This is a genomic window from Sporomusa termitida (genome assembly GCF_007641255.1).
Taxonomy (GTDB): Bacteria; Bacillota; Negativicutes; order Sporomusales; family Sporomusaceae; genus Sporomusa; species Sporomusa termitida.
This window is the reverse complement of record NZ_CP036260.1, coordinates 57,672-115,342: the sequence shown is the minus strand read 5'-3', so window position 1 is coordinate 115,342 and position 57,671 is coordinate 57,672. Positions and strand designations below refer to the sequence as shown.

The 57,671-nt window shown below is 47.1% G+C and carries 45 protein-coding genes and 4 pseudogenes (2 of these 49 cut by a window edge); 4 read left to right on the top strand and 45 right to left on the bottom strand.

The features are described from left to right. From SPTER_RS24385 to SPTER_RS24360, 6 genes are all read right to left on the bottom strand, one after another. Nucleotides 1-167 carry the beginning of a uroporphyrinogen decarboxylase family protein gene (locus SPTER_RS24385; RefSeq protein WP_246105655.1) on the bottom strand. 931 nt of this gene lie to the left of the window's left edge, so 167 of the gene's 1,098 nt are visible here — the first part of the coding sequence; its start codon is at nt 165-167; its stop codon lies off the left edge, out of view. Nucleotides 168-302: 135 nt separating this feature from the next. After that, nucleotides 303-1,886, bottom strand: a complete 1,584-nt coding sequence (locus SPTER_RS24380; protein ID WP_170233428.1) for a response regulator — start codon at nt 1,884-1,886, stop codon at nt 303-305. 224 nt (nt 1,887-2,110) lie between these two features. After that, nucleotides 2,111-3,559: an MFS transporter gene (locus SPTER_RS24375; protein WP_144353157.1), complete on the bottom strand. Its 1,449-nt coding sequence runs from the start codon at nt 3,557-3,559 to the stop codon at nt 2,111-2,113. A gap of 99 nt (nt 3,560-3,658) precedes the next feature. Further along, nucleotides 3,659-5,086: an FAD-dependent oxidoreductase gene (locus tag SPTER_RS24370; protein WP_144353156.1), complete on the bottom strand. Its 1,428-nt coding sequence runs from the start codon at nt 5,084-5,086 to the stop codon at nt 3,659-3,661. Nucleotides 5,087-5,103: 17 nt separating this feature from the next. Beyond that, a complete protein-coding gene (locus tag SPTER_RS24365; RefSeq protein ID WP_144353155.1) occupies nt 5,104-6,828 on the bottom strand; it encodes a UGSC family (seleno)protein in 1,725 nt (574 codons plus the stop codon). A 510-nt stretch (nt 6,829-7,338) separates the two neighbouring features. Next, the gene (locus SPTER_RS24360) at nt 7,339-8,292 is read right to left on the bottom strand and encodes a LysR family transcriptional regulator (RefSeq protein WP_170233427.1); all 954 of its coding nucleotides are present in this window, start codon (nt 8,290-8,292) and stop codon (nt 7,339-7,341) included. A 260-nt stretch (nt 8,293-8,552) separates the two neighbouring features. Here SPTER_RS24360 and SPTER_RS24355 point away from each other — a divergent pair, with 260 nt between their 5' ends. Together SPTER_RS24355 and SPTER_RS24350 are read left to right on the top strand one after the other, a co-directional pair. Continuing rightward, nucleotides 8,553-8,969 (top strand): aconitase X swivel domain-containing protein, encoded by a 417-nt coding sequence (locus SPTER_RS24355; protein ID WP_170233426.1) that lies wholly within the window; start codon nt 8,553-8,555, stop codon nt 8,967-8,969. Further along, on the top strand, nt 8,966-10,258 hold the full coding sequence (locus SPTER_RS24350) for an aconitase X (RefSeq protein WP_144353152.1): 1,293 nt from the start codon (nt 8,966-8,968) through the stop codon (nt 10,256-10,258). The genes SPTER_RS24355 and SPTER_RS24350 overlap by 4 nt, the downstream gene beginning before the upstream one ends. Nucleotides 10,259-10,353: 95 nt before the next feature. Here SPTER_RS24350 and SPTER_RS24345 read toward each other — a convergent pair whose 3' ends face one another. The 13 genes and pseudogenes from SPTER_RS24345 to SPTER_RS24285 form a co-directional block, all read right to left on the bottom strand. Beyond that, nucleotides 10,354-11,547 (bottom strand): electron transfer flavoprotein subunit alpha/FixB family protein, encoded by a 1,194-nt coding sequence (locus tag SPTER_RS24345; protein WP_144353151.1) that lies wholly within the window; start codon nt 11,545-11,547, stop codon nt 10,354-10,356. A gap of 17 nt (nt 11,548-11,564) precedes the next feature. After that, on the bottom strand, nt 11,565-12,353 hold the full coding sequence (locus tag SPTER_RS24340) for an electron transfer flavoprotein subunit beta/FixA family protein (protein WP_144353150.1): 789 nt from the start codon (nt 12,351-12,353) through the stop codon (nt 11,565-11,567). Between the two features lie 39 nt (nt 12,354-12,392). Next, nucleotides 12,393-13,529, bottom strand: a complete 1,137-nt coding sequence (locus SPTER_RS24335) for an acyl-CoA dehydrogenase (protein ID WP_144353175.1) — start codon at nt 13,527-13,529, stop codon at nt 12,393-12,395. Between the two features lie 400 nt (nt 13,530-13,929). After that, the gene (locus SPTER_RS24330; protein WP_144353149.1) at nt 13,930-15,069 is read right to left on the bottom strand and encodes an acyl-CoA dehydrogenase family protein; all 1,140 of its coding nucleotides are present in this window, start codon (nt 15,067-15,069) and stop codon (nt 13,930-13,932) included. 71 nt (nt 15,070-15,140) lie between these two features. After that, entirely contained in the window at nt 15,141-16,388 is a 1,248-nt protein-coding gene (locus SPTER_RS24325; protein ID WP_144353148.1) for an L-lactate MFS transporter, read from the bottom strand. Nucleotides 16,389-16,435: 47 nt separating this feature from the next. Further along, a complete protein-coding gene (locus SPTER_RS24320) occupies nt 16,436-17,227 on the bottom strand; it encodes a short-chain-enoyl-CoA hydratase (RefSeq protein WP_144353147.1) in 792 nt (263 codons plus the stop codon). Nucleotides 17,228-17,335: 108 nt separating this feature from the next. Continuing rightward, on the bottom strand, nt 17,336-18,907 hold the full coding sequence (locus tag SPTER_RS24315) for an acyl CoA:acetate/3-ketoacid CoA transferase (RefSeq protein WP_144353146.1): 1,572 nt from the start codon (nt 18,905-18,907) through the stop codon (nt 17,336-17,338). Between the two features lie 194 nt (nt 18,908-19,101). After that, nucleotides 19,102-19,956, bottom strand: a complete 855-nt coding sequence (locus SPTER_RS24310; protein WP_144353145.1) for a 3-hydroxybutyryl-CoA dehydrogenase — start codon at nt 19,954-19,956, stop codon at nt 19,102-19,104. A 23-nt stretch (nt 19,957-19,979) separates the two neighbouring features. Beyond that, nucleotides 19,980-21,161 (bottom strand): acetyl-CoA C-acetyltransferase, encoded by a 1,182-nt coding sequence (locus SPTER_RS24305; RefSeq protein WP_144353144.1) that lies wholly within the window; start codon nt 21,159-21,161, stop codon nt 19,980-19,982. Nucleotides 21,162-21,481: 320 nt separating this feature from the next. Further along, entirely contained in the window at nt 21,482-23,266 is a 1,785-nt protein-coding gene (locus SPTER_RS24300; RefSeq protein ID WP_170233425.1) for a sigma-54 interaction domain-containing protein, read from the bottom strand. A 308-nt stretch (nt 23,267-23,574) separates the two neighbouring features. Then, nucleotides 23,575-24,253: pseudogene (locus SPTER_RS24295) on the bottom strand (MFS transporter); the annotation flags it as partial. 264 nt (nt 24,254-24,517) lie between these two features. Further along, nucleotides 24,518-25,069: a CBO0543 family protein gene (locus tag SPTER_RS24290; protein ID WP_144353142.1), complete on the bottom strand. Its 552-nt coding sequence runs from the start codon at nt 25,067-25,069 to the stop codon at nt 24,518-24,520. A gap of 341 nt (nt 25,070-25,410) precedes the next feature. Continuing rightward, nucleotides 25,411-25,572: pseudogene (locus SPTER_RS24285) on the bottom strand (IS110 family transposase); the annotation flags it as partial. Nucleotides 25,573-25,929: 357 nt separating this feature from the next. Between SPTER_RS24285 and SPTER_RS24280 the strand changes: the two are divergent. After that, nucleotides 25,930-26,820 (top strand): annotated as a pseudogene (locus tag SPTER_RS24280) (GNAT family N-acetyltransferase); the annotation flags it as partial. 48 nt (nt 26,821-26,868) lie between these two features. On the opposite strand, the gene SPTER_RS24275 reads toward SPTER_RS24280, so the two are convergent. From SPTER_RS24275 to SPTER_RS24180, 22 genes and pseudogenes are all read right to left on the bottom strand, one after another. Beyond that, on the bottom strand, nt 26,869-27,771 hold the full coding sequence (locus SPTER_RS24275; protein ID WP_144353141.1) for a macrolide 2'-phosphotransferase: 903 nt from the start codon (nt 27,769-27,771) through the stop codon (nt 26,869-26,871). An 81-nt stretch (nt 27,772-27,852) separates the two neighbouring features. Then, nucleotides 27,853-28,287, bottom strand: coding sequence for a VOC family protein (locus SPTER_RS24270; protein WP_144353140.1), 435 nt, complete (start codon nt 28,285-28,287; stop codon nt 27,853-27,855). Nucleotides 28,288-28,461: 174 nt separating this feature from the next. Further along, on the bottom strand, nt 28,462-29,196 hold the full coding sequence (locus tag SPTER_RS24265; RefSeq protein ID WP_170233424.1) for an MFS transporter: 735 nt from the start codon (nt 29,194-29,196) through the stop codon (nt 28,462-28,464). Between the two features lie 311 nt (nt 29,197-29,507). Continuing rightward, nucleotides 29,508-29,669 (bottom strand): VOC family protein, encoded by a 162-nt coding sequence (locus tag SPTER_RS24975; RefSeq protein WP_170233423.1) that lies wholly within the window; start codon nt 29,667-29,669, stop codon nt 29,508-29,510. After that, complete coding sequence (locus tag SPTER_RS24260; protein WP_144353138.1) at nt 29,645-29,920, bottom strand: hypothetical protein; 276 nt, start codon at nt 29,918-29,920, stop codon at nt 29,645-29,647. The genes SPTER_RS24975 and SPTER_RS24260 overlap by 25 nt, the downstream gene beginning before the upstream one ends. Nucleotides 29,921-30,062: 142 nt before the next feature. Then, nucleotides 30,063-33,617 (bottom strand): pyruvate:ferredoxin (flavodoxin) oxidoreductase, encoded by a 3,555-nt coding sequence (gene nifJ / locus SPTER_RS24255; RefSeq protein ID WP_144353137.1) that lies wholly within the window; start codon nt 33,615-33,617, stop codon nt 30,063-30,065. 44 nt (nt 33,618-33,661) lie between these two features. Next, nucleotides 33,662-33,892: a hypothetical protein gene (locus tag SPTER_RS26035; protein WP_425474378.1), complete on the bottom strand. Its 231-nt coding sequence runs from the start codon at nt 33,890-33,892 to the stop codon at nt 33,662-33,664. A gap of 16 nt (nt 33,893-33,908) precedes the next feature. Beyond that, nucleotides 33,909-34,529: pseudogene (locus SPTER_RS24250) on the bottom strand (amino acid permease); the annotation flags it as partial. Between the two features lie 18 nt (nt 34,530-34,547). Beyond that, complete coding sequence (gene ilvA, locus SPTER_RS24245; protein ID WP_144353136.1) at nt 34,548-35,756, bottom strand: threonine ammonia-lyase; 1,209 nt, start codon at nt 35,754-35,756, stop codon at nt 34,548-34,550. A 12-nt stretch (nt 35,757-35,768) separates the two neighbouring features. Next, nucleotides 35,769-36,155, bottom strand: a complete 387-nt coding sequence (locus tag SPTER_RS24240; RefSeq protein ID WP_144353135.1) for a RidA family protein — start codon at nt 36,153-36,155, stop codon at nt 35,769-35,771. A gap of 315 nt (nt 36,156-36,470) precedes the next feature. After that, nucleotides 36,471-37,139, bottom strand: coding sequence for a helix-turn-helix transcriptional regulator (locus SPTER_RS24235; protein WP_144353134.1), 669 nt, complete (start codon nt 37,137-37,139; stop codon nt 36,471-36,473). A 440-nt stretch (nt 37,140-37,579) separates the two neighbouring features. Beyond that, a complete protein-coding gene (locus SPTER_RS24230) occupies nt 37,580-38,797 on the bottom strand; it encodes a CaiB/BaiF CoA transferase family protein (protein ID WP_144353133.1) in 1,218 nt (405 codons plus the stop codon). A gap of 36 nt (nt 38,798-38,833) precedes the next feature. Further along, complete coding sequence (gene fadK, locus SPTER_RS24225) at nt 38,834-40,474, bottom strand: medium-chain fatty-acid--CoA ligase (protein ID WP_144353132.1); 1,641 nt, start codon at nt 40,472-40,474, stop codon at nt 38,834-38,836. 53 nt (nt 40,475-40,527) lie between these two features. Beyond that, nucleotides 40,528-41,538, bottom strand: a complete 1,011-nt coding sequence (locus SPTER_RS24220; protein WP_144353131.1) for an electron transfer flavoprotein subunit alpha/FixB family protein — start codon at nt 41,536-41,538, stop codon at nt 40,528-40,530. A gap of 13 nt (nt 41,539-41,551) precedes the next feature. Further along, entirely contained in the window at nt 41,552-42,340 is a 789-nt protein-coding gene (locus SPTER_RS24215; protein WP_144353130.1) for an electron transfer flavoprotein subunit beta/FixA family protein, read from the bottom strand. A 39-nt stretch (nt 42,341-42,379) separates the two neighbouring features. Further along, nucleotides 42,380-43,513, bottom strand: coding sequence for an acyl-CoA dehydrogenase family protein (locus tag SPTER_RS24210; RefSeq protein WP_144353129.1), 1,134 nt, complete (start codon nt 43,511-43,513; stop codon nt 42,380-42,382). Between the two features lie 223 nt (nt 43,514-43,736). Continuing rightward, on the bottom strand, nt 43,737-45,227 hold the full coding sequence (locus tag SPTER_RS24205) for a UbiD family decarboxylase (protein WP_144353128.1): 1,491 nt from the start codon (nt 45,225-45,227) through the stop codon (nt 43,737-43,739). Next, nucleotides 45,228-46,400 carry a CaiB/BaiF CoA transferase family protein gene (locus tag SPTER_RS24200; protein ID WP_144353127.1) on the bottom strand — a complete coding sequence of 391 codons (1,173 nt, stop codon included), beginning with the start codon at nt 46,398-46,400 and terminating at the stop codon, nt 45,228-45,230. It lies immediately after the preceding gene. A 112-nt stretch (nt 46,401-46,512) separates the two neighbouring features. After that, nucleotides 46,513-47,562 (bottom strand): zinc-dependent alcohol dehydrogenase, encoded by a 1,050-nt coding sequence (locus SPTER_RS24195; RefSeq protein ID WP_144353126.1) that lies wholly within the window; start codon nt 47,560-47,562, stop codon nt 46,513-46,515. 80 nt (nt 47,563-47,642) lie between these two features. Next, nucleotides 47,643-48,431: an SDR family NAD(P)-dependent oxidoreductase gene (locus SPTER_RS24190; protein ID WP_144353125.1), complete on the bottom strand. Its 789-nt coding sequence runs from the start codon at nt 48,429-48,431 to the stop codon at nt 47,643-47,645. Between the two features lie 663 nt (nt 48,432-49,094). Then, a complete protein-coding gene (locus SPTER_RS24185; protein WP_144353124.1) occupies nt 49,095-50,369 on the bottom strand; it encodes an MFS transporter in 1,275 nt (424 codons plus the stop codon). Between the two features lie 131 nt (nt 50,370-50,500). Beyond that, nucleotides 50,501-51,805, bottom strand: a complete 1,305-nt coding sequence (locus SPTER_RS24180; protein WP_144353123.1) for an MFS transporter — start codon at nt 51,803-51,805, stop codon at nt 50,501-50,503. Nucleotides 51,806-52,250: 445 nt separating this feature from the next. Between SPTER_RS24180 and SPTER_RS24175 the strand changes: the two genes are divergently transcribed. Further along, nucleotides 52,251-53,183, top strand: coding sequence for a LysR family transcriptional regulator (locus tag SPTER_RS24175; RefSeq protein ID WP_170233422.1), 933 nt, complete (start codon nt 52,251-52,253; stop codon nt 53,181-53,183). Between the two features lie 29 nt (nt 53,184-53,212). Here SPTER_RS24175 and SPTER_RS24170 read toward each other — a convergent pair whose 3' ends face one another. From SPTER_RS24170 to SPTER_RS24155, 4 genes are all read right to left on the bottom strand, one after another. Further along, nucleotides 53,213-53,743, bottom strand: coding sequence for a hypothetical protein (locus SPTER_RS24170; protein WP_144353121.1), 531 nt, complete (start codon nt 53,741-53,743; stop codon nt 53,213-53,215). Between the two features lie 181 nt (nt 53,744-53,924). Beyond that, nucleotides 53,925-55,109: an acyl-CoA dehydrogenase family protein gene (locus tag SPTER_RS24165; protein ID WP_144353120.1), complete on the bottom strand. Its 1,185-nt coding sequence runs from the start codon at nt 55,107-55,109 to the stop codon at nt 53,925-53,927. A gap of 429 nt (nt 55,110-55,538) precedes the next feature. Then, nucleotides 55,539-57,404 carry an ABC transporter ATP-binding protein gene (locus tag SPTER_RS24160; RefSeq protein WP_144353119.1) on the bottom strand — a complete coding sequence of 622 codons (1,866 nt, stop codon included), beginning with the start codon at nt 57,402-57,404 and terminating at the stop codon, nt 55,539-55,541. After that, on the bottom strand, nt 57,397-57,671 hold the 3' end of the coding sequence (locus SPTER_RS24155; RefSeq protein WP_144353118.1) for an ABC transporter ATP-binding protein. It continues 1,453 nt past the right edge of the window; the window shows 275 of its 1,728 coding nt (coding positions 1,454-1,728); its start codon lies beyond the right edge, outside the window; its stop codon occupies nt 57,397-57,399. The genes SPTER_RS24160 and SPTER_RS24155 overlap by 8 nt, the downstream gene beginning before the upstream one ends.

The window sequence follows — 57,671 nt, the reverse complement described above, 5'->3', positions numbered from 1 at the left end:
ACCTGGTTGGAATATGTAAGACTTGAGCAAAAATCCGATAATTTCACCCCCATATGTGTTGCACAGAAAGCGTCAGCCATCAGTACCACCGGAGTCCTGTCCGGCTTTTCCAGCGAAAAGGCCTTTCTTATTCTTGCCTTGCGTTCTTTGAGCAAATTTGTATTCAAGTTCAGTTTCTCCCCTTCGTGCCTCATCAGGTCAAATTTTTTTGCACCACTATTACTTATTAACAAAAACATCCGAAAATTACGATTATTAACGTTTTGGATTTTAGCCATTATATTTCAGATCTCATTTTTAAGTTATACAGCATCTTCCTGGATTTTACTCACTTCCCTAAATTTCACGGGTGATACGCCTGCACTTTTTTTAAATTCCATATAAAAATTTTGCCGGGAATTAAACCCAACTAAATACATAATGTCGTCGATGCCCAAATCTGTTGTTTTTAATAATATTTTGGATTTTTCAATTCTAAATCGCCTTATATACATGTTTACGGTTTCTCTGGTTTCTCTTTTAAAATAATTCGCTACATAGGTTTTATTATATTTAAAATGTTCAGCAATAGAATTCAAACTGATATGATTGTTGTAGTTTTCACAAATATATTCAACAATATTTCGAACAAATTTACTATATTTAGTTTTGGCCTTCATCCCATTAACTAACAATTTAAAACATACACAAAGAGAGTCGCAAATCCTATCCATTGTCTCATTTTGTTCATCAGTTCTTTTCGACAAAAAACCGTTATTAAATATATAACGATAAGGAATACTATTTGATTTACAATAATCCATAAATAAATTGATTAATAATGAACTGGCATATTTTAAATGTAAATATTTTCGAAATGAATCCTTATTATTTTTGTAAATATTGTTGATCATCCTGCAAATTTCGTCGATATCCCTATTATTAATCGCATTTTCAATACCCTTCATTTGAATATGCAATGCATCGGCACCGCTCAAAGTGCATGGGTTTTCATAGTAGTACAGCGTTCTGACTCCACCTAAAAAAATACTATAATTACGGGCCTTTTCCGCTTCCCAATATTTTCTGCTCACATCTTCAATTTTATCAGTTATCTGGCTTACTCCAATTGTTACTCTCACACTACCCAATACATTTTCAACAGCCTTGAGAATTGCATTGGAAACTTTATATTCCCTTTTCATAATGCTGAATTGACTAAGATCTGATTTCACAAAACCTAAATATGCAAAATTATTCTGCCACATATAACATGCTATATCTTGACTGGGTCCAATGAAAAAAGATAGATCATTTAACAATCTTTCAACATAAGCGGACTTTAATGTGCCGATATTTTCAACGGCAAAAGACATAATAAAATAAACGCTATCGCTTATGTCAACACCTAGTGAATAAAGGTACTGGTTAATTAAATCAAAAGGAACTTCTTCACTTAAAATCATTTGCAGGGTTTCAGATGCAGCCAAAGATTCCACAGATACATTTAAGTGTGATTTATTCTGACCATTTACAAGCTTAAGAACTTCACATAACGCTATATATAAGTCCTCATCGGTAATTGCATTCTTAATCAAGTAATCCTTAACTCCAAGTTTCATCGCCTGCTTTGCATACAAAAAATTGGCTTCGGAACTTACAATAATAAATTTTTGTCCAGCATTTATCTTATGTATTTCTTTGATAAGCTCAAACCCACTCATACCTGGCATTTGTATCTCAGTAATAATCACATCAGGTTGCATAACATTTGTATAGTAATTAAGAGCATCTAATCCATCCGCAGCTTCATAGCATATTTGAAAATTTGGGTCTTTCCAGTTAGCCCATTTTTTTATAGACTCGGATTCTAATTTTTTGCCTTCAACAAGCATAACTGAATACACAATATTTAACCTCCAATAACGCATAAACTCAACCATTTGTATTACGTCGCCAGATACTGAGAATTTAGCATATATTGGATCATTGGGCTGCTGCCAAAACTATTGTATTCTCTACCTTCGTTACCTTAGAGGACCACAACTATAGGTTAAGTTTATGGCCTGCAAATTTCCCTCTGGAATTTACTGTAGTGATTGTTGGACTGCCGCATAAGCTTTATTATCGCTTAATTCTTCTCGGTTTTATATTGACCACCGTATAAGGGAGCGAAATACATATCATACTGCTTCCCAACGATATAGCAAAGAACCGCTACTATGAACATGGGAATTGCAACCATCAGAATGATCAAAATTGACATTTTCAACTGTGTTGCCAGAAGAATTCCACCTAATAGCGGCCCTATAATAGCTCCGATTCTAGCTACCCCAATTCCAGTGCCAGCTCCCTGGTTTCTTATATTAGGGGGATATATGCTAGGTGCAAGTATCGTTATAGCCATGTGTGCGCAGTTGATCAGAAAAAGTCCTAAGATAAATACGCCAATAAACATACCTCCCTCTACTCCACCTAAAAAACAAACGACAATCGCGGCTAAAGTATACACAATCCATCCTCTTCTGAGGCCAATCTTATCATAAAGAAAGCCGGCGCCCAGGACACTAAGTACACCGACAAATTGAGCATTTCCGTTTATCATTGCGGCTGTTGCAACCGAGTAACCTTTCAAAACGATCAATTGAGGTCCCCAGGAATTGAAAAAAAAGAGTGCAATGGAGCTGATTAAATAGAATGCCCACATTACAGGCGTCACCCATCTCAGTCTTCCCGCAAAAAGTTCCTTGGCAGAATGTTGCTTTTGATTCGTTATTCCTACAGATGAGAACTGGGTGTCAGCATCGATTTTGAGATCTGGATTTATCTTATTGATTAATTTAACAAGATTTTCTCTCTGTTCCGCAGTTTTCCAGCTGACGGAAAGCCATCTGGCGGATTCAGACATATAAGGAATCATAAATGCTATTACAATTAAAGGAGCAAAAAAGCCTATAAGGAAACACGCACGCCAGCCGGCAGTTGAAGAAATGATAAACGATGCTACATATCCGGCAAGCGTTGTACCCAAAACAAAACCGGTGTACATAACCGATAAGTATTTCCCCTTTCCTTTTAATGGCGCATATTCACTGGTTAATGTGATGGCGACAGGAACCGCGCCTCCGAAGCCGAAACCGGCGAATATGCGCATGAGAATCAGTTCTGGAACCGAATGCGAAAAGTATACAAGCAAGGTGCCCAATGAAAAAATGATTCCTGAGAAGATGAGAACCTTTTTTCTCCCGATCTTGTCGGCTATGGTCCCACAGATTATCGCTCCGAATAAAAAACCAACGTAGGCGGCTGAAAATACCCCTCCGAACAAGGTCGCACTGACGCCCCACTCTTCCATAATCGCCGGTGCTGTAACTGACATGATCCCCATATCATATCCATCCATCATCATGATGAAACCACATAAAATAATCGTCGCAAGGGAAACCTTATTCAACTTAGAATCATCGATAAGTTTTCCAACATCAACTATTAAAGGTTTTGCAATAATTTCATTTTTTACGTTTTTCTCGCTCATTCTAATTCGCCCCCCCATAATAATAATTGTTGTAATTACCTTCATCGAGTTAGTAATGTTGCGATAATTGAATAGAAAGCGAACCCCATGAGTACTATCGCGGTTATTCGCAAAAGATTGATCCCTTGGGATTCGCTCGCGATTCTAATGTGTACCGTACAGAATAGCTCCTTGTTTCAATAGAATATTCTGCAGCTCGGAGACGTCTTTCTCAAGTTCTCTGGGCGTAATGCCTTTTTTACTGCAGAGAGCAGCGGCCACACCGGCGGCCTGACCCGTTACCATTGTCTGCATCAGGAATCTTTGGTAAGAATCACGATCGGTTGAAATTGCCTTACCGGCCACAAGCAGATTTTCAACCGCCTTCGGGACAAGGCACCGATATGGAATATCTGTTGATCCGCCATCTTTCGGCCTTACCTCTTGCGCAAAGTCTATTGTGTTCCCAGTAGCAACGTGTTTAGCTCCTGATGAGAAATTGCTCTTTCCGATGACATCCTCAAACTTCCTTGCGGCAGCAACATCCGCTTTTACCAGTTTATAGTCACCCATAATTCGTCTACTCTCACGTATTCTCACTTCAGGGCATACTCTTGTAAGGTAGGCGTTCTCAAAGCCAGGCAAATTTTTATTGATGAACTTCAAGGCCATCGTGATTTGTTTTCTACACTCAACCTCTACATGAGTAAGATCCCTTACATCGGTGGGGTCACCAATTACATGGGATGAATGCTGGAAATGGGCCTGTACGTGTCCGCCGTCTCTGGGTATCAGGAAGAAACCGATTCCGCTGCTTTCATGCCATTCCCCCTTCTCCAGAGCTTCTCTTTTCAAAGAGAAATAGCCCCTGACTTCACCTAGCTCGGTAATGTCCTTAACCCTTCTGATACGGTCAGCAATCTGCTCCTTCGTCCAGGGAACAATTTGAGGCATTTGGATCATAAAATCGGTCTCGAAATTAGCTTTAATATACGCCAATGCTTTATCCCAATCTACACCATCCATTGTGAAAGCGAGCGTATGAGGTTCGAGCTGATCCCTCGGTACCTGCTCATAAGGCGCCCCGGCTAAAACAGAAATCTGCCCTTCGCCTGTGCAGTCAATAATCACTTTGCCCATAACAAGCGCCCTGCCGGAGGGGCTTTCAACAACGACTCCGGTAATAGCATCGCCTTCTTTGACCACATCAACAGCCAAGGTATGGAGCAGAAGGTTTACGTCATTTTCAGTCATCATGTCAAACATTAGAAGGCCCCACCAGTCGGGATCGACATAGGAGAAACTAAACCCTGCGCGGAAGTCCAGGTTTTGGTGCGGAAGGGCATGGCCTTCCCTCAATAGTCTGTTATGCGTTTCTTCAATAATACCGCCGGCTACTTGTTCATATCTTTCATTAAATAAGTTTGCATACGCAAAACCAGGAGGGCCTGAAATATTAAATTGACCTCCCAACGCGCCAATGCGCTCGATTAAGACAGTGTTAGCACCAGTTCTTGCCGCTGCAATTGCTGCCGCTACCCCGGACGTGCCGCCACCAACAACCACCACATCATAATGACCGATAATTTTCATATGTTATCCCCCCACCGTTAATTTACTGAATATTTTCCGAACTCGCTTATATGCTGTGCTGCCTTGCCATCAGGCAGTTCCACCCGTTTGATAATGGCCTCGCTGTGAAGGCCCCAAGGCAGTATGACTTGGGAATGTCCGCCTCTTCCACCCGCCACTACGATGAATACATCTTCCGGGGATCTGGTTACAGGCATAGGATGTTTGCTTTCCCATCCTTCCGGGCGGACAGGCACAAGCCCCCTGCCTCTTACCATCGGCGTCTCGTTGACCGCACGCAAATGAATATGCTCTTTGATTTTTTGCTTGTTGTATCCAAAATCCACCAGCATCTTTCCATGGTCAGGCGTAAGTACCAGCAACAAACTGCTGGGCATATAGGCGTTATTGCTGCCTATTGTCGTACAACAGTGGGTAAGGGTGTCGATCAAATCACCACCGTTAAGGCTCAAAAAATCAATGATATCACGGGCCGGTTCGGCTTTAAGGACCCATACGGCCGTTGTATCTTTATCATAAAATTCCTCGTTGATTGTCTTCCATGGAGCAAGATCTTCATCTTCCGCAAAACAATAGGAAAATTCGACAGGCGATGCCTGGCAATCCAGGTCGCAAACGCCCGGGACGGCTCTGCAGACGTCCATAATAACTAAATTGATCGCCCTTCCTATTGTGTTGTTGGCGGGGAAGCCCGGTCCCAAGCACCCCTGACGTCCAGAAATACCAAGTTCTTTGGCCAGCGGGCCGCTTACCAATATAAGATTTCCTCCGGGATATGATGTTGTTACGGATTGCAATAAATTATACTTTGGGTCTGCCATACACTTGAATGCCGTAATAATGATGGGCATATATTCGGGTTTGCACCCGGCCATGACAGCTGCGATAGCCAGGTCTTTAACCGTAATATCTTTCCCGCTTGGCCCAACCTCTACGGCAAGTACCGTATCCGGATCAAACGGGCAATATTCGAGCATCTTTTCATAACGCTTACGGGTTGGCGGAATGATTGGAAGGCCATCGCCAAGATGTTCCTTATGGAAGAAATCCATGACTTCTTCCATATAAGCCCCCGGCGTATAAAGCTGACTCTCGTCTATTTCAATATTGTCAGTTAACGGAAGAAGACCATCATCCCGGGGCTTTGTCTTATCGATCTTGAAATCAATATGTGCCGCCCGCCTAAGCTCTTCGCCATTTTTCGTCAGCGAATCAATGATATAATCCCACTTCGTGTCTATCTGTACGTGTATATCCTTCGGCAGGCTTGCCTGATAGATATCAAGCTTGCAAAGACATAGGTTACCTGCGCGATAAAACGCAACACCTTCTACCAGTTCTCCGCCCGGGCTCGCCGTTACGTAAACAGTGGGAATCCCGAGTTTCTCCATTTCTATCGCAACGATAGTTGTTGCTGAAGATGTCCCCATATCACCTAACGCTACAATTGCCGCTGCCGGTTTTTCGTCAGCTAGCATTGCGGCGTATGCTTCAAGTGCCGGCGTATCTTTGCCTCTGACAGTTTCCTTGTAATCAACAAAATTTGTTGCGCCCATCTTATTGAAATTACTTTTGATTCTTACAAAAACTTCGTTATAATAGCAGAAGTCTAGTTTCGTGTTATCATAGAATAAGATTTTGCCATTTATTAGCCCGTTTAACCCCTTCCTTGGCGCAAGCTTGATGACCGGCCTTTCTTGCCGGCCCCGGGGATCCATGATTGGATCCAATCTTTTGTTCATAGTAAACTTCTCCTTTCTTTTGAAGTTATAATATCATGGGAATAAAATAGTAGCTATCAATGTAGTTGTCCTGTTTATCAATATAATTTACTACCTGATTAAAGATTGGATCTATTTCCCCACATCACTATTTGTCCTGAAAGAAATAAACGCTACGGAGGGGAAATATTTTTAGGTAAGACTGATTGAAACTCATGGTCTGTTTTTGCTATTTCTTGCATTATTATTTTCTTATTATTCTGAAATTTTATTTTATTCTAAAATATTTAACAATATTTTGTCCAATACCAATATGACGGCCAGATATAACCCATATGTCATAGCGCCAGATTCCTGGCTCCAGATTGTGCTCCTAAATCTAAAACAGTTTGATAGCATAAAAAGGCCTCTGCGCGGCATATGCCGCGCAGAGGCCTTTTTATTATCCTGTTAAAAGCTATAACTTTCCGCCCGGATAAAGGCAACATCGGCTTCCGCTTTCGCTAAGGCTCGGCGCAAGCCGTGTTTTCTTCATTTATGTTTCTGTCTGCATTTGAAAACAGTCATACCGTCCGGGTTGTCCGGTATTGTACTAATGAAATCCTGTGCCGCCTTGGAAACGTCTTTCGTTCGCCATGCTACGGTCAGAAACGGGGAGTCCCCAAGCAGCGGGAGTTCAAAAAATTTTATCTCTTCACGCCCAGGTACATTTAGGAAATATCCGCAAACACCCATACCCCTACCCAAACGAAGGAGGCGGATAAATGATTGAAAATTGGGAACTATCTGCACGGTTTTGGGGTTGATCCCATACTCATTTAGCATCAAAATGGCCCTTTTCTTATCACTTGAATCGTCATGAAACGGTATCGTATAGAAGACCTCTTTTGCGAGATCCTCTTTATTTATCAGGTCTATCGTGTCGAACGCGGCCAGAGGATGTCTTGCGGACATCGCAAGACACCTGCGGCTCCTGCATACCCTTTTCATCGAGATGTTTGGCGCTCCGTCCAGCATAAAATCATGGATAAAAGCGATATCCACATCTCCGTAAATCAAGGCTTGCTTGAGTTCCAAAAAATCATACAATATTTCGTTAATCTCGATATTCGGATGCTGCAAAGAGTAATCGTTTATCAGCCACTTGAGTTTATCGTAATCTTTACTGGAGTCGTAGGTGCTGGGATAGCCAATATTGATTATCTTATGCGGCATATTCTCCATTTTCTGTGCATGCTCTATATGCTTGCACATGCTGTTATACGAGGAACGCATCTTAAGGTAAAGATATTCACCTTCTTTTGTCAGCACAAGCCCCCTGTTGCTTCGGGCGAACAGCTTTAAGCCGATGCCTTCTTCCAACCTGTGTATCGTCTTGCTCAAAGCTGGCTGTGAAATATACATCGCATCTGCAGTCTTCGAAACATTCAGCCGCTCCGCCACAGCAAAAAACGTTGCAATCTGTAGGAATGTAATGTTATACATTGTTGCAGCCTCCTCATCGAATATAAGAAAGACAATATAACGTTTTATCGTTACAGTAGTATTGACGATTGTAATATACCATAACCGAACAGAGATCTTCAAGCCCCCATCTTTACATGCAGCGTAATACATCGTGTTGGCATTCCCTGAAAGTTATATCAGCGCGCGCTATGGATATTGTACTATTTAATAAATCAATATTATAATTTATTTACGACTCTGAATTTTTAAAAAAAGGCCAGAAAAGGAGCAATTATCTTGTGAAAAAAATTAGAATTAAAGGCCGCAGCGAATTCCCCGGCTGTGTGCAGGCGGAAGCTATCGTTTCCCGCAAGCCTCTTGAAGGTTTCACAAACTGTAATTTTGTGCACGGATACACTACCGAGCGCAACCACCCCTTGTTCAAGGTCTGTTACACGGACAAAGTACTTGTTTATCCCTATCCTCGCGGTTCAGGAGGCTTTGTGTATTATGGTCTTGGCGCTAAACCTGCGGCTTTTGTACATACCGAGAGCTGCCCACTGACTGTTAATTGCGCAATGACCGGGCGCATCCCGTCCATGACCGATTTTGAAATGGATCCTCTTGATTATATCGAGACAGGAGATATCGTACTGGTAAATGCCGATGAGGGCTACATCGAAATAACGAAAAGAAACCAAGAGGTAACGATATGATCTTCTTAACTGATGATGAACAACGGATGCTTCAGGGCGAAAAAGGACACATTCCCCGGCTTTGCCTGCAGTATCTTGTGGAAATGGCCGAGGTTGCCGGCGCTGAGAAGCTTGTCGACTTGGACGGTACAGGGGATTTTCACACACCATTGACCGCAGCGATACCGCAATATGAGTTTCCCCTTGAGGAACTTGAACAGCTTGTTGCCAGCGGTGCAACGTTTAAAATTCCAACCTTCGCCAACAAATCCCCTTTCTACGAACTCACCCCCATGCATGGCTGGGAACACTGCCATATGCTCACCTATGGCAAAAACGCCCATGACGACCCCTGCTTTCACGAAAATGCAATGCATGAGGAATACTATACTCTTTACAGAAAAATGGGTATGATGACTACGCATTCCTGCGTTTCATACCTTACCGCCTCATATCTGCCCACTATTGGCCAGCACTGCTCCTGGAATGAAAGTTCCGCCATTCCCTACTGCAATGCGGTACTTGGCGCCCGTACCAATATCGACGGCAGCTTTGCCACCTGCTTTCTCGGCAAGGCTGTCTATTATGACATGCATGTGACCGAAAACCGCTATGCTACTGTTCTCGTAGAGACAGAGCGACTCATTAAGTCCGACCTGGAGTGGGATGTGTTCGGTTTCGCAGTGGGTGAGGAATGCGGTCTAGCCATACCCTGCCTTACAGGTACGGCCAAACCTACCACCACTCAACTCTGTAAGCTTAATTCCAGTATGAACACAGGCGGTGCTGTCCGTATGTACCATATTCCCGGCAGTACACCGGAAGCGCTCACTCTTGAAATGGCTTTCGGCAATAAGAGCCCCCGCCAGGTCATTATGATAGATGAGGACGACCTAAAAAAGACTTACGACACGCTAAATTACCACACCAGCGATGTGGTCGACATGGTTTACCTCGGCTGTCCGCACCTGAACATCGTTGACCTTATGCTGCTTGCCCGCAAGTTGGAGGGCAGGAAATGCAAAATACCCTTCTGGATCATGTCCACCCCGTGGCTGTACGATGTCGCCAAGAACCTCGGTTACGTAAGGATTTTCGAGGCTGCCGGCGCCCACCTTATGACAGGCACATGCATGGCTGCCATGGGAGGCGTACCGACAGGTGTCAAAAATATTGCCGTCGACTCCGCGAAACAGTCCTACTACATAACCGGCTGTTATCCTGACGATTCTCTTCAGGTATGCTACGGCTCCCAGGACAACTGTATTGACGCGGCCCTGACGGGCAGATGGCGTGGCGAGTGGAAATAAGACACCTTAACACAAATAGCGTGCTGATCAGCACGCTATTTGCCCGCCCCTGTACGGGAATGACACTACAAATTGCTTTTCTAGACTGCTAACAGTCAACCTGCTTTAATCTTTCTAAATTCCTCCGTCAGAATTGGCAATACTTCCGTGATGTCACCGACGATACCGTAATCGGCCATATTAAATATCGGCGCATCAGGATCTTTATTGATAGCGATGATAATATCTGATGACGACATCCCTGCCATATGCTGGATAGCGCCGGATATACCGCAGGCAAAGTAAATTTTGGGCCCTACGGTCTTTCCGGTCTGTCCAACCTGGTGTAAAACCGGCTTCCAGCCGGCATCCACGGCCGCGCGTGAGGCTCCTACAGCCCCACCCAGAACAGTTGCCAGTTCTTCCACCAGCGCAAAATTCTCCGGTTTACACAAACCACGCCCACCGGACACTATGATTTCAGCTTCTTCCAGGTTACAGGATGCTGTGCATACCTTTATCACTTCAACAAGCTTAGTGCGAATGTCTTGGACCTTCACAGTGTTAGCTGCCCGGATAATTTCACCGCTGCTTGCATAATCCGGCACCGGACGCTTAAATACAGAAGGACGGACCGTTCCCATCTGGGGCCGGTGTTCCGGACAGAGAATAGTAGCCATAATGTTGCCACCAAAGGCCGGACGAGTCCAGGCCACAAGGCCGGTGGCAGCGTCGATACCAAGTCCGGTGCAGTCGGCAGTCAGGCCGGTACCTACACGGCAGGCAATACGCGGCCCGAGGTCGCGCCCGTCGTTCGTCGCTCCCAGCAGGATGACCGAAGGTTTGTAGGAATTGATAAGTTCAGTAAAGGTTGCGGTGTAGCCATCAGTACTGTAGTGGGCAAGTTCAGGTGCTTCCACTAAGTAGACTTTATCGGCGCCGGCAGCAAAAACTTCTTTGGCCAGTTCTGCAATGTTATTGCCAATAAGTACCCCTGCCAGGTTTTGGCCCATGGCATCAGCCAGCTTGCGGCCTTCACCCAAAAGTTCCAGGCCGACATTACGCGGTTTGCCTGCCGATGTTTCAATATAAACCCAAACATCTTTGTATTCGGTTTTGTCCATAGACACCTGCTTGGCTTCTATTTCCCGCTGTATGGCTCCTACCGGGCAAGTATCGATACAGGCGCCGCACTGGGTACATGCTTCGGTGATGATGGCTTGGTCATCTTTTATTTCAATGGCCCCGAAAGGGCATACTGGTTCACAGGAGCCGCAGCCGACACATTCTTTTGTTACTGTTACTGCCATTGTATATTTCCCCCTCGTTACACAATCTTTGCGTCAGATAGTTTTCGGATTAGCTCGGCAACCGCTTCCCTTGCCGTATCTTTTTTTATGATTACACCCTGGGTACGCTGTGGCGGTGTGAATATCTTACCGACTTGCGTCGGTGATCCCTTAAGGCCGATCTTTTGTTCATCCACAGCAAGATCGCCAGCTGTCCAAACAGGAATCTCCATGCGGTTAGCCTTCATTGTTCCTTTAACAGTTGGAAACCGTGGTTCGTTAATAGATTTAACCACCGAGGCCAAAAGGGGTAACTTGACTTCGATGATTTCGTATCCATCCTCGTGCTCGCGTTCAACCCGGACGGTATTGTCTTCAACAACATCAATTTTGGCCACATAAGTCAGCTGGGCAATACCTAAATGCTCGGCCATTTCCGGCCCGACCTGGGCCGTATCCCCGTCAATAGCCTGCTTACCGCAAAAAATGATGTCGAAGGCACCAAGCTTTTTGACTGCCGCGGCCAAAGTGTAGCTGGTTGCTAACGTATCGGCCCCGCCGAAAGCTCTTTCACTGATAAGTACTGCCGAATCAGCGCCCATTGCCAGACACTCTTTTAAGGCCTCTTTGGCCTGCGGCGGTCCCATAGAGATAACGGTGACACTGCCCCCCTGCTTTTCTTTTAACTGCAAAGCCGCTTCCACGGCGTTTCTGTCAAAGGGATTGATGATACTTGGCACACCCTGGCGAATAAGTGTATTCGTCACCGGATCAATTTTTACTTCTGTGGTGTCAGGCACCTGCTTGACACAGACAATGATTTCCATTAGCTAGCCCCCTATTAAGTGTTACTCCGGAATATTAGACTATTTCAGAATATGACCGGCAATAACTATCCTTTGAATTTGATTTGTACCTTCGTAAATCTGAGTTATTTTCGCATCCCTCAGTAATCTTTCCACAGGGTATTCGCGTGAATAACCATAGCCGCCTAACACCTGAATAGCGTCCAGGGCCACCTTGACCGCTGTATCAGACGCAAAAGTCTTCGCTATAGCCGCCTCTTTTCCGAATGGCCGGCCGGCGTCTTTCAAAGCGGCGGCATTATAAACCAGAAGGCGGGCCGCTTCAATTTGGATAGCCATATCTGCGAGCATAAATGATATCGCCTGGAAAGACGCAATCGGTTTGCCAAATTGCTCACGAGTCTTAGCATATTTAACGGCCTCCTGATAAGCCGCTTCCGCTATACCCAAAGCCTGTGCACCGATACCAATCCTGCCGCTATCCAAAGCCGTCATCGCAATTTTAAAACCTTCTCCCTCTTTTCCCAGCAGGTTTTCTTGGGGAATGCGGCAATTATCCAGAATTATTTCGGTGGTCGAGGAAGCGCGAATGCCCATTTTTTCTTCTTTTTTGCCTACGGAAAAGCCGGGAGTAGCTTTCTCTACAATAAAGGCCGTGATTCCTTTTGTCCCTTTACTTCTGTCTATAGAAGCCAAGACGATAAAGGTTTCTGCCGCTGCACCATTAGTGATAAAACATTTTGTTCCGTTAAGGACATAGTGATCACCTTCTAAAGTGGCAGTGGTAGCGACTTTAGAGGCATCGGACCCAGCGTTAGGCTCAGTTAAAGCAAATGCTCCAATTTTTCTGCCGCTTGCCAGGTCCGGAATATATTTTTGTTTTTGTGCTTCAGTCCCAAAGTAATAAATAGGCAGAGTTCCTACAGACGTGTGAACAGCTAAAATGACGCCGGTGGCTGCACAAGCTTTAGATATTTCCTCTATAGCAATGATATAGCTAACCGCATCTGTCTCCATCCCTTCATATTGTTCAGGAATAGGTAAGCCCATTAGGCCGATTGCAGCCATCTTTTTGATATTGTCCCAGGGAAACTCTTCACTGTGGTCATAAGCTGCCGCTCTGGGAGCAATTTCTTTCTGCGCAAATTCTCTGACAAGCTTTTGTATATCTGCTTGTTCATTGTTTAAGACTAACATAGTTTTCTCCCCTTTTTTAGATTGTTTACCTTCAGTAAAATCCTGTACTGCCTCTGGGGCTAATACACATTCATTAATAAGTATCGCAATAAGCGTGCCATAGGGCATAAAAGAATGTAATTTTGAAATCCTTAATTGCCGGTACTTTCAGTTGACTATTAATTATAAAAAGCAATAAAGATACCTCCTGCTACTAAGCAAGCCCTAAGGCTTCATGCAAAATTGCACGATTATTAATGCAGTTTTGCATGGTTGCGATTGCAAACTCCTCCAAGTAGAACTTTTCCCCGGAAAGATAAGTTAGGGAACATTGTAAAGCAGCCCAGGCATGACAAAATGCAGGCCTGGCAACCTGCATTTTGCAATTAATGCAGGGTTGCCAGGCGTTTCAAATAAGTGTCTATTCGCCGCCCTTTAGCTTGGCTACTGCGCCGCCAACAACCATTTTTAAAACTTCTGACGCCCCCACACCAATATCAATTAACCGGCCGTCCCTGGCAATCCGCTCGATATCGTAATATTTCATATAACCATGTCCGCCAAAAATTTGGAGGGCCTTATGACAAGTCACATTAACGGTTTCAGCGACAAATAATTTGGCAACAGAACCCTCAAGGGAATAATCCTTGCCGTTGCTGCGTTTGGCGGCAGCATCATACACCAGCAATCTTGCTCCCTCAATTTTCACATGCATATCGGCCAGCATTTCCTGAACCGAAAAAAGGGCCGTGAGCGGTTTACCGAAAGCGGTCCGTTTATTGGCATACCCGGCGGCAGCAGCCAATGCCGCCTCAGCAATGCCCAATCCCATCGCGGCCATGCCTAAGCGGCCGGCAATCAGGGCGTACATAGCTACCTTGAAGCCTTCGTTTACTTTCCCGATCAGTGTACCCTCACCCAGAACGCAATCATTAAAATTCAAACCAGTGGTAACAGAACTTCTGCAGCCCATCTTTCCTTCCGGTTCGCCGATCGTAAAACCGGGAGTTCCTTTTTCTACAATAAACATGCTAATGCCTTTGGCACCGGCTTCGGGATCGGTTTTAAAGCCGATTAAATAAATATCCGCTAGCCCGCCGTTAGTGCAAAACCACTTGGGTCCCTCGGCAATCCACCCGCGATCCGTCTTCTTTGCGGCAGCTCGTATTGCAGCAGCATCTGACCCGGCCTGAAATTCACTGACACAGAAAGCCCCAACTTTTTCCCCTTTCAGCAGACTGGGAAGGTATTTCTGCTTCTGCTCATCGCTGCCATATTTCAGGATTATATCAGCAACCATCCAGTGAACATGTACTGTCAAAGCTACGCCGGCGCTCACTTTGCCAAATTCTTCGATAACTTTATATGCTGTTAACGCATCACAGTCTTTACCGCCGTATTCAGCCGGATAATTTATGCCAAGGAATCCAGCCTGCCCCATTTCGCTTAAGAATTCTTGCGGGAATCTACCAGCCTCGTCCAATTGCTTGGCAATAGGCGTAAGCCGAGTTTTGCAAAAGTCCCGGGCATTTGTTAACATAGCTGTATTTTTCGTTTGCATTTTCTTCACTCCAATCAATTATTTCAAAACATTGCTTGAGGACCTAAATCACCGTTCTGGCATTAGGCCATTTAAAGAGCAGCAGATTTTTGCTCCCCTATCACCGGCGGCTTAGGTGCCTTGAATGTCATTGCCATAATTGCGCCTATTAGGCAAAGGCTGCCGCTAATAATAAACGCCAGATAATATTCCCCACCGGAAAACTCTTTAACCCATGCCGCCATTATCGGACCTATAATGCCGCCAACAGCGTAGGCTAACAGTATCAGGCCGTAATTAACCCCGACATATTTAGGGCCAAAAGTGTCTGCCGTAATGGAAGGGAATACGCCCACCGTACCGCCAAAACAAAATCCTATTATCGACACGCCTAATGCATACAGCCAATATGAAGATAGATAATTCATTGAAAACATAGCTATAGCACTAAGCACAAACATCGCGAATATTGATTTAAGACGCCCCAGTTTATCAGAGACCGCCCCCCAGAAAAGCCGCCCTACAGAGTTAAATAACCCTAAAAGACTGACAATAGTAGTCGCCTCAGCCGGTGTTAAGTTGGCCACCTTTTGCCCGATAGGAGAAGCATGCGCAATGATGATTAAAGCACAGACATTGGCAAAAGTATACATAATGAATAAGAAGTAATAATGAGGTGTGCCCAACATTTCCCGGGGGGTAAAGTCATACTTACTCGGCCCCGCTTGACCGGCTTTAACAGGTGGAGGCGTCCATCCTGGCGGGGTGTAACCATCCGGCGCAGCTTTAATTAACAAAGCACCTAAAATTACACCGACAAATATCATTATCCCCAATATGGAGAACGTATCCATAACTCCCACTTTTGTCATTAAGTAATATCCGACCTGCGTAAATAAAACAGAGCCAAAGCCTAAACTGCCTACAGCCAAACCGGTTATCAAACCGCGTTTGTCAGGAAACCATTTGACAAGAGTTGCAATGGGTACACCGTAAGCAACGCCTACACCGCCACCAGTCAGAAAACCATACCCCAGCCACAGCATCCAAAGGCTGGAAGTTTTGCTGGTGATGTACATGCCGGTTAAAACCATAACGCCGCCGAGAATAGCTACTTTCCGTACGCCCATCTTGGGCGTTAAATATCCGCCGGCTATCATCATGATTGGTATCATAGCCAAGTTAATGGTAAACGCCAGAGATACGTCACTTGTAGACCACCCAAACATTTTTTCTATAGGTGTGCGAAAAATACTCCATATATATACAACACCTAAACATAACTGAAGCAACACTGCACCATACACACAATGCCAGCGGTTATAATTAGTTTCTGTCATATAAACCCTCCTGCTTTTGCGAAATGATTCTTGCAAAGATAATTCTCTTACTTTCCTGCAAAATTGGCTTTGCGCTTTTCAACAAATGCCTGCATTCCCTCTTTTTGGTCAATGGTTGCAAAACAAAGACCAAAAATTTCTGCTTCATACGCTGTGGCCGAATCCAAAGCCATATCCATACCTTCGTTCACAGCCGCTTTGCATAGCTGAACGGCGACCGGAGCATGGGAGACTATCTTATTAGCCATTGCTATGGCAATTTCCATGAGTGATGCGACCGGCACCACCCGATTGACAAGCCCCAGCCGGTAAGCTTCCAATGCATCAATCTGATCGCCGACAAACAGCAATTCTTTGGCAATCCCTTTGCCCACAAGCCGGGGCAATCGCTGAGTTCCGCCAAAGCCCGGTGTTACTCCCAGCATAACTTCCGGTTGACCGAATTTAGCCTTTTCCGATGCAATACGGATGTCGCAGGCCATTGCCAATTCACAGCCGCCCCCCAGCGCAAATCCGTGTATCGCCGCAATAACTGGTTGTGGGAGGTTTTCAAGCTTATTAAATACCATCTGCCCCAGTTTACCAAAGCTTCTTGCTTCCATAGCGGACATTGATTGCATTTCAGTAATGTCTGCACCGGCAACGAAAGCTTTCTCGCCCCCGCCGCGGATGATTACGGCTTTCACGGCAGAGTCGCTGGCAATAGCCGTCAACAGGGAATCAAGTTCACGCAAGGTAGCGGCATTTAAAGCATTTAAAGCCTTAGGTCTATTCATGGTTATAATACCTATGCTGTCTGACTTCTCATAGAGTAAATTTTCCACTTGCTTCCCCCTCATTACTACTTGGTAGGCAGGCACCGCAACTTTCTCCTGCCCTTATCGCAACGGTCCGGGTAGCTGCAGTGCCATTACCTTTATTCTGATGTATAAGAAATAATCATATTATTAAATTGTCAGGTTCATAACGGCATCTGTGAATATTCTCGGGTCCATTGTTTTGAGTTCTTTCGATACAATGGGCTGAAAAGCCATCTTTGCGAGTATATGCTGTTCAAGGTCAACACCTGGTGCAATTTCAATTAGCTCCACACCGGCAGGGGTAAGTTTAAACACAGCTCTTTCCGTTACATATAGGATGTTTTTACCCGTTTCATTGGCATATTCGCCACTAAAAGTGATCTGTTCAACCTTTTCAACAAATTTTGAAGCCTTGCCGTCTTCAATAATATTTAGTTTTCCATCTTTTATTTCGGTCTTGGTTTTTCCGGCCATAAAGGTGCCTACAAATACAATATTTTGTGTGCTTTGAGTAATGTTGACAAAGCCGCCCGGGCCTACCGTTCTGCCGGCAAATTTACTTACGTTAACATTGCCCTGTTTGTCGATCTCAGCTGCACCAAGGACGGAAAGATCGATACCGCCGCCGTCATAAAAGATAAACATATCAGCATGTGAGATTATCGCTTCTACGTTGGTAGAAGCAGTGATTGCCAAGCCGCTTTGCGGGACACCACCAAAAGAACCGGCCTCAATCGTAAGGTTGATTTTGGAAGAAAATCCTTCTTCTGCGGCAACAGCGGCAACAGCCTCCGGCATGCCAATCCCTAAATTCACAAGGGCGCCTTCTTTCAGTTCAAGTGCCGCCCGTCGTCCGCAAATTTTCCTTTCCGACAGTCCCATGGACGCTATTTGATCAAGCGGTAATCTTGTCTCCCCGCACCACTCAGGATGGAATTCAGGGATCGCATAGAATTGTCTGCGGCCGACTTCACTTGCCAAAACAATATGGTCAACCAAAACACCCGGTACAACAACATCGTGAGGTTTAATGGTATGCGCTTCAGTCAGTCGTTCTACCTGCGCAATGACTATGCCGCCGCTGTTTTTTGTAGCCAGAGCTAATTCCAGCGAACTAAGCCGTACCGCTTCCTTTTCAATAGAAAGGTTTCCGTCTACGTCGGCTGTTGTTGCCTTGATAAAACAAACATTGACCGGAAAAGATTTATACAGCAGATAATCCTTATCTTTAATTTTCAGCACTTCTACAACTTGTTCTTCTTCACTGAGGTCATATGCCGCCTGATTGGCTTTGCACCCTTCAACCCTTGGATCTGCATAGGTTTTGAGGCCCACGCTGGTAATAACTCCGGGCCTTTTTGCGCCGATTGCACGGGTAAGCTGGGTTAAGACACCCTGCGGAACTACAAATGTGGGAAATTTGTTTTCGGTGATTAACGGGAAAAGCTTAGGTGATGTGCCAATATGTCCACAAATGAGTTTGCCTATAAGACCTTCCTGGGCAAACATATTCATCCCGCCGTCCTTACCGTCGCCGATGCCGGACACATGAAAAACAGTAATGCCTTTAGGAGACTGTGTTTCCAGGTACTTGTCCCGTACTGCCGCCATAAGATCTACTGGCGTGGAAGCTGTAATAATGCCTTGAATCCCTAGTGTGTCACCGTCTTTTATGAGATTCGCGGCTGCCTTCGCTGAAATGACCTTACTTTTACCCATAATTTTTTCCTCCCCTTCATAGTTAAAGATAAATCCGCTTTTAGCACCTGTATTGCTTTCATTGCTTTCATTGCTTATAGGCCGCACTTCCTTTCTCTATTACCCTTATAATTCTACCTTTGGTATAGGTAGCTGGGAACACTGGTTACAGAATCTCATTTGCGGGTCTCTAAGAAGTAAATTGAATTACTATACTATTTATTATAGGTATAAAATCCCCGGCCTGATTTCGCACCTAATCTGCCAGCTTTCACATACTGGCGTAATAATGGGCATGGTCTGTATTTGCTATCCTTAAAGCCTTCATAAAGAACTTCCATAATATAAAGGCAAGTGTCAAGTCCGATCAGGTCAGCCAATGCTAACGGCCCCATGGGATGATTCATTCCCAGTTTCATTACTTTATCGATGGCTTCTGGTTTGCCAACACCTTCGTATAAACAGAAGACCGCTTCATTAATCATCGGCATCAGTACCCGGTTGGAAACAAAACCCGGTGCATCGTTCACTTCTACCGGCTCTTTACCGAACTTAATGCTCATCTCTTCTATGCGCTTATAAACCTCGTCAGTTGTTTCAAGTCCGCGGATAATTTCCACCAATTTCATTACCGGTACCGGATTCATAAAATGCATGCCTATGACTTTGTCAGGTCGCTTTGTTACACTAGCAAGCTCGGTAATCGGCAGTGACGAAGTATTGGTGGCAAGAATTGTATGCGCGGGACAAATCTTGTCCAGTTTTTGAAAGATCTCCCGTTTTATCTCAAGGTTTTCCATTGCTGCCTCAATAACGACATCACAGCCAGCTGCATCGTCGAGTGAAAGGCTTGCGCTGATATTAGCCAGAATCGCATCTTTTTCCTGACTGGATTTTCTGCCTTTCGCAACATCCTTTGCCAAGTTAGTTTCTATCCGGTTGAGGCCACGGGCTACAAATTCCTGCTTAATGTCGTTAAGCAAAACTTTAACGCCTGCCTGTGCTGCGACCTGAGCAATCCCGGACCCCATCTGCCCGGCGCCAACTACCATAATCCTGTTAATTTTCATAGTAAAGAACCCCTCTCAGATAATTAATAATCGCATCTTACTAAAATAGCATCACCTTGTGCGGCGCCACTGCAGATGGCTGCTATGCCGTACTTAAGACCGCGTCGGCGCATTTCATAAACAAGCGTCATGATGACGCGAGCCCCGGATGCTCCAATCGGATGTCCGTAAGCTATAGCACCGCCATTTACATTGACTTTTTTCGGATCCCAGCCAACAATTTTACCACTGACTAAAGCCACAGCTGCAAAAGCTTCATTGACTTCTATCAAATCTATATCAGCGATGGACATTTTTATTTTTTTCAATAATTTATTGATGGCATTCCCGGGCGCACTGGCAATATGGGCGGCCTCTTCTGCCACCATGGCGTGGCCGACGATAGTGGCAAGCGGTTTGACATTCATAGCTTCAGCCCGCGCCTTAGACATCAGCATCATGGCTGAACCTGCATCATTTGTGCCAGGAGCATTACCGGCGGTAACTGTGTTGTCTTTGGTAAAAAGTGCAGGTAAATTGGCCAGCGTCTCTATTGTAGTATCCGGTCTTGGAGATTCATCTTTATCAAAGATACTTTCACCTTTTTTGTTACGAATCACTACCGGGACAATTTCGTCCTTTAATACCCCGCTGGCCATAGCCTTACTTGCCAGTTGCTGGCTTCTCAGTGCCCACTCGTCCTGCTCCTCGCGTGAAATACCGTACTCTCCGGCAACTACGCCGCCATGAACTGCCATGTGCCGGTCATAAACAGCGCACCACAGTCCGTCGTGAACCATAAGATCAATCATATTGGAGTTAAACATACGTTGTCCCCACCGCTGACTGCGACTAGCATATGGCGCATTACTCATGCTCTCCATGCCACCGGCAATAACAATCTCAGCATCACCGGCACGTATTATCTGGTCAGCCAGCGTGACCGCCCGAAAACTGGAAGCGCAAACTTTATTTAAGGTTTCCGAAGGTACCGCTAGCGGCAATCCAGCCTTGATGGTTGCCTGCCTGGACGGGATTTGCCCGCATCCGGCCTGCAGAACCTGTCCCATAATAACTAAGTCTATCTCTTCGCCGCGAACACCGGCCCGGCTCACTGTCTCCTTAATCGCAATACTGCCAAGGTCGACAGCAGAAAAATCTTTTAACGCACCCCCAAACTTACCGATAGGTGTACGTGCTGCACTTACTATAACTGTTTCTGTCATTGTTTACCCCCTGATTGATAATTTGATGTATTGAACTGTGAGTAATGACTGATCATTTCTGAGGCCTCCTTCAGGAAATGACCATATTCTCTTCGACCTTATATAAAGCAAGAAAGATGCCAGCTAGCATCTTTCTTGCTAAATTTACGGTTAGTAAATTGCTTAAGCCCTCGTACTTTCAGAAAAATCAACTATTGGAAGGCACAAAAATAATTTAAAGATTTTTGAACCGTTGCAAATTACGCTCTCTTCAGTCAGAAGCAAAAAGAAACCGGCATGCAAAAATGCCGGTTTCTTTCATGCAACTTTGCATGTCGCCCTTATTTTTGCATGTCAGCATTGTTCCTGGCAATGGCTAATGAATTATTACGCCTACTGCGCTTCCTGGTAATGGTTGATTCGTCGACACCTAAGCTCTTGGCCGCCTCTTTAACTGAACCATAAAATGATATCGCTTCTTCGATAATTCGACCTTCCAGATTAGTGATTACGCCTTTAAGGGAGTCCCCGGGGCTCCATAGAGTTACAGCTTCCTGTCGGCCTTGCCCTGCATCGTTAATTATCTCGCCAGCCGACGATACCAGTGGTTTGCGATCTTCCCTTAATTGCGGTGGCAGGTGCCGGGGCTCAATGATGTCTTCCTGAGTTAAAACCACAAGCCGTTCGACTACATTCATAAGTTCGCGGATGTTTCCCGGCCACTCATAATTTAATAGGATTTCTAGAGTTTCCGGTACAAAGACCTTAGTCCGTTTATGCATTTGATTGCTTTGTTCTAAAAAGTGAGCCAGTAACGGAGTGATATCCTCTTTTCTCTCACGCAAAGCAGGAATAGTGATTGGAATTACATTCAGCCGAAAATAAAGATCAGGCCTGAATTTCCCTTCTGCGATTAACTGCTCAAGATTTTGGTTGGTGGCTGACAGAACGCGGACATCGGCCTCAATCATTTTAGTTCCGCCAACACGGTAAAACTTCTTCTCCTGTAAGACGTTAAGAAGCTTTGCCTGCAGTGGAAAAGACATGTCACCGATCTCGTCAAGCAGGATTGTACCTTTTTTAGCGATCTCAAACAGGCCAACCTTTGCTTTCTTGGCGCCAGTAAAAGCACCAGTCTCATATCCGAATAATTCCGATTCAAGCAAGGCTTCCGGGATAGCGCTGCAATTGATATGAACAAAACTACCCGTGTTATTCCTCTCGCTTAAAGAATGGATATACTTTGCCAGAGCGGTCTTGCCGACCCCGGACTCGCCCATCATAAGTAAAGGCAGATCGGTATCAGCCACTTTTTTTACCAGTTCATATACGTCATCCATTATCCGGCTTCGATGTAATTCCAAATTCAGACTGCTCTCAGAAGTAATCTTAGCATTAAATTCACGCTGATAATGTTTCGCAATAGCCTCTGCGGACCTAAGCTTTTCATATAAATCCTTAATTTCCGTGATATCACGCACATTTGACAGTACACGAATAATATTTCCCTGTTTATCAAAAAGGGGTTTGCTTGAGACAACTGTTTCCTTACCATGCGAAAATTTTACTACCGAACTCTCAACTCGCTTGCGTTCAATAGCATACATCATAGAACACTCCGGCAGAAGTCCTTGTTTACTCAATTCGTAGACAGACTTTCTGAGAACATCATTTTCCTGTAGGCCGGAGACCAGAGAAAACGCATGATTGATTGCCCGCACAATCCCATCACCGTTGGTAATGATAATTCCGTCATTTGAGTTATCAATAAATGGCTGGAGCCGTATAAGCGAATCTTCAACCTCACACCAAAGATGCGTAATGTTACGATATTCCTCCACATTTTTAAATAACAGATACGTATAGCCAGCTTGTTGCTTATCCGGAATAATCTCCATTAGTACTTTGTCATATTGTGATGTCTTCACAACTCTGGACTTTACAGCTCCGTGAAGCCATTCCTCCCGAAACCAGGAAAATGCCTTATGAATTTCCTGCCCGACTATTGGCTCTGTAAAATAATATTTGGCCTTTTCATTAATGGCCTGAATGCAACCGTAGCTATCCGTATACACCACTGCCCAGGATTCAAAACTAAACGAACCGTCCAAACAGGTTGTTGTCATTTCGTTCCCCCCAGAGAAATATATATTACTCAACGAAATACCCGCTTCTACTAAATAATATGCAATATTTACGCCAACATATTTAGTTGAAAGTGCAAACCTACAATTTTCTTCAATTTATTATACCGTCTTATAACATCACCCTGCAACAACGTCATTTCTAATTAGTGTCGGTACAGTCAGCATTTCCTGCCGAAACTGACAACCACTGCAGCCGCACATTCATGTCCCCGTCAGCCAGCGATCTCCAGATGGCAACGCGGTTATTGAAGTACTCCGCCAACGCGATTTATCGCTACGTTAAAGCCGACCCCCAAGGCCAAAGTACAGATGCCAATAATAAGGCTTGACAGTGTCATCGTATGAATCCTGTTTTTAAAACCGCCCCAGGAAGCCATAATAACACCACCCAGCATCATGCTTAGCGAAAAAGTCGATTGCCGTCAGGCGCCAAACATCATTGCCAAAGCTCCGTGTAACCTGCAGGGGCGTTAAAAATGCAACCGGGGCAGCAAAAAAAAAGGAAGAATGCACAAAATAAAAAGAAGGTTTTAACATACTCATGCTTGGCAATATAAGTAAAGCCTTCGCGCATATCGCGGAAATAACTCGTAGTCTGCTTTTCCAGGGCTTTTGCATGCAGAGGCACATGCAAAAAATCAAATAATACCAAAACCGCTGTAGTGTTGCTGCCGCAATCATACAATCTGACAGAATAATGAGCGTTTTTCTATTATAGCGGTCAGCCCAAACCCCTGCAAACGGGGAAAGAAAAAAGGTCGGCAAAAAGCTGCAAACTATGGATATGCTCATCATAATCCCCGACTGGGTTTTTAAAGTTATATACCACATAATTGCATACTGAACTAAAGACGACCCAAAGAGCGATATAGTCTGGCTGCCTAAAAAGAGGATAATATTCTTTTTCCAGTTAATTACTCTTACTGCTAAATGCCTGCTCCTCGTATAAATTATTTTAGTGGTCATTGCAAGCCCTGTTTTAAATATAGCTTTTATAGCATACCCACATAAGTAAATCTCTCATTCCGCCTTATCCTAACACACTAAAAGCCTCAATCCCGTTCTGGAAAAATTACGCTCTCCTTCTGTGATTGAGATCACGTTGCACCATTTCGAAACTCAATTTTTAGCAGAAATAACAGATCAAAACAATTGACATGAAACCTATTAGCTAGGCTTTCCCGATAAAAGAACCGCCTTAGTGAACGATAATATCTCATGGCTTGGTGGCTAACTCTTTCGCTCTATGTCAATCAACGTTTTAACTATCCATCTTGACAGCACTCCCATAACGATATAAATAGGGAAAGAATACCAGTACAACCATTTAATAAGGATGTAAAACCCGAAATATACAACAATTGGTTCGGCTACGAATGAAAATACCGTTGATAGGACAACTAACGCCCTCAAAAAACTCTTCCAGGTTGAGAAATATTGGTATACCAGCATAAAGATAATTGGCAGCATCGTATAATCTATCGAAGTGAGCCGGGGAAGTATTGGGATAACTTCTACCGGATAACTCCATAAGGAGAGCACGAAGCCAATTTCGTCCAGCGTAATCGTAAAAATCATGATAATTACCCCGAACAGGGTAACTTCGAGAATCCTCTTTTTATCGACTAATTTATACCAAATAAACCAAGGGACAATCAGTAATATAATAAGAACCCACCATCGCCAGGTACCAATATACTGGCCCAGGAAATTCTCAATTCGAGCTCGGGTTAATTGACGCATCATTTCTGCAATTTGTTCGTTAGACAAATAATTTACCATTCCCAGATTCCTCCCCCTAAAATCTTTTGAAATTATGTCCTGTTAGGTGAATTTTCCCCTTTGCCGAGGTAAATATTTGGACTGGAAATGGTTGCATAAAATTAAATCTATATTTAGGCATTTCACTACATTAATGTTTCAATATATTGCAACTTATATCATTATTATTGAAATATGTATAACTACTGCTCCACTATAACGAAATATGAGATAGGGGAGCTACGTGCCAGATAACTTTACTATGAAAACATCTCCTATGTGCCAGAAAAAAAGGGCACACAAATACAAGCCCTTATAGTCTAGGCCCAAAAATTTATGGTAATGTAGGCAATTAGGCCGTAGCTCTTGCGGTAGCGAGAGATTTCCCGCAGTTCCCGTTGTTCACGGTCTGGAATATAGCTTGCTTTTAGTAATCCATGTCGGAGAAGATCCGCAATCCATTCTGCATCTTTGACGTCGGTCTTACGACCAGGTAAAGATTTCATGTGCGGGGCGTTGACTACCGTTGAAAAGATGGACAGTGTCGAGTATTTGTCTTATCCAATGCAGCTGTACTTAAAATAAACCGGCGATAGGAGCAGGATTAGCCGTTCAAGGGGGCGACAGCTTCCTCCTGCCGAAAAAATTATGTGAATTTATACCTTTTACACTGTTTACCAGCCATATCCACTGAAACATACACCATTTCCCCACAGCCCTTACATCAAGATTCCAGCTGGTCTCAAGGGCTGTGTTTTCTTTGCAGCAGAACTGCACACTAAATTGTATGTACAGACCCTTATGAAAAATATTGACAAAAAAGGAACGTCCTCTATCGTCCTATCGTCGTAAATAAATTCTTTTTGCAAAAGGAGATTTGTATGGGCAGAAGAAGACAATTAAAGATGAAAAAAGTCGAACTGGAGCACCTTGAGCAGTACAATCAACTGCTGCGGTATGTTTTTCAAGTAACTGATGACGCTCTGCGCAAGGTTGGCTGGGAAGAACGGGATATAGTACATGACAAATTACCGTCTTTGGAACAGGCCGATGTTTGGGGCTGGTTTGACGGCGATAAACTAGTGTCTCAGGCGGCGGTTTATCCGTTTCAGGTAAGGATTTTTAATAAAACCTACGCCATGGGCGGCCTTACCGGTGTCGGTACTTTTCCGGAATACTCAAATCAGGGTTTGATGCACAAATTGCTGTATCAGGCCTTGGAAAAGATGAGGGAGAAAAAGCAGTCTATTTCTTACCTGTATCCCTACTCCATTCCCTATTATCGCCGCAAGGGCTGGGAGATCATTTCTGATAAAATATTTTTCGAAGTGAAGGATTATCAACTGCCGAAAAACAAACAGGTTCCCGGCGAAGTCGAGCGGGTAGGCATCAAAAGTAATGATGTAAAACAAGCGTATGCAAGGTTCGCCCTGCAAACCCATGGGGCCATGCTGCGCGGTGATTTGGCCTGGAATGAATACTGGCGGTGGGATCTGGATGACCTGATGGCCGCTGTTTATTACAATGATGACCGGCAGCCGGACGGCTATGTTCTTTACTGGATCGCGGACGAAATTTTCCACATTAAGGATATGATATTTGTAAATGAAGAAGCCCGCAGCGGGCTCTGGAATTTTATCAGCGCCCACTTTTCCATGATTGCCAAGGTCGTAGGCAATATTCATACAGATGAGCCGCTGGCGTTTTTACTGGAAGACGCTGATATCAGGGAATTTATCTCCCCTTACTACATGGCCCGCATCGTGGACTTAATAGTCCGCAATTGCTGCCTGCATTTCGTCTCATCGCCGTCACGCTACTCAGTTTACCTCTAATACTTTTTTTGCCATTTGCTCATATTCATCAAGTCCCGATATTGTGGCAAACTCGGCAATCGCAACTGGGTAAGCAGCGGTTAGCTCAATGATATGTGCTTTCATTTTTGGCCAAAAATATCCGCCTGATTGCTTGTATGCCTCAATCAGCAAATCAAGTCCCGCTTCGCCAAATGTCCTGTAATAAGCAACAAAGTCATTCGACATATCTGTTACTTTTGCTTCAGTCCAATCTATCAAGCCCGTTACCTTTGCATCTTTATCAATCAAAATATGACCGGCATGTACATCGCCATGAATAAAACCCGTTTCTTTAGGCCAAATGTCATTATCATTCAGCCAAGTCTGCCATCGACGCCACAAGGCTTCACCCACTCCATACTTTTCTTTCACGGTATCCATACGCCTTTTCATCGATTGACGTGCTTCTGCCGGCGTATGGACAAGCATTCCCGCTTCAATGGCTCTTTCCTTGGGAATACGGTGTAAAGCTGCCAGTGCTTTTCCAAGGGTCTGATGAAAAATCGCAGGCACATTATTTATATCAATTTCCCATACATATGCCTGTTTTTCAGGATCTATCGTGCCTGCGGGAACACCATTTAACTTCTTGTAGGCAATTAGTTCCTCCGTATAAATCGACCAGTTTGGAGACTGAAAAATGCTGATACCTTGGTTTACAATGTCTAATATATTCTTCTCTATCTTTGTTCGAGGAATGACATCCTGTCGCCGGGGAAATCGTAATACCCACTCATTGCCGCAATGGTCAGTGGCAAACACAACCTGGAAATCGAGACCCGATTCGTTAAATACCAACGTATCATCTTTTAATTTTATATTATATTTCTCCACAGTATCTATTACTTGCTCTTTGGTTTTTCCCATCCATGCCCACATCCTCATTATCCGAAATAGCTGCGCAGATAATCTGCTCGGCAGCGGTCTGCATCCATAATACAGCAATTGTTATTTATCCCTTTTTTCCTCCCAAAGTCGTGTGCGTTCCTCAACACTCACTTCTTTATGCACTTGATGCAGCATCCATTGATAGCCGAAAGCATCTATAAACATAGCATTTGACACTCCGTAATCAGGCAATTCAGTCAGTGGCTGCAGCTCTGTACAGCCCGCGCTGACAGCCTTTGAAAATGTTTCCTTGATGTCAGGGACGATGATGTTAAACCAAATTGATTTGGGTTCCTCCAGGTTTGGCGCTTTTAAGCCGAAGTTGGGATTTTCATCCAACATATGAAAGCGTACTCCATATAGGGTAAAAATGACTTCATTTTCACCTTGCGGAAAATTTGTAACCTCAACACGCTGGAGATCAAAGATTTTTTCGTATAATTTTAATGCTTGCAAGCTGTCTGTAATAACCATATCAATTTCTACGCCAACCATTTTGAACACTCCGCCTTTTATAGATTAACAATGTTGAGCTTTCCCCGCCGCCCTGAGCTGTCAATGAGTACCTGGTCAGGACTGTTAGGCTACTCTTACTGAACTTGACAGTGAAGCGTGGCTTTGTAGTAATATTATGCATCTATATAGAAATCTGAATCCTATTTCTTCATTCTATTGGCTATCAACCCGCACGCCGCTTTCATCAGAGCCTGCGGTGTGGTATTCATACCAAATATACAGGATCAGGGCTATTATTCCCCCTGCCGTGGAATAAAGGTACATGGTCGCATAACCTACAGTCTGGGCAATTAACCCCAGGAGCATCGCCCCGGTACCGATGCCGAAATCAGCCCCTAGCGTCAGTGTCGCGGTAGCCGTTCCCCGGCGCTGAGGATCAACAACAGTAATGGCCATCGCCTGCAGTGTCGGTTGTGTGGCCCCGAAACCCAAGCCCATAAATATCCCGCTGACCAAAAAAAGAGCAGGATGATGGGACAAGCCAAGGATTAGCATAGATAGGGTAACAAGCAGAAGCCCCGGCACCATTACTACCCGCAAACCCAATCGATCATAAAGCATACCGGCAATCGGGCGTACCACTATTACCGCAACAGCAAATACACTAAAATACACCCCTGGATTGCTTATTCCTCGCTCCAGCGCATAAAGGGTCATAAAGGCCACAATTCCCCCATAAATAGTAGTGCAGCAAAAGCTAATTGCCGCAAAGGGTAAAGCAGCCGGTTCAATTAAGCTGCCTCGCGGCCCGGCGGCTTGTACAGGACGATAGCGGATACTGTATGCCAGCACCAGACCAAGCAGCGCCCAAAGCCCGGCTAGATTAAAAAGGATAGGAAACCCCCATTGTACGCCGATAAACACTCCCGCCGCCGGTCCTATCGTCATGCCAGGGTGTTCGACAGGCCAAAGAAACCCATACCCTCTCCCCGGCGCGAGGCCGGAATAATGTCTGCGGCTACATTTAGACCTTTTTGGCATTGGTCTCATACTGACTTCTGCTATAAAAAAAACAGAGGCTGTATCCCTTCAGGGATACAGCCTCTAGCAATATTACTAGTCAATTGCACCTAATTTTATTATATATTTGTAGTTTCTGTCAAACCTTATCTTAAAAAATTCTCGCGATGGCCGAAAAAACTGGCAACGCAGAGGGAATCACGCAAACCATCATCCGGATATGAAGGATAGTATCCAACTTATCTTTGCCAATTTTGTATCTCTATAATATTGCCCTCTGGGTCGCATGCATACACTACCGTCAAAGTCCCAAGCTCGCCATAGTCGCGGCTGACTAACTCGCCAAGCTGTTCGCCGCCATGCTCTATAATCCTTTTTAAGGTAATTTCAACAAAATCCACAGAAAAAGCCAAATGACCGCTAACCTGAAATCAACCCTTGCCCAGCTTCGATATTGCTTCATATAATCATCGCCTCTTGCGTAGCAGGTCTTTTGAACATTTTTTCTCTCCTTTACATCTGATTGCTGTTTCTCGGTAAATAATAAAATCAGAAATTGCTTGCCGACCGTCACAAATTCATCAACCTCATCGCCCTCCCTGTGACCTTGTTGCTCGCAGTAACCAAACCGGCCATTTTTATTTAGGGTCATCTTATTTATGTTATTATATATTCTGAAGTTAACTCTAGGTCAAGAGAAAAATAAGTAAAAATGCAAAATTCACGCGCGCCACTGGCTCAAGCCGGTAATAAAAAGGCTACCGCCGCTGGTGGCGGCAGTAGCCTTTTTTTCCTTATTCTCTTGTCGCCGCAACCTGGGTTACCGCTTTGTCCTCCCTGTGAGCCAACCATTTATATGACTCTAATCTTGCCTTCGCATCCTGCTCCGTCTTGGCAAATAACGCTTCAGCCAGGTCAGGGAATTGCTTTTTCAAGGACGAGTAACGTACTTCCCCCAGCAGGAACTCCCTAAAGTTCATTGTTGGCTCTTTTGAATCCAGCATAAATGGATTTTTACCGGCTGCCTGCAGTTGCGGGTTATATCTGTATAATGCCCAGTAGCCGCTGTCAACAGCCCGTTTTGCTTCTAATTGACTGCAACCCATCCCCACTTTCAGGCCATGATTGATGCAGGGAGCATAGGCGATTATCAAGGACGGTCCCGGGTAAGCTTCCGCTTCGGCAATGGCTTTAAGGGTTTGATTTTTATCGGCCCCCATGGCGATTTGGGCAACATAAACATAACCGTAGCTCATGGCAATCAGGCCCAAATCTTTTTTCTTGGTTTGCTTGCCACTGGCAGCGAATTTAGCAATCGCGGCGGCCGGCGTGGCTTTGGAGGACTGTCCGCCGGTATTGGAGTAAACCTCTGTATCCAATACCAGCACATTAACGTTCTCACCCGACGCTAACACATGATCCAAGCCGCCAAAGCCAATATCATAAGCCCAGCCGTCACCCCCGAAAATCCATTGGGACCGTTTCACTAAAAAGTCTCTGTTTTCATAGATTTCATTGAGTAAAACGTTATCCGCTTTTATTGCTTCGAGACAAACAATTAATTTGTCAGCCCGGCTTCTTGTACCTTCACTTTTGTCTTTGTTCGCCAGCCAGTCTTCACAAGCCGCGTTAAACTTGTCGCCATAATTGAGTTCCAGGGCGGCCTGAACAGCAATAGCCAACTTTGCTCTAATCTGCTGCCCACCGATGAACATCCCCAGACCATATTCGGCGTTATCCTCAAACAGCGAATTCCCCCAGGCCGGACCATGCCCGCGATGGTTTGTGGTATAAGGGACTGACGGCGCACTGCCTGCGTACACAGAGGAACAGCCCGTGGCATTGGCAACCATCATTCTTTCGCCAAATAACTGTGTTACTAATTTTGTGTAGGGAGTTTGGCCACAACCGGCACAGGCACCGGAGAATTCCAGGAGCGGTTGCTCAAATTGGCTGCCTTTTACCGTAGACGGACTCATGGGGTTGGCTTTCGGGGACACTGCCAGGGCATAATTCCATACGCTGTCTTGCGCAAGCTGCGAAGCAAGCGGCTTCATAACTAAAGCCTTTTCCTTGGCCGGACAAACCTGGGCGCAATTGCCGCAGCCTGTGCAGTCGTACGGTGAAACAGCCATGGTGAAATATAAATCTTTCTTGCCTGGATAGTTTTTAGCGGCTAAGCCTGCCGGTGCCTTCTTTACCTCCGCCTCTGTCAGGAGTATCGGTCTGATAGCAGCATGAGGGCAGACATAGGCGCATTGGTTGCACTGAATGCAGTGCTCACTCAGCCAACAGGGAACCGCAATGGCAATGCCGCGTTTTTCAAAAGCCGCTGTCCCTAGCGGGAAGGTCCCGTCTTCCATACCGACAAACGCGCTTACCGGCAGTTGGTCGCCTTCTTGCCGGTTCATAGGCGCCAAAATATTGCCGATAAAGGCCGGCACTTCTTTCTCAGGAGCAGATTCAGGCCTGGCACTGCCCCACGTTGCCGGCACGTTGACCTTCTTAATGCCGGTTATCCCTTGATCAATGGCGGCGTGATTGATAGCAACAACTTTTTCGCCTTTGTTGCCGTAGGATTTCACAACCGCAGCTTTTAGGTAAGCAACGGCTTGATCTACGGGAATAATACCGGTGATCTGAAAAAACGCCGACTGCATAATCATGTTGATTCTGCCGCCAAGGCCTAACGCCTGCGCTATGTCAACGGCATCAATCGTGTAGAAGCTGATATTGTTGGCGAATATATATTGTTTCATATCGGCGGGCAGCTTATCGTCTAACTCCTCCTCGCTCCAGGAGCAATTGAGCAGGAAACTGCCGCCTTGCTTAAGACCTGCAAGTATATTATATTTATCCACATAAGATTGATTATGACAAGCAATAAAGTCAGCATTGTTAATGAGATACGGAGATTTTATCGGCTGTTTGCCGAAGCGCAAATGCGACATGGTAACCCCGCCGGATTTCTTGGAATCGTAGGCAAAATAGGCTTGCGCATACATATCGGTGTGATCGCCAATGATTTTAATCGCACTTTTATTGGCGCCAACAGTGCCATCGGACCCCAGACCCCAGAATTTGCAGGCGGTGGTGCCAGGCAAAGTCGTATCGATATCCATCCCTGCCGGCAAAGACGAATGATTGACGTCGTCCAGGATGCCAACAGTAAAGTTGTCTTTAGGCTGGGACAACCTGAGATTGTCAAATACTCCGAGAATATGGCGCGGGAGTACATCTTTTCCGCCCACGCCGCAGCGGCCGCCGACAATGAGGGGCTGATGCGCCTTGCCGTAAAATGCCGTTTTTACATCCAAATACAATGGTTCCGCTTGCGCCCCCATCTCTTTCGTCCGGTCAAGCACGGCAATTTTCCGTACGGTTGGGGGGATATATTGGAAAAAATGGGCTAACGAGAAGGGACGGTATAGATGGACAGTGAGCAGGCCTACTTTTTCGCCTTGCCCGTTAAGGTAATCCACCGTCTCTTCTATGGTCTGGCACATGGAGCCCATAGCGATAATCATCCGTTCGGCATCAGGAGCGCCATAATAGTTGAAAAGATGATATTCACGGCCTGTGATCTTACTAATTGCCGCCATGTACTCTTCTACGATCCCGGGCAGCTGCTCCCAATAGCGATTGGTCACTTCCCGCTGCTGGAAATGAATATCTGAATTTTGTACTGTTCCCCGCAGAACCGGATGTTCGGGATTCAGTGCTCGTCTGCGGAAATCCTTAACCGCATCTCTGTCCAGTAATTTTGCTAAGGTATCGTACTCGAGCACTTCCACCTTTTGTACCTCATGCGAGGTCCTGAACCCATCAAAAAAGTTAAGAAAAGGAACTCTCCCTTTAATTGCCGACAAATGGGCGACTGCCGCTAACTCCATTACTTCCTGAACACTGCCTTCTGCCAGCAGGGCGAAACCGGTCTGCCTTGTCGCCATAACGTCCGAATGATCGCCGAAAATACTGATGGCATTGGCACCGACAACCCGGGCGCTGACATGAAACACGCCGGGCAGCAGTTCGCCGGCAATCTTATACATATTCGGGAGCATCAGCAAGAGCCCCTGCGAGGCGGTGTAAGTAGTGGTCAGCGCACCGGCCTGCAGGGAACCGTGCACCGCACCGGCGGCCCCGCCTTCCGACTGCATCTCCACCACTTTGACCGTCTGCCCAAAGATATTCTTGCGTCCCTGGGCCGCCCATTCATCCACACTTTCGGCCATATTCGACGACGGCGTAATCGGAAAAATCGCCGCTACGTCCGTAAATGCATACGAAATATGCGCTGCCGCCGTATTGCCATCCATGGTCTTCCTTCTGTTCCTGGTATTGTTCATCGCCATCCGCCCCTGTCTTAGAATTTTGCGTACTATAATTTTTATTATTTCTCAGCTGCATCAATATCTCTTTCACTTTGCTGTGCGGCTTGCCGTTTGCCGATACCCAGGACATGGTAGAATATGGTCACGATAACGCAAAATGCTGCGCCGGCAATCAAACCGCCCCGCGTGTCGCTGTTAAACCACATGCCTACCAGTACCAGGCACAAAAACACAATGGTAAAATAGTTGCTAAGAGGAAACAACGGCGACTTGAAAGGGTGCGCGTCCATTTCCTTACCCCATTGCCACCAGACACAGCGCAAACAAAAAGCCTTCCAGGCCGCCGGCAAAGAAACCGCCGTGGTTGAACAGATTGCCGATCCCGATGGCCTGCCCGGCATTGCCGAGGCCGAAAAAGATCATGCCAAAACCGATTACCAGCATGATGACAATGGTAACGACCTTGATGAGCGCAAACCAGAACTCAAATTCACCATAATATTTAACAGCCGTTAAATTCGCCCCGGCCACGACGGCTACCCCGACTAAAGCAGGTATCCACTGCGGCAGCTCCGGAAACCAATAATTCATGTAGATGCCAAAAACCGTTACCTCCGACATGCCTACCGTCACCCAGAGAAACCAATAACACCAGGCTGTTATATAGCCCGCCCAGGGGCTGATATACTTATGTCCGTAAGTGGCGAAGGAACCGGTTACCGGTTCTAAGTACAGCATTTCACCCATGATCCGCATAACAAAGAACATAACCATGCCGGCCAACGCATACGCCAGCAGTACGGACGGCCCGGCCCACTTGATGGTGCTGGCCGAACCCATAAATAAACCGACACCAATGGTTCCCCCCAAAGCAATCAATTCAATGTGGCGAGCCTTTAAGCCCCGGGTTAACTGTTGCTCTTCCATTGTTTTCCCTCCTACTCATCATATGGTATTTACACAATACTGATGCTGTGCCATCAGCTGTTTGATGGCATCGATCTGCTCCTGATCGGCAGTCTCCAGTTCCAGTTCCACTGTCGCATAGCCTAACGGCAGATTGCGGCTTTCCCGGTGGTGAGCAACATTCAGCACGTTGGCGCCTGTTTCGGCTGTCAGTTGCAGTAACCGCCAGAGCGAGCCGGGCTTATCGGGAATGATAATATTAAAAACGACCTTGCGCCCCGATTTCGCCATCCCCTTATTGATAATGCGGCACATCATGTTGACATCAATATTACCGCCGCTGATGACGGTGGCAATTTTACGGTTTTTGTAGCCCGGCAGCTTGTTTAACACGGCGGCGGCGGCAACAGCGCCCGCACCCTCGGTAATGGTTTTGACCCGCTCTAAGAGGAGCAAAATAGCACTGGCGATTTCTTCCTCATCGACGGTCACAATGTCATCAACATAATGCCGGATAATCGCAAAGGTTAGTTCGCCGGGAGTTTTAACCGCAATGCCGTCGGCAATCGTGGGACTGCCGTTGCAGGTAACAATTTCCTTTTGCGCAATGGACTCGGCCATGGAAGGCATATTTTTGCTCTGGACGCCGATGATTTTTACATCGGGTTTTAGATTTTTAACGGCCAGCGCGATACCGGCAATCAGTCCGCCGCCGCCGATCGGTACGACGACAGCCTCCACGTCAGGCAAATCCGCCAGGATTTCCAGACCAATGGTTCCCTGACCGGCAATGACCAGCGGATCATTAAAGGGATGAATAAACGTCAGCTGCTGTTCGGCCTGAATGCGCCGGGCCTCGGCAAAGGCTTCATCATAAACGGTTCCCTCGAGGACAACCTTGGCGCCATAGCTGCGCGTAGCTTTGACCTTTGATAACGGGGCGTTCTTAGGCATCACGACAGTGGACGGTATGCCAAAAAGGGTGCCCGCCAGAGCTGTTCCCTGGGCGTGATTGCCGGCGGAGGAGGCAATAATGCCGTGCTTTTTTTCGTCTGCACGCAAATTCGCGACTTTATTGTAAGCGCCTCTCAACTTGAAAGAACCGGTACGCTGCTGATTTTCCATCTTTAGATAAACACGGTTGCCTGTTAAATCGCTCAGCGTATTGGTATAGGCCAGCTCGGTCCGCACCGCAATTCCTGCCAGGGTTTCTCTGGCTTTATTGATTTCGGCCAATGAGACATTCATTTTAGCATCTCCTTATTTGCTGTGACTGCCAGCGATAACTTCAATTTCGACTAAAACGCCTTTCGGCAGGTTCGCCACGCCGACACACGACCGTGCCGGCAGCTTGCCGGTAAAATAGCGCCCATAGACTTCATTTACTGCAGCAAAATCATCCATATTGGTAATAAAGACCGTGGTTTTTACAACATCATCAAAACTCATTCCCCCTGCCAGCAGGACCTGCCTAAGGTTTTCCATAACTTGTACGGACTGGGCTTCAATGCCGCCGGCAACGACCTCACCGGTACGGGGATCAATCGCGATTTGACCGGATGTAAACAGGTAGTCGCCAAACATCCTGGCTTGTGAATAGGGGCCGATGGCCTGTGGAGCATTTGGGGTTGCAATTACTTCTTTCATTCTGTTCCTCCTTGGTAATGATGGTTAGTAGTTTGATCGGGATAACTTTCAGTCTGTTTATATTTGAGACATTTATTTGTCTCCCAAATACAGCATAAAGGTAGGTTCCACATACCATGTATACCGTATTAGACTGCCAGGCTGTAAAAATATTAAATTTATAATAAATTATTTTTATGATAATTTTTTTTTATTATAAATACGCAAAAAAAATTAATTCCTTATCATATGAGGCCAAAATTCCAGGCACAAAAGCCGGCAGCGGTGAAGTATTGTTTACTTCACCCGGCCACTTCCGCACTGCCGTCTAGCCGGCTATTTGGAGGAAAGATAGCGGTAGATAGTACTTTCTGAGGTCTGTAATGTGCTAGCCACTTTGGTAATGGCGCCTTTGATCTTGAAGATGCCATTTGCGTTTAATTTCTGTACGATAGCGGTTTTTTCCTCAATCGACATCCGCTCCACCGGGATGTCATAGGTGTCAAGGACTTTACTTATGGCCGATTCCACCACATTTTCAATCGAGGAGTGCAGCGATTCTACGACTTTCTCATTTTCCTGCCCAGGTGTATTGCCGCCCCCGTTATTGGCAAATAAAACATTGACGAGTTTGTCTGTCAGGTCCTTCACCACCTGGTTATCGGGAGAAACGAGAATATTGACGCACAGCATGCCAATTAATTCATCGTTTTCATCTTTAATAAAATAAGTGGATGACCTTAATTTCTCGCCGCTGGCAGTACGGCTTAAATAGTTGACAATGGCGTTATGTTTCAGATAGATTTTGTTCTCCAGCAATTCCAAACCAAAATCAGTCAACGGGCACCCCAGCTGCCGCCCGCTTATATAGCCGTTGCGGACGGCTATTACCGAGTTTTGCACATCAACAACATCATGCAAAAGCACTTCACATTGCGGCCCGATAATATCGGCAATAAAATTCACTAACGGAATATGTGTCTCCAGCTGTTTGTTCGATTTCATAGCATTCTCCCAAATCACATTTTTCAGAATATCTTTTATATTTTACAATATTCTACCATATTAATAAAATTCCTCCTTTTATAATAAAAAATTTTTATCAGCGCTGCCGGCCAAGCCATCCCAGCCTTCATGCCAGGACGATTGCGCTTAGCGTTATTGCCAGCATTCGTCAGGTTCCAGCTATATCGCTTCATGATAAATTTTTTTGATGTTGCCCGTTTTTTAACGGTAAGGAAGCACTCCGAAATCAGCGATTCATTTTAGTGTATAGCGTAAAAGCGAATTTCTGCCAGCCCAATTAGGAGCAGGCCGGTTTGGTAAAAATAAAACCGGCCTGCTCCTTTTATATGCCCGTTTCCCCGCTGGTTTGCAATGGATAAATAGAGGCAATCATCGTGTTAAAAACAATCTTTGCCGCAGCCTCAAGCCGCTCGATACAACTATCCTCGAAAGCATTTAACGGCGCCGGCTGCTTCCAATTTAGCAACATCCTGCTCAGAATAGCCATATTTCAGCAGGTACTCACGAGTGTGGTAGCCGATTGGCTTAGACGTTATAAGCTCGGGGTCGCCGACACTCGCCAGTCTGATTGGACTTGTAGGAATAACCCGCCTGCCAAACTCTTGGTAATATAAAGGTCGCAAAATGTCGTTCGCGTAAGCTTCCTCGTCGGCAAGAACATCATCAATGGTATGGCATTTTTGGTAGGGAATCTCGTGCTTTCTAAAAATAGCTTCCCATTCGGCAAAGGTTTTTTTAGCAAACGCTGCTTCCAGCATGGCAATTACTTCCCCCGTGCGCTTATGCTCGCCTATTACCTCCAGCGTATTATAATCAGTGTTGCCAACAAGATGTTCAAGACCAAATGCAATAAACATTTCGTCAAAATATTTATTGTAGTTGCCGTTGCAGATGAGGAACCAGATATCGTCCCGGGATTTATAGCAATTATTGGTAGGACAGGGAACCTCTTTTCTTGATCTGGGGTACTCGGCACCGGCCTGGCGGGAAACCATAGCAATCTGCATTGCCCAGACGGCCATGTGATAGAGATTGACAACTACCTTGTCACCCCTGCCGGTTCTCTGCTTGTTGACCAGGGCGGCTAAGACGCCGGCGGTTAAAGCAACGGACGCATTGAAGTCGCCAAAGGCCGCCGGCACGTTGACCGGACTCTCGCCCTTCTGCGGAAAGCTGGTAATCAGGCCGCCGCGGGCCGAATAGGCGGTAGCATCAAAGCCCTTGGAATCTTTTTCCGGCCCTCTCTCGCCGTAGCCGCGCATATGCCCGTAAACGATATGGGGAAATCTGGCGCTGAGGGTCTCATAATCCAGGCCCAGTTTTACCAACGCTTTATCCCGGAAGCTGGTGACAACAATATCGGCGCTTTCCACCAGCTTATAGACGAAGGTAAGGCCGGCAGGGTTTTTGAGATTCACACTAAGCCAGTTCTTGTTAAGACTGCTCATATCAAAGGCAGGATCTTCGTTGTCATTCCGTTTCATACCAAAGCCGGGGCCCTGAGTTCGTTGTTCATCGCCGGTAAATGGTTCAATCTTAATGACTTCCGCACCCATTTCGCCAAGAATTCTCGGACAGGCCGGTGCCGCCACATAGGAGGTCAGCTCAACTACCCGTATTCCCTCTAAACCGTTCATATGTGTAAACTCGCTCCTTTATCAGCTAGGCCAATGTCAGTCGGCCAACATTTGCCGGTTTAGCTTATTTTCAATCTCCTGACGCAATACAAACTTTTGGATCTTGCCTGATGCCGTCCTGGGAAGGTTGTCTACTAGCTCCAGACGCTCAGGGTATTTGCACTTGGCCACTTTTTTTTCCGCAAAAAAAGACTGGATGTCGGCCAGGGAAAGTCCCTCTTCCCCCGCTTCTAAAACCACATAGGCGCAAATTCTTTCCCCCAGTCTGGGATCCGGCATAGCCACGACCCCAGCGGCCCGGATCGCCGGCATTTGGAGTAAAATATTTTCAACTTCAACACTGCTGATATTTTCCCCGCCGCGAATGATTACGTCCTTCTTCCTGCCGGTAATCCTGATATAGCCGTCCTCATCCATGCAGCAGAGGTCGCCGCTGTAGTACCAGCCCTCCTCGTCCAGGACCTGTGCCGTTAGCTCGGGCTCCTTCATATAGCCCACAAAGACATTGGGTCCGCGGGAGGCTTCTTCGCCTTCGCCGCCTGCCGGCACCGGCTGCCGGGCCGCATCCACCACCTTTATCTCCACGCTTGGTACGGCCGCACCATCGGTATTGATCACTTTCTCCGGGGAATCATGGAGCCGTACGGCCGTATGCGGTATACTCTCGGTCGACCCGTAAACCCCCCTGACCTGCAGTCCTGCTTCCCCGGCTTCTTTAACCAGGTGCCGGGGAATGGGAGCGCCGCCGCACAAAAAGAAGCGCAGGGAGGATATATCATAGCTCCCGCTTTTAAGAGAGTGAAGGATATCGTGGACAAAGGGCGTGGCGCCCATGCTGCAGGTGCACTGTTCCCGCGCGATTAAGGCCAGGCTGGCACAGGCGGTAAATATATCCTGAAGCACGCTTTTGGCACCGAACAGAAAAGGGGCTGTCACGCCGTGGTGAAAGCCGGTGGCATGAGCCAGGGGCGCCATCATCAGCATGACGTCAAGATAGTTGAAATTCAAGGCGGCGGCAAAGGCCTTCTCGCTCGCAATAATAGTATTGTGGGTAAACATAACCCCTTTGGGAAAGCCGTCCGTGCCTGAAGTAAACAAAACTGCCGCCAAATCATCCGCCCGGCGTTCGCTATGCACGGCCAGCGGCGGGTAGCTCCGGATGATCCGGCTTAATGTCCAGCCTCCGGACGCCGCCTTTCCTTTTTCCACCGCCACCGCTTCCTTTAAGCTGGGAACCTGGGGAAACAGCAGCCGTACCATGGGCAGATAGTCAAACCGCCGAAACTCAGATGGGAAAAAAAGTATTTTAGTTTCACATTTATTCAGGATATATCGTAGTTCGTCCGCACGGTAACATGGCAGAACGGGATTGACAACCGCTCCCGCTTTCAGACAGGCTATATAGATTACAGTAAATTCAGCCCAGCCGGGCATTTGCAAAGAAACAAAATCGCCTGGCGCCACTCCCGTCGCTTGCAAAAAAGAGGCTACCCTGCCGGCGGCGTCATCAAGTTCAGCATAGGTATAACGCGTTCCCTGGAAGTCAATTACCGCCGTCTTTTCCGGCGAACTCAACACCGACAGGTTCCAGTAATCAATCAGGGTGGCATCGCCCCAGTAGCCTCGCCGACGGTATTCCCGCTTCCGGGATTCGTTAATCCTAAGCCCTGCCGACATTCCGCTCAACTCCCCGCTGCTTTTTTAATTAGGTAAGATCAGAGCAAGGAAATTTAACTTGCTTTAAGTTTCCTGATCTCTTCAATCAATACGGGAAGAACCTCAAATAAATCACCGACAACGCCATAATCGGCAATATCGAAGATGGGAGCGTCCGGGTCCTTATTGATGGCCACAATAATATCGGAGGACGACATTCCGGCCAGATGCTGAATCGCCCCGGAAATGCCGCAGGCAATATATATTCGGGGACCGACCGTCTTTCCCGTCTGGCCTACCTGCTGCAACGGCGGCATCCAGCCGGCGTCCACGGCAGCCCTGGATGCCCCCACGGCGCCGCCCAGGAGCTCGGCCAGTTCTTTCAGCAGGGCAAAATTCTCAGGCTTAGCCATACCTCTGCCGCCGGAAACTATGATCTCGGCCGCCTCCAGATTAACGGCCGCCGCACCCGCGGTTTTGATAAAACCTATAACCTTAGTGCGGATTTCGGCGGCAGGGGTTCTAATCTCTTCCCTGATGACGGGCGCCTTCCGAGCAGGATCAGGGCAGGCTTTTTTAAATACGCCGGGCCTTACCGTGCCGATTTGCGGCCGGGTGCCGGAACACAGGATAGTAGCCATCAGATTGCCGCCAAATGCCGGCCTGGTCCAGGCGACGTCGCCGGTTTCTTCGTTAATCCCCAGGCCGGTGCAGTCGGCTGTCAGGCCGGTAGCCAGCCGGCCGGCTACCCGCGGGCCTAAATCCCTACCATTATTGGAAGCCCCGATTAGCAACACCGAGGGCTTATACTTTTCGATCAGCTTGACCATTACATTGGTGTAGCCATCGGTATTGTAGTCGTTATATTCCTCACCCTCTACCAGAATGACCTCGTCGGCGCCGTAGGCAATAGCTGCCTGGACGGCTGCTGTCGCCTCCTGGCCTATGACTACGCCAATCAGCTTCTCATTATGCGCCCCGGCCAGAATCCTGCCCTGGTTTAAAAGCTCTAAACCCACATTTTTAGCTTCACCGCGGGCCTGCTCAATAAATACCCATACATGTTTATAATCAGCAATATTCATCCTCACCACTCCTTTAAACCAGCTTGGCTTCCGTTAACTTTCCTAGCAGCTTCAACGCGCATTCGCAGCCTGCTTCTCCTTCAATCCTGATGCCGGATTCCTTGCGGGGCGGCGTGAAGGTTTTCTTCACCTTGGTGGGCGAGCCCTTAAGGCCGATGCGCGCCGTGTCGATTTCCGGCAAATCGGCAGCCATTAGCACCTGTATCTCTGCTTTATTGGCCGCCATTTTACTCTTGATCGACGGGTATCTGGGCTTATTAATTGATTTTACCACTGTAACTACTGCCGGCAGTTTGGCTGCCACGATTTCATAGCCTTCGTCATGCTCCCGGTTGACGGTAATACTGCCTGCGTTAACCTCCAGCCTGGCGGCGAAGGTTACTTGCGCGCTGCCTAGATGTTCCGCTATTTCCGGTCCAACCTGGCCGGTATCGCCGTCAATAGCCTGCTTGCCACATAGAATCAAATCGAAATTGCCAAGCTTTTTGATAGCGGTTGCCAGTATGTAGCTTGTTGCCAGGGTATCTGAGCCGCCAAACAGCCGGTCACTGAGCAGCACTGCCTTGTCGGCTCCGAGTGCCAGACATTCCCGCAAGGCATTTTTGGCTTGCTCGGGTCCCATGCTGAGGACGGTGACAGCGCCGCCGTGGGCTTCCTTGAGCTGCACCGCTGCTTCCAGGGCATTGGCGTCAAACGGGTTGACAATGCTTGGCACACCGCTTCGAATCAGGGTGTTTGTCACCGGATCGATCTTTATTTCCGTAGTATCCGGCACTTGCTTGACACAAACTAAAATATTCATTAAGCAGTTCCTCTCCTTACGTCAAATATGTGAATAAAATTACTTTAGCATTTCTCTGGCAATGACTACTCTTTGAATTTGATTTGTGCCTTCAAATATTTGGAATACTTTGGAATCTCTCATCAGTTTTTCAACCGGATATTCTTTGCTGACGCCGTAGCCGCCAAAAATCTGAACGGCGTCGGTAGTAACCCTCACCACGGTATCGCCGCAGAAGGTTTTGGTAATTGAGCCTTCTTTGACAACAGGCTTATTGTCATCCATTAAAACCATGGCATGGCGAACCAATTGCCGGGCGGCCTCAGTCTGAATTTCCATATCGGCCAGCAGCATTTGCACAGCCTGGAACTGGCCGATAGGCTTTTTGAACTGCACTCTTTCCTTGGCGTATTTCACGGCTTCGTCAATGGCGGCCTGGCAGATGCCGACAGCCAAAGCGCCAACAAAAGCCCGGGACACATTCAGGGTATTCATAGCCGTGGTAAAGCCTGTTCCCTCTTTTCCCAGCCGATGGCCGCTCGGAACTCTCACGTCGGTAAAGGTTACATCGGTAGTGTTTGACAGCCTCAGGCCCATTTTGTCTTCATGCTTGCCAACGGTAATGCCCGGACGGTTTCGTTCCACGATAAAGGCCGATATCCCCTTAATACCCTTGCTCTTGTCGGTAGCGGCGAATACCACGTATACGTCGGCTACGCCCCCGTTGGTAACAAAACACTTATTGGCGTTAATTATATACTCATCGCCGTCTCTGACGGCGGTAGCCCGCATTGCCCCGGCGTCCGAGCCGGAATTGGGCTCTGTCAGGCAAAAGGCGCCGAAGGCCCCCGGCACGATAATGTCGGCAAACAGCTTCTTCTGGGCTTCATTGCCAGCCATAATAACCGTCCGTAGCGCAACAAAGGTGGTGACAAGCGAAATAGCATAGCCGGCGTCCACTTTGGCCAGTTCCTCGAAGATGACGGCGGTTGTCTGATAATCCAGTCCGGAGCCGCCATATTCCTCAGGTATTTCCAGGCAATGCAGGCCCATGTCAAAAGCCTGCCTGAGAAGGGCCAACGGAAATTCGCCTTTTTCGTCAAGCTCTTTAACATGCGGTTTTACTTCTTTAGCCGCAAAGTTTCTTACCATTTCGACCAGTTCTTTTTGCTCGGCTGTTAATATGTGTCCCATAATAAATCCCCCCAAAAACATATAATGTAACGGCAAAAACAGATTTATAACCGCAACGTCCCTGACGGCCCCCTCGGCGGCTGTCAACTGGAAACCGGCCGTTTGCTCTTGCCATGTTCAATATATTACACTTCATTTTTGACAACAATTTAACATTTTTAAATTATCTAATAATTTTGAAGCTGAATTAAATAATAACCGGCTCATTAGTCATACTAATGAATCACCGGTTGCTATTAAATAGCCCGGGCGCAAAACGGGAAGGATCTATATCCAAAAAGCGGGCGCGGACAAACTGGCTTTTAAGTTTGAATGGAACCGTGCAGTCAAAGATTGTTTTGCAGGAAATCCCCTTGTCCCGGATACCGGGGCTGAATGCCGGCGACTGGGAAGGATCCAGCGGGTGGCAGCGTACACCGGGAAGAAAAATGGTGTCGACATCGCCCTGATAGCGTGTATTCAGCGCCCACAACACATCGTTGCTGTCAAAAATGTCGACATCTTCGTCGACAAGAATGATATGCTTCAATTCCGAAAAAGCGGCCAAGGCAATCAATGCAGCCTGGCGCTGCCGGCCTTCGTCGGCCGGTACTGTCTTTTTGAACTGAAGTACCGCCATATACTTGCCGCCGCCGGCGGCATGCGCATATACATTCAGCACCCGGCCCGGCATGGCGCGCTCGGTCATCAGCAGAATGCTGGCTTCGGTCGGAATGCCGGCCATGCTGACATGCTCCTCACTGGGTCCGATGCAGCTTTGCATGATAGGGTGGCGTCGATGGGTAATAGCCTTGACTTTAATAACAGGCAGTGACTGGTTGGCAGGGCCGGTGTAACCGGGAAACTCCGGCATGGCCTTACCCGTATTGGTATTTTGATCCTCGGCCACCCGCACATCGGGCAGTAATTCCCCTTCAATTACATATTCCGCATGGGCAATTGCCTTTTCTTTTACACTCAGGCAGTCAACCATCTCCACCGCCTTGTTGCGAATACCGCCGGCAATGCTCAGTTCATTAAAGCCCAGCGGCGTGGTCGGCGGCTCAAAGCAAGCGGCGATTTCGATGGCCGGATCGACGCCAATACTGACCGAGATCGGCAAAGGGTTTCCCGCCGCTTCCGCTTTGCGCCGGAACACGTCCAGATGACGGCCTGGCACGAAATATATGGAAATCTCATCCTTGCCTTGCAGGCAGAGACGGTGAATGGTAACGTCCGAATCACCGGTTTCGGGATCGCTGGCATAGCACATGCCCAGAGTAATGTACGGGCCGGCATCTTCTGTCGTATTGGTCGGCGCCGGCAGCAAGGTGCGGATGTCAAAATCCGGATCGCCGGCATAGTGAACGACTTCCTGGCACACGGCCTTGGCAGATGAAACAGTTACCGGCACAAGCGGCTGCATCACGGCTTCCTTTAACAGAAAGCCAAGCCGCTCCGGCGTGCAGTTAAGCAGCAGGCCCACTCGCTCCCGGCTGGCTAAAAGTCCGATAGCCACGCTGGCGTTTTTATGCCCTTTTACATTAGTAAACAGCATGGCCGGTCCTTTTCCGGTCGGGCGGGCCACCGTGCCGCCGGCGCCGACATGGCGATACACCCCGGAAATCTCGGCAAATGGATCTACCGGTTCAGCCGTTTCTATAAGCTGGCCGGGAACTGTTCTGAGCAAAGCCAGGGCAGAACGCAGATCATGAACGGCTGGCGGGCTTTCCATTTACAGACCGCCAACCACGCCCTGCTTGGCCAGGGCTTTAATCTCGCCTTCGCTGAACCCCAGGCGCGTTAACAGTTCTTTAGTGTGCTCTCCCAAGGCCGGAGGCGGCGTGGCCGCCGGCAGCGATACCGGCAGGGCCGAAAGGTTTAACGGCAGGCCTGTTTGCAGTATCCTGCCAACCACCGGGAACTCCAGATAATTCATGATCCCGGTATTGGCCGTCAGAATATCCTGTACGGCCTCGCCCATGGTCTTGACCGGAGTGATGCAAATATCCCGGCCATTGAGCCACTCCAGCCACTCCGCCCGGGTCTTGCCCGCGACCAGGGCGCACATTGCTTCCCACGCCGCCGGATCCTCCTGGCGCCGCAAAAATTGTTTGGGAATTAGCTCTTCCAGGCCGGTATTTTCACAAAACTCTTTCCAGAATTTATCTTCCACCATACCAAAGGCCAGCAGCTTTTTGTCCTTGGTTTCATAGGTGTTGTAGCAAAGCGCCGGATATTCTATGGTTTCCGGGGAAATCTCATTTCCCTGGAAGTGGAATCTGCTATAGAGCAGACTAAGCCACCAGACAAAGGCTTCGAACATGGATACATCCACATATTGCCCTTCCCCGGTCACTTCACGGTGAAACAGGGCGGTAAGAATTCCCATCGCCCCAACCATGGCGGTGGCCGCGTCCACTAAATGGATCGGCGAAGGTTTGCCGCCGTTGAGTGACAAATAACCGCTCAACGCCTGCAGGTTTAAATCATGAATGGCTTTGACGCTTAACGGATTGTTCTGTCCGAAGCCGGACAAAGAGCAATAAATGACAGCAGGGTTTATCTGCTTGATTGCCTCATAATCAATGCCCAACCGCCCGGTAACGCCGGGCCGGAAATTTTCAATGATTATATCGGCCTCTGCCGCCAGCCGCCTGAAGATTTGCCGGCCGTCGTCATTTTTGAGATTGATAGCCAGGCTTTTTTTGTTGCGGCATAAGGCGGCAAAATAGTAGCTGACATCATTGATTTTAGGCTCATCTCCCCGGCAAAAATCGCCTTTTGCGATCTCTTCCACTTTGATTACTTCCGCCCCCAGATCGGCAAATACCTGGGTTGCATACCCGCCCGGCAAATACCGTGTTAAGTCAAGAACTTTCAGGCCGGCAAACGACTTTGCACTCATAAGTATAATCCTCCCCCTTTTCTACATGCGGTTGATCGATGGCTGCTGAACAGTAAACTTGGCCCCAAGCTATTTTGGGACCAAGTTTACTGTCGTGTCATTCCGCAACAAATCAGGGCTCCAGAATGATCCGCAATCCCTCTCTCCGGTCAAGCAGCTCCATACCTTTTTCCCAATCCTTAAGTGGAAGCGTATGGGTGCCGATTGGTTCGACGTTCAATCCGCCGTCAATCATCTTGGCGGCCTGGAACCAGGTCTTGCGTTCGTAAGCCCGGTTGCCGACAATGCTGATTTCCCGCATGGCAATTTGCGTCATCAGCAGCTCGCTGGGCTTGGCCGGCAGGCCGGATACCCCGATCTTACCGTGCTTGGCTACCATCTGAACTGCCTGCGACACTACGGAATGATGACCGGCGGCGTCCAAAACCACGTCGGCCCCTCTGCCGCCGGTAAGCTCTCTTACTCTGGCCACAGGCTCCTGCTCATCTACATTAATCGTGCAATCGGCGCCTAAGGCGGCTGCTGTCGCCAGTCTCTCCTTGTCCGCACCCGCACCGGTTACTATTACCTTGCCGACGCCCATATTTTTCAGAACCAACAGCATTAACAACCCAATGGCACCCGGGCCAATAACAACGGCCGTCTCGCCAAAGGCCGGCTTGACCCTTTCCACTGCATGGATGGCAACGCAAAGCGGTTCCATTAAAGCGCCGGATTTGAAGCTTACCGAATCAGGCAGTTTGATTATATTCTGGGCCCGCACAGCAACATACTGGGCAAAGCCGCCGTTATAATCAGTCCCTAAAAAGGGGCGGTTGTCACAGATATTGATAATGCCTTCGGCGCAATAGCTGCATTGGCCGCAATAAAGTATGGGATTGACAGTAACCCGTTCGCCCACAGCCATGCCTGTGACCTGGCTGCCCACTTCGGTAATGACGCCGGAGAATTCGTGGCCGAAGATAGAAGGAAACTGCAGCTTATAAGAATTGGCAATGGCTTCGTTCCAGTGATACAGGGAGTGGTCTGTGCCGCAGATCCCGCTGGCCATGATCCGGATCAGCACCTGCTCCGGGGTAATCTTGGGAATGGGGACAGAGGCAAATTCCATACTACCGGGAGCGGCCTTAGTCTTGATAACAGCATCCATCATGCCTTGCATAATAAATCATCTCCTCTTGGTTTATTCATGTTTGAGTGGGTTTTGCCCAGCGCTCGCGCCTCCTGCGGCCGCCCGCCGGCTTACCAGCAGGACCAGCCGCCGTCCAGAATCAGGGTCTGGCCGGTGGTATACGATGACTGTGAAATGACTAGATACAAAACGGCGGCGGCCATTTCATCCACTGTCCCCATTTTGCGCAAAGGCGTACGGTCGATAACAAATTTCAACCGCTCCGGGTCAGCCAGTAATCCGGCGACCATATCTGTCTGAACATAGCCGGGCGCTACGGCGTTCACGTTTATATTATTGGGCGCCAAATCGATGGCCAGCGCGCGGGTCATGGCCATCAGGGCCCCTTTGGCAGTGCAATAGGCGACAATGCCCGGCAGGGCATTGATCCCTCTTTGCGAGGTCATGTTTACAATACGGCCGCCGCCATTCCTGGCCATAACCCGCGCCACGGCCTGGGAAACGAAAAAAGCCGATGTCATATTCAGGGCAAAGAGTGTTTCCCAGTCTTCTCTGGTCACCTCCAGCGTGTTGCACCGCGGCAGCGCCATACCTGAATTATTAACGAGAATAGTAACAGTGCCAAAGGCCTTACAGGTCTGCTCCACCAGGTTATCAATATCTGCCTGGACCGTAACGTCGGTACGGATGCCAAGAGCTTCCCCGCCACCGGCCTCAATTGCCGCGCAGACTTCTGCCAGCTTATCTTCCCGGCGTCCGGCCACCACTACCTTGGACCCGGCAGCCGCGAAAGTTTCCGCAATGCCGCGTCCAATCCCGGTCCCGCCGCCGGTTACAATGGCAACCTGTCCTTGCAGGGGAAGAGTATTCACCCAATTTCCTTTAGCTGGATTACTCATGTTTTCAGCCCCTTTTTAGTTTTTAGTCCCTAAAGTTCAACCTCATCGCATGGTCTTGAAGAAGTTGCCGCTTTCCTACAAGGCATCCCCTCAACACTTTACTTCTCAAGCTTCACTATACTCTAGTTAAATATTGCCAACAATTTAATAATTCTAAAGTAAATGTTAGTGTTAATTACAGCTACACCAATAGTAAATTGTTAGCTATTTTAATCAGTCGGGAATCATCCGGCTTATTCTTCATAAACTTTTATTATTTAAAATTACTGAATTATTGCACTTGTCTTTATTAATAAAAAACGCCGCCAAAGGCGGTTAGCAAAATAGACATAACTCACGACCATGCCTAGCAAATCTTAGTTTGAAAATAACCTAGTGTCTTGGCAAAGTTAGCTGTTAGTTTTAGACAACGTAGATTGTTTCGCAATGCAAGGCGGAGGACGCTAACTGATTCATTAAGATCTGCTTTAATGAACCTGTATGATATGGGCCTCTTATTACTGGCACGGGCCGCGCAGATCGGCAATCTGTAAGGCGACGACAACGCAGCAGGGCGGGAAAAGATGCGTTGTCTAACCTAATATTGGACTTTGTCAAGGCACTAGAATAGAACTGGCTCCTGCTCAGTATGATTGGGACTGGGCAGGAGCCATTGGCAATAACTCAGCCGGCTACGGCTTTTACTTTAATTGCCTCCACTTTACAGGTTGTAAGTAAAATAACGGCTCCCGCCACGGCAATGCCGGCGCCTAAAAACAAAGCATACTCATAGCTGCCGAAATAATCAATAATAAACCCGGTTATGGTGGGAGCGCTTATGCCGCCAATTGTGGCGAAAGTGGCAAATAACCCGGTTATTTTGCCGGCATTCTTATGAGAAAAGACCATTGGCATTGAGTAAAACCCGCCCATAGTCAGGCATAACAGGCCATTGGAGGCTGATATGAGCGCCATGGCGGCAGCGGCGCTGGGGGCCTGGGACCCAATTACCAGCAAAAAACCGGCGGCGATCATACCGGCAATAGGATATAGCTTCCGGCCGATATTGTCGCCAAATTTCTTAGCGGCGCGATCGGCTAAATAGCCCCCCAGCGGATACGTGAAAGTGGCAACAATATAAGGAAACATGGAGTATAGCCCTGTCCTGGTCATGTCCAGGTGCCGGCCTAATGCAAAGTAATTAGGCAGCCAGGTCATGAACAAATATAGCAGGTAGTTGGCACAAAAATAGGCAATTGCGCAGCTCCACACCGAACTTGTTGAAAATATATCCCGGGCAGTCAGGTTTGCCGTGGAGGCCGCCGGATCCTGCGAACCCTGATCCTCCCGGATATAAGCCAACTCTTCCCGGCTGATTGCCGGATGCTGCTCCGGCCGGTTGGCGCCATATTTTAACCACAGTAAAACCCAGAATGGCGCAATAAAGGCAAAAGAGTAAAATATCATTTGCCAGCTATAGGTTTGCATAATCCAGATGGAAAGCGGCATGGTAACGACCATCCCGATGGGAACGCCCATAAGGCACAGACCCTGGGCCAGCCCTGATTCTTTCTTGGGCATCCATTGCGCCACTATGGAAGAATTGGCCGGCAAAGTGACACCTTCACCCCACCCCATCGCAATGCGGATTAATATCATTAAGCCCAGGGTTGAGCCAAACGGAGTCAGAAATACGAACACAGACCACCATAGGGCCCCGATCATGACAACCTTACCGCCGCCGTACCGGTCGGCCAGCCAGCCGCCGAGAAGCTGGGTACAGCCATAGCCGATAAAAAACGCGGTGGAAACCAGGCCGTACTCGGTGGCGGTCCAGTTGAAGTGCCGCATCATCACAGGGCCGGCGATTGACATACAGGAACGATCCATATATAAAACCACATAACAGAGAACAATCAGAAAAATAATCCCCCAGCGCTTATTTCCAACCTTTGCCATTGATTCTCCTCCTCACCCACTTTGTAAAACCTGTTTTATCAACCGGGTAGGGAAACTGGACGTACCGTCGTCTTAGCATATAGAGCGAGAGTATCGCGGCAGCCAGGGACAAACCCTGCTCTGACAGAATTTTACGGAAGATTAGAAGCAGCCGGCGGAACCTCAACCACGGCTTTGCTTTCGACCGCTTTTACACTGCAGAGGGTCAGGAGAATAATCGCACCGGCTACGGCTACGGCAGCGCCAAAAAACAGGGCATAATCATAACTTTGGGTATAGTCGATAATAGCCCCGGTTAATATCGGTGCGGTCAAACCGGCGCAGGTGCCGCAGAAGCCATATAAGCCAATAATCTTACCTGCATTCTTGGCGGAAAAAATCGGCGGCATTGAGAAAAAAGGAGCCTGGGTTATGGATAAGAAAAATATCGAGATGGTGATAAGCGCGATAGCGCCCTCCGCACTCGCCACGCGGGTCCCCAGTACCAGGAAGATTCCGGCTCCGATTAGCCCGACAATGGGGAATAGTTTCCTGCCCATATTATTGCCGAATTTTTTCGCGGCCCGGTCGGCCAGAATTCCGCCAAGTGGGTAGGCGATCATAGCAAACATATAGGGGATCATGGTCATATAACCACTTTTAACCAGGGTAAAGCCACGGCCATTTACAAAATAGGTCGGTAGCCAGGCAAAGAACAAAAAAAAGAGATAGTTGCTGGTAAAGTAGGCCAAGGCGGAAGTCCATACCGATCCATTCCGGAAGACCTCCCCCGGCGTCACGCTGGCCGCTGCGTCCGTTATTTGGGCGGATCCCTGGTCGGCTCGGATATATTCTACTTCTTCCCTGGTTATGGATGGGTGCAATTCCGGTTTATTCTTTCCCAGCTGGTTCCATAGCAAAATCCAAATTGGGCCCAAAAAAGCGAACGCATAAAACACGGTCTTCCAGTCATAGTGCTGCATAAAGAAAATTGCCAGCGGCATAGTAAGCGTTATTCCCAGAGGCGTACCAATCATAACGATTCCCTGCGCCGTTGCCGATTCTTTTTTGGGAACCCACTGCGCCAACAAGGAGCCATTGCAAGGCAAAATTACCCCCTGTCCTATGCCCACTACGGCGCGCAGCAGGATCAGCATGCTGATTGTGGCGCCAAAAGGGGTAAGGAAAGTAAATAAAGAGTACAGTAAAATACCAAATACCATGATTTTTCCGCTGCCAAACCGGTCGGCCAAATAACCGGCAGGCATCATGGTGAGAGCATAACCTATGAAAAATGCGGTCGAGACCAAACCAAACTGAGTGGCGCTCCAATTAAAATCCTTCATCATTACCGGCCCGGCAATAGACATACTGGTGCGGCAGATATACATAACAGCATAGCTCAACAACATCAGAGCTACAATCATCCAGCGTTTATTCCCCGTCTGTGAATGCATAATTTTCCTCCTTTAACTAAATAATACCTAGTTTTTGTCCAATTTTCTAAATGTGGATTTAAAAGCTTTTCTCACTCTCTTTCGTTACTAATTTGTCCCGCTGGTTAGTGTCTAGGTTTAATGTACTATAGTTAACAATTTGCAACAATTAATTAAGTTTAAATATTAAAAATATTGCGAAGTTATATCACATAGTCATTCCTATACATTAGCAGCACTTAAAAACGCAACAAAAAACGCAGGTTCATATCCGGCGCAATATCGGAGTTTTTTTAGATTCATTAGACAAACTTAATAATTATAGATTATAAAACAGCAAGAATAAATATTTATGATAAATATTTACCATTTTTAGAATAGTCACTCTATCATTTTTTCGAGCAGGACATTGGTAATTTTAACAGAATATTCATTTTAAGTTATGACAACAGAAAGGAAGTCTGCTATGGAAATATATCAGCTTAAATACGTCTTGACGGTAGCCAAGCACCAAAACTTTTCCCGTGCAGCCGCTGAAGTTTGTGTAACGCCCTCGTCTTTATCACAACAAATAAAAAAACTGGAGGATGAATTAGGTATCATCTTATTCGGAAGAACCACACGCTCAGTTCACTTGACGCCGGCAGGTATTGAATTTGTTGAAAATGCTAAGAAAATCATGCAGAATATTGATGGTATTAATACTGCGATGCAAAAATATGTAATCGGAGAAAGTGGACAAATATTCATTGGCAATACGCCGGCGCTTGGTGCTTATAGTATCACTTCGCTTATTGCCGAGTTCCAGAAAACCTATCCGAAAATATCCCTCGATTTTCATGAGGCGGAATGCTTTGATTTATACCCCTTACTGTATAGCGGTAAAATCGATGTAGCATTTCTTACCGCTTTCAACAAATACAAGCCCGGGAAGATTCCCTTAGAATCATATCCTCTGGTCAATGATGAAATAGTGCTGATCACCAGCACATCTCACCCGTTTGCGGCCAGGGGGGCCATTGATTTGCGCGAGGCTGCCCAAGAAATGTTCATTTGCTTTTCCAGGGCCTCCGGCTTGTTTCTGGATACGCTTGAGGCTTGTAAACGGGCTGGATTTGAACCGAAATTCGGCTATAACACGCAATATACCGATACCTGCCTGGGGCTTGTGGCTGAAGGAATGGGCATTGCAATGCTTTCCGCGCGAACAATTATGGCTGCGCCCCGAAAAAACATTGCGATTGTCCGCTTTACGCCTAAAGCGCTTAGGACTCTTTCGGTGGTTTTTCAAAAAAAAAGACCGTCCCCGGTTCTTTCTAACTTTAAAAACTTTTTTATCCACTGGATACGGGACTGTCGCCGCCCTCCCCTTGGACAGCCGGAAAGTTCACTACCATAATAAAGAAATACGTTGCCGGCAACAGCCGGCTAAAGTTTAAAATAGCCCGCCAACTTTTCCACAGGCACCGCCAGCAGTCCCTTATGCTCGATATATAGATAAATAATAAAACCTCGCTTGCAGCGAAAAACACATTCTTGGCACATGCTCCTGCCGCAATACACATAGGCGTCCTCGTCGGCTAAGGGGAATACCAGGGGCGGCCGCTTCCTGGCAGTAACATATTTGAGATAACCGCCGGTAAAAGTTTTAAGCAAAACCCACTCTGGTTTATCCTCTGGTTGCTCCATTTCCCAGAATACCTGCACCGCGCTCTGATTGAACCCGCCAACAATTTTATAGTCCACATTAATTTCGGGTGACAGGTCCATTAGCTGGAGCGGCTTTAGCCGCTCCATGGATGCGTCACAGCAGGCCGGCGCCTGAGCCGGCGTGTCATAGCTCAGTCCCTGGTACAGTCCGCCGCAATGACTACAGCGGTAGATTACAATCTCGGGACATTCCGGCCAGGGTTTTCTTGCTGCCCTGCTTCTTAGCGGTCCGAATTCCTGCTTTGCCAAACTCCGGTCCCCCCATACATTTAATCTATTTTAATCCGCCACTTAAGCAGCGGGAAGCTGGCCGGCTACATTCCGGATTGGGTTAGAACCGGCTTTGATGCTAAATTTTTTCCGTATTGTATTAAGAGGGTCATCAGCTTGATACTGATGGCCCTCCGGCATGTCCGCAGATTGCTTAGGATTAATCCAGATACTCTAAATGACCGCCGTGTTTAATAGTCTGGCGGGAAATGGTAATGCGCTGTACGGTGGGGGTGCCTTCCTCCAGCCACATGGCACGTGAGTCGCGGTACAGGCGCTCAGTAGGACCATATTCGCAATCCTCGAAATAACCAATGCCGCCGAAAATCTCCAGCATTTCATCGCCGCACACCTTGGTAACCCAGATGCTGAACAGCTTGCACATAGCCGCTTTTTCCTCAATGTATTCCCCGTGGGGATCCAGTTCATAATCCTTAGCAAAATCATACACCATAGTACGCAGGGCATGGATATGGGTAGCCATGTCGGCAATCTTCATTCGGATAGCCTGGCGTTCAATGATGGGCTTGCCAAAGGTAATACGATCATGGGCCCGCTTGAGGGAAATATCCAGCATACGCTGAGCCATGCCCAAATTGCTGGCCGCGATGTGGACACGGGAGACAGACAGCGAGTGAATGGAGATATGAAGGCCATCGCCTTCTTTGCCGAGCAAATATTTCTTGTTAACTCTCATGTTGGTAAACTTTAAGCCGGTATGGCCTGAACCGCGGCACCCCATCATGTGGGGCATAGGCGTAACTTCGTAGCCCGGGGTGGCGCAAGGCACCATGAAGGTGGAGAGACGGTGGTCCTTATCGGCATTAGGATCAGTAAGAACAGTAATATATGCATAATTGCAGCAGTCAGTGTGTGAGATTAAGAATTTTTCCCCGTTAATGATATAATCGTCACCGTCTTTTACAGCCGTTGTTTTAATATCGGCGCCCGTGCCGCCGGTTTCCTCGGTGACGGCCCAGCAGGTAAAGACCGATCTGTCCTGGAAACCGGGCATTAACTCGGCCTTAAGCTCTTTGCTGCCGAAGTCGTACAAAGGACGCCAGTTCAGATCCATGGCATAGTGCAGATGCATACGCATGCCGCCGGGACCGCGGCTAAATTCCTCTTGAACCTTCAGAATTTCCAGTTCAGAGAGGCCCCAACCGCCGTATTCCGTTGGCAGTGAGCAACGATACAGGTTATTTTTAATGCCCAGTTGATAAAATTCCTCGGGAAACACATTCGTAACCTCAATGTCTTTTTGCATCTTATCGAATGTGCCTTCTGTTAATTCTCTGATCTGTTTTAGATAAGCTTGGAATTCTTGTTCACTCAATTTTCCCACTTTCTTTCCCCCTTTGCTATTATTACATCACAAATTCACTATACTATAGTTAAATATTCATAACAATTTAATAATTATAAATATGAATTTATTATAAAGCAAGACTACATTGTCCATAATGTTTGCGGTGGTGCTAATAAATCGCTACAGAGGAACACGCCAGGTGCGGAAGAAAAGCGGTAAAGTTTTCTGCTTTCAGTAAGTTACCTCTCCGAAGAGTCGCGGTCATGACTGACAATCAGCAATGCGCTGGAAAATATTGGAGCTGACCAATCAGGAAATCGGTGCCTGCCAGCGTCAAAAAACCGTCACCCTGACAACAGTCAAGCAGTGACGGTTTTTACTTACCAACCCACTACAGTAATCCGCTTTTACCTTTCCCTAACAAGCTCAAAAAATGCCTCACCACCGGCTATAATTAAGGTGTCTTCAGCAAGTGGAACTTCTAAATACATCCATATCCGCACCCCTAAACTGGCTGTTATAAAGTCCGGCATAAAAATTCCCCTGGGCCATCAATTCCTGATGGGTTCCCCGCTCAATGATTTGTCCGTCTTTTACGGCCAGTATTTCATCGGCATTTCTTATGGTGCTTAATCTATGGGCGATAACAAACGCTGTTTTCCCTTGCATCAGGTTCAGCATGGCCTTTTGGATCGCTGCTTCCGTCCGGGTATCTACGGATGAAGTCGCCTCATCCAGAATAAGAATAGACGCTTGCGCCAATACGGCCCGCGCAAGGGCCAACAACTGCCGCTGCCCCTGCGACAGGTTGCCGCCGTTGTCGGCCAGGACCGTATCATAGCCCTCCGGCAACTGTTTGATGAAGCGATGGGCACAGGCTATCCTGGCAGCCTGTTCAACTTCTGCATCGGTAGCGGTTAAGCGTCCATACCGAATATTCTCCCGGACGCTCTCCGAAAAAAGATAAGTATCCTGCAAAACCATGGCAATGGATCTTCTTAAGCTGCTTCTTTTCATATTGTCGATATTCTCGCCATCAATGAGGATCTCGCCGCTGTCAATATCATAGAACCTGGTCAGCAAATGGATCAGGGTTGTTTTCCCGGAACCTGTGGGTCCTACAATGGCAATGGTCTGGCCTTTACGAGCTTTTAAGCTCACATTTTTCAGGATTCTCTTCTCCTTGGTATAGGAAAAATTGACCTGCTGCAGCATGATTTCGCCGTGTAAACGGGAAACCTCTTTTGCTTGCTCAGCATCGTTCTCCTTCGGCTGATCCATCACTTCAAATACCCTTTCCGCCCCTGCCAGGGCCGATTGGATGGTGTTGAAGATATTCAGCGTCTCATTGAGCGGGCGGGTAAAGTTTCTCATATACAGGATAAAAGTAAAGATCACGCCGACAGTGATATTGCTGCCGGAAAACATCAGATAAGCCCCACTGACAGTAATTATGAAATACGTAAGGTTATTAACGGCGTTATTAACCGGACCCATAATTCCGGAAAAAGCCTGGGCGAAAATAGCGCTTTTCGTCAGTCTTTTGTTAATTTTGGCAAACTCCGCCTTCGCCTGTTCTTCCCGGCCGCAGAGGATAATCAGCTTTTGCCCCGATATTCCTTCTTCGATATATCCGTTTAAATTGCCCAGTTCCTGTTGCTGCTTGATAAAAAACGGTTGGGTTTTATTAATAATCAGCTTTGTCAGCAAAAACGTCAGCGGTACGGTTGTTAACCCTACGAGGGTGAGCAGCGGACTTAAAAGCAGCATGGCCGCAAGCATGCCAACAATGTTTACAGCGCCGGAAAAAAGCTGGGTGATGCTTTGCGATAACGTCATATTAATATTGTCGACATCATTGGTAAGCCTGCTCATCAAATCCCCGCTGGAATGGGTATCAAAATACGGCAAAGGCAGCATTTGGATAGTGCGATATAAATCTCTTCTTATCTTCGCGGCAGTCTGCTGGGCGATGTCCACCATAAACCGGTTCTGCAAATAGGTTGAAACAACGCTCACGCAATAGATGGCCGCTAAAATGATGCAAATCTTAAGCAGCCCGGGCATGTCTCCTTTTTCGATAAAATGATCGACGGCGTATCCATTCAGGCGTGTGCCGATGATGCTGATGATCGTTGTGAGGAAACACAGCAGAAATGTCAGGATGATTATCTTCTTTTTACCGCCCAAATACGCTAATAGCCGCAGAATCGTGCCCCTGGCATTTTTAAGCTTTTCAGGCCGCTTATTGAACCGGCCCAGCGGATTGCCCAGCGGATTGCCCCGCGTATCCCCCGGTCTCACCACCGGCGCCACTCTTTCATTAACCATTTGCAAGCATCTCCTCGCCCAGTTGTGAAACTGCGATGCTGCGGTAGATCTCACTTTTTGCCAATAATTCCTGGTGGGTGCCCATAGCGGCTATTTTACCGTTTTCCAATACGATAATCTTATCGGCATCCATAACGCCGGAAATTCTCTGGGCGATCATGAGTACCGTGCTCTTGGCCATTCTCTGCTTCAGCGTGGTTTGCAATTTTGCCTCAGTTGCCATATCAAGAGCGCTGGCAGCATCATCCATGATCAGAATTCTGGGAT

What these genes read in the sequence shown, in the direction of transcription:
- SPTER_RS24375 (WP_144353157.1), bottom strand. Translation starts at nt 3,559, where the DNA reads ATGAAGGTAATTACAACAATTATTATTATGGGGGGGCGAATTAGAATG.
- SPTER_RS24370 (WP_144353156.1), bottom strand. Translation starts at nt 5,086, where the DNA reads ATGAAAATTATCGGTCATTATGATGTGGTGGTTGTTGGTGGCGGCACG.
- SPTER_RS24365 (WP_144353155.1), bottom strand. Translation starts at nt 6,828, where the DNA reads ATGAACAAAAGATTGGATCCAATCATGGATCCCCGGGGCCGGCAAGAA.
- SPTER_RS24360 (WP_170233427.1), bottom strand. Translation starts at nt 8,292, where the DNA reads ATGTATAACATTACATTCCTACAGATTGCAACGTTTTTTGCTGTGGCG.
- SPTER_RS24350 (WP_144353152.1), top strand. Translation starts at nt 8,966, where the DNA reads ATGATCTTCTTAACTGATGATGAACAACGGATGCTTCAGGGCGAAAAA.
- SPTER_RS24345 (WP_144353151.1), bottom strand. Translation starts at nt 11,547, where the DNA reads ATGGCAGTAACAGTAACAAAAGAATGTGTCGGCTGCGGCTCCTGTGAA.
- SPTER_RS24340 (WP_144353150.1), bottom strand. Translation starts at nt 12,353, where the DNA reads ATGGAAATCATTGTCTGTGTCAAGCAGGTGCCTGACACCACAGAAGTA.
- SPTER_RS24335 (WP_144353175.1), bottom strand. Translation starts at nt 13,529, where the DNA reads ATGTTAGTCTTAAACAATGAACAAGCAGATATACAAAAGCTTGTCAGA.
- SPTER_RS24330 (WP_144353149.1), bottom strand. Translation starts at nt 15,069, where the DNA reads ATGCAAACGAAAAATACAGCTATGTTAACAAATGCCCGGGACTTTTGC.
- SPTER_RS24325 (WP_144353148.1), bottom strand. Translation starts at nt 16,388, where the DNA reads ATGACAGAAACTAATTATAACCGCTGGCATTGTGTGTATGGTGCAGTG.
- SPTER_RS24320 (WP_144353147.1), bottom strand. Translation starts at nt 17,227, where the DNA reads ATGAGGGGGAAGCAAGTGGAAAATTTACTCTATGAGAAGTCAGACAGC.
- SPTER_RS24315 (WP_144353146.1), bottom strand. Translation starts at nt 18,907, where the DNA reads ATGGGTAAAAGTAAGGTCATTTCAGCGAAGGCAGCCGCGAATCTCATA.
- SPTER_RS24310 (WP_144353145.1), bottom strand. Translation starts at nt 19,956, where the DNA reads ATGAAAATTAACAGGATTATGGTAGTTGGCGCCGGGCAGATGGGGTCC.
- SPTER_RS24305 (WP_144353144.1), bottom strand. Translation starts at nt 21,161, where the DNA reads ATGACAGAAACAGTTATAGTAAGTGCAGCACGTACACCTATCGGTAAG.
- SPTER_RS24300 (WP_170233425.1), bottom strand. Translation starts at nt 23,266, where the DNA reads ATGACAACAACCTGTTTGGACGGTTCGTTTAGTTTTGAATCCTGGGCA.
- SPTER_RS24290 (WP_144353142.1), bottom strand. Translation starts at nt 25,069, where the DNA reads ATGGTAAATTATTTGTCTAACGAACAAATTGCAGAAATGATGCGTCAA.
- SPTER_RS24275 (WP_144353141.1), bottom strand. Translation starts at nt 27,771, where the DNA reads ATGGGAAAAACCAAAGAGCAAGTAATAGATACTGTGGAGAAATATAAT.
- SPTER_RS24270 (WP_144353140.1), bottom strand. Translation starts at nt 28,287, where the DNA reads ATGGTTGGCGTAGAAATTGATATGGTTATTACAGACAGCTTGCAAGCA.
- SPTER_RS24265 (WP_170233424.1), bottom strand. Translation starts at nt 29,196, where the DNA reads ATGACGATAGGACCGGCGGCGGGAGTGTTTATCGGCGTACAATGGGGG.
- SPTER_RS24260 (WP_144353138.1), bottom strand. Translation starts at nt 29,920, where the DNA reads ATGACCCTAAATAAAAATGGCCGGTTTGGTTACTGCGAGCAACAAGGT.
- nifJ (WP_144353137.1), bottom strand. Translation starts at nt 33,617, where the DNA reads ATGAACAATACCAGGAACAGAAGGAAGACCATGGATGGCAATACGGCG.
- SPTER_RS26035 (WP_425474378.1), bottom strand. Translation starts at nt 33,892, where the DNA reads ATGGACGCGCACCCTTTCAAGTCGCCGTTGTTTCCTCTTAGCAACTAT.
- ilvA (WP_144353136.1), bottom strand. Translation starts at nt 35,756, where the DNA reads ATGAATGTCTCATTGGCCGAAATCAATAAAGCCAGAGAAACCCTGGCA.
- SPTER_RS24240 (WP_144353135.1), bottom strand. Translation starts at nt 36,155, where the DNA reads ATGAAAGAAGTAATTGCAACCCCAAATGCTCCACAGGCCATCGGCCCC.
- SPTER_RS24235 (WP_144353134.1), bottom strand. Translation starts at nt 37,139, where the DNA reads ATGAAATCGAACAAACAGCTGGAGACACATATTCCGTTAGTGAATTTT.
- SPTER_RS24230 (WP_144353133.1), bottom strand. Translation starts at nt 38,797, where the DNA reads ATGAACGGTTTAGAGGGAATACGGGTAGTTGAGCTGACCTCCTATGTG.
- fadK (WP_144353132.1), bottom strand. Translation starts at nt 40,474, where the DNA reads ATGTCGGCAGGGCTTAGGATTAACGAATCCCGGAAGCGGGAATACCGT.
- SPTER_RS24220 (WP_144353131.1), bottom strand. Translation starts at nt 41,538, where the DNA reads ATGAATATTGCTGATTATAAACATGTATGGGTATTTATTGAGCAGGCC.
- SPTER_RS24215 (WP_144353130.1), bottom strand. Translation starts at nt 42,340, where the DNA reads ATGAATATTTTAGTTTGTGTCAAGCAAGTGCCGGATACTACGGAAATA.
- SPTER_RS24210 (WP_144353129.1), bottom strand. Translation starts at nt 43,513, where the DNA reads ATGGGACACATATTAACAGCCGAGCAAAAAGAACTGGTCGAAATGGTA.
- SPTER_RS24205 (WP_144353128.1), bottom strand. Translation starts at nt 45,227, where the DNA reads ATGGAAAGCCCGCCAGCCGTTCATGATCTGCGTTCTGCCCTGGCTTTG.
- SPTER_RS24200 (WP_144353127.1), bottom strand. Translation starts at nt 46,400, where the DNA reads ATGAGTGCAAAGTCGTTTGCCGGCCTGAAAGTTCTTGACTTAACACGG.
- SPTER_RS24195 (WP_144353126.1), bottom strand. Translation starts at nt 47,562, where the DNA reads ATGCAAGGCATGATGGATGCTGTTATCAAGACTAAGGCCGCTCCCGGT.
- SPTER_RS24190 (WP_144353125.1), bottom strand. Translation starts at nt 48,431, where the DNA reads ATGAGTAATCCAGCTAAAGGAAATTGGGTGAATACTCTTCCCCTGCAA.
- SPTER_RS24185 (WP_144353124.1), bottom strand. Translation starts at nt 50,369, where the DNA reads ATGGCAAAGGTTGGAAATAAGCGCTGGGGGATTATTTTTCTGATTGTT.
- SPTER_RS24180 (WP_144353123.1), bottom strand. Translation starts at nt 51,805, where the DNA reads ATGCATTCACAGACGGGGAATAAACGCTGGATGATTGTAGCTCTGATG.
- SPTER_RS24175 (WP_170233422.1), top strand. Translation starts at nt 52,251, where the DNA reads ATGGAAATATATCAGCTTAAATACGTCTTGACGGTAGCCAAGCACCAA.
- SPTER_RS24160 (WP_144353119.1), bottom strand. Translation starts at nt 57,404, where the DNA reads ATGGTTAATGAAAGAGTGGCGCCGGTGGTGAGACCGGGGGATACGCGG.